This window comes from Streptococcus suis (assembly GCF_002960445.1).
GTDB classification, from domain to species: Bacteria; Bacillota; Bacilli; order Lactobacillales; family Streptococcaceae; genus Streptococcus; species Streptococcus hyiners.
Genome location: NZ_POJD01000160.1, coordinates 1 through 55,880 on the forward strand (window position 1 = coordinate 1; position 55,880 = coordinate 55,880).

At 43.4% G+C, this 55,880-nt stretch carries 62 protein-coding genes and 1 riboswitch (1 of these 63 running past the window's edge); of the genes, 51 read left to right on the forward strand and 11 right to left on the reverse strand.

Annotated features, from left to right (window positions below):
* Window positions 1-781: 781 nt before the first annotated feature.
* Window positions 782-1,054 (reverse strand): YiaA/YiaB family inner membrane protein, encoded by a 273-nt coding sequence (locus C1G53_RS06465; RefSeq protein WP_105118134.1) that lies wholly within the window; start codon window positions 1,052-1,054, stop codon window positions 782-784.
* A gap of 259 nt (window positions 1,055-1,313) precedes the next feature.
* Here C1G53_RS06465 and C1G53_RS06470 point away from each other — a divergent pair, with 259 nt between their 5' ends.
* A complete protein-coding gene (locus tag C1G53_RS06470) occupies window positions 1,314-1,781 on the forward strand; it encodes a GNAT family N-acetyltransferase (protein ID WP_105118135.1) in 468 nt (155 codons plus the stop codon).
* A gap of 23 nt (window positions 1,782-1,804) precedes the next feature.
* Here C1G53_RS06470 and C1G53_RS06475 read toward each other — a convergent pair whose 3' ends face one another.
* The 3 genes from C1G53_RS06475 to C1G53_RS06485 form a co-directional block, all read right to left on the reverse strand.
* Window positions 1,805-3,064 (reverse strand): hydroxymethylglutaryl-CoA reductase, degradative, encoded by a 1,260-nt coding sequence (locus tag C1G53_RS06475; RefSeq protein ID WP_105118136.1) that lies wholly within the window; start codon window positions 3,062-3,064, stop codon window positions 1,805-1,807.
* 429 nt (window positions 3,065-3,493) lie between these two features.
* Window positions 3,494-4,648, reverse strand: a complete 1,155-nt coding sequence (locus C1G53_RS06480) for a hydroxymethylglutaryl-CoA synthase (protein WP_105118137.1) — start codon at window positions 4,646-4,648, stop codon at window positions 3,494-3,496.
* Window positions 4,649-4,676: 28 nt separating this feature from the next.
* Complete coding sequence (locus C1G53_RS06485; protein ID WP_105118138.1) at window positions 4,677-5,861, reverse strand: acetyl-CoA C-acetyltransferase; 1,185 nt, start codon at window positions 5,859-5,861, stop codon at window positions 4,677-4,679.
* A 225-nt stretch (window positions 5,862-6,086) separates the two neighbouring features.
* Here C1G53_RS06485 and C1G53_RS06490 point away from each other — a divergent pair, with 225 nt between their 5' ends.
* The 3 genes from C1G53_RS06490 to C1G53_RS06500 all read left to right on the forward strand — a co-directional run bounded on the left by C1G53_RS06490 (window position 6,087) and on the right by C1G53_RS06500 (window position 8,815).
* Window positions 6,087-6,779: a phosphoglycerate mutase gene (locus tag C1G53_RS06490; protein WP_105118139.1), complete on the forward strand. Its 693-nt coding sequence runs from the start codon at window positions 6,087-6,089 to the stop codon at window positions 6,777-6,779.
* 104 nt (window positions 6,780-6,883) lie between these two features.
* Window positions 6,884-7,267 carry a VOC family protein gene (locus tag C1G53_RS06495; protein ID WP_105118140.1) on the forward strand — a complete coding sequence of 128 codons (384 nt, stop codon included), beginning with the start codon at window positions 6,884-6,886 and terminating at the stop codon, window positions 7,265-7,267.
* Between the two features lie 147 nt (window positions 7,268-7,414).
* Entirely contained in the window at window positions 7,415-8,815 is a 1,401-nt protein-coding gene (locus tag C1G53_RS06500) for a polysaccharide deacetylase family protein (protein ID WP_105118141.1), read from the forward strand.
* Window positions 8,816-8,841: 26 nt separating this feature from the next.
* Here the strand turns inward: C1G53_RS06500 and C1G53_RS06505 are convergent, their stop codons facing one another.
* Together C1G53_RS06505 and C1G53_RS06510 are read right to left on the reverse strand one after the other, a co-directional pair.
* Window positions 8,842-9,924 (reverse strand): DEAD/DEAH box helicase, encoded by a 1,083-nt coding sequence (locus tag C1G53_RS06505; RefSeq protein WP_105118142.1) that lies wholly within the window; start codon window positions 9,922-9,924, stop codon window positions 8,842-8,844.
* Entirely contained in the window at window positions 9,914-10,900 is a 987-nt protein-coding gene (locus C1G53_RS06510) for a Gfo/Idh/MocA family protein (RefSeq protein WP_105118143.1), read from the reverse strand. Before C1G53_RS06510 ends, C1G53_RS06505 begins: the two co-directional genes overlap by 11 nt.
* Before the next feature lie 83 nt (window positions 10,901-10,983).
* On the opposite strand from C1G53_RS06510, the gene udk reads away from it, so the two are divergent.
* The 6 genes from udk (at window position 10,984) to C1G53_RS06540 (ending at window position 15,120) form a co-directional block, all read left to right on the forward strand.
* Complete coding sequence (gene udk / locus C1G53_RS06515) at window positions 10,984-11,613, forward strand: uridine kinase (RefSeq protein WP_044775386.1); 630 nt, start codon at window positions 10,984-10,986, stop codon at window positions 11,611-11,613.
* A gap of 1 nt (window position 11,614) precedes the next feature.
* Entirely contained in the window at window positions 11,615-12,154 is a 540-nt protein-coding gene (locus tag C1G53_RS06520) for a PadR family transcriptional regulator (protein ID WP_044691056.1), read from the forward strand.
* Between the two features lie 88 nt (window positions 12,155-12,242).
* Complete coding sequence (locus C1G53_RS06525; protein WP_029997757.1) at window positions 12,243-12,512, forward strand: DUF1294 domain-containing protein; 270 nt, start codon at window positions 12,243-12,245, stop codon at window positions 12,510-12,512.
* A 63-nt stretch (window positions 12,513-12,575) separates the two neighbouring features.
* Complete coding sequence (locus tag C1G53_RS06530; protein WP_105118144.1) at window positions 12,576-13,073, forward strand: GAF domain-containing protein; 498 nt, start codon at window positions 12,576-12,578, stop codon at window positions 13,071-13,073.
* Window positions 13,073-14,740: a DNA polymerase III subunit gamma/tau gene (gene dnaX / locus C1G53_RS06535; RefSeq protein WP_105118145.1), complete on the forward strand. Its 1,668-nt coding sequence runs from the start codon at window positions 13,073-13,075 to the stop codon at window positions 14,738-14,740. Before C1G53_RS06530 ends, dnaX begins: the two co-directional genes overlap by 1 nt.
* 197 nt (window positions 14,741-14,937) lie before the next feature.
* Complete coding sequence (locus C1G53_RS06540) at window positions 14,938-15,120, forward strand: DUF3272 family protein (RefSeq protein WP_238139115.1); 183 nt, start codon at window positions 14,938-14,940, stop codon at window positions 15,118-15,120.
* Here C1G53_RS06540 and birA read toward each other — a convergent pair.
* Window positions 15,086-16,042 (reverse strand): bifunctional biotin--[acetyl-CoA-carboxylase] ligase/biotin operon repressor BirA, encoded by a 957-nt coding sequence (gene birA, locus C1G53_RS06545; protein ID WP_105118146.1) that lies wholly within the window; start codon window positions 16,040-16,042, stop codon window positions 15,086-15,088. The genes C1G53_RS06540 and birA overlap by 35 nt on opposite strands.
* Window positions 16,043-16,106: 64 nt before the next feature.
* On the opposite strand from birA, the gene C1G53_RS06550 reads away from it, so the two are divergent.
* From C1G53_RS06550 to C1G53_RS06585, 8 genes are all read left to right on the forward strand, one after another.
* The gene (locus C1G53_RS06550) at window positions 16,107-17,141 is read left to right on the forward strand and encodes a M42 family metallopeptidase (protein WP_105118147.1); all 1,035 of its coding nucleotides are present in this window, start codon (window positions 16,107-16,109) and stop codon (window positions 17,139-17,141) included.
* A 1-nt stretch (window position 17,142) separates the two neighbouring features.
* Window positions 17,143-17,880, forward strand: coding sequence for a CBS domain-containing protein (locus tag C1G53_RS06555; protein WP_105118148.1), 738 nt, complete (start codon window positions 17,143-17,145; stop codon window positions 17,878-17,880).
* 16 nt (window positions 17,881-17,896) lie between these two features.
* Entirely contained in the window at window positions 17,897-18,364 is a 468-nt protein-coding gene (locus tag C1G53_RS06560; protein WP_015647190.1) for a deoxycytidylate deaminase, read from the forward strand.
* A gap of 347 nt (window positions 18,365-18,711) precedes the next feature.
* Window positions 18,712-19,905 (forward strand): methionine adenosyltransferase, encoded by a 1,194-nt coding sequence (gene metK / locus C1G53_RS06565; protein ID WP_105118149.1) that lies wholly within the window; start codon window positions 18,712-18,714, stop codon window positions 19,903-19,905.
* 407 nt (window positions 19,906-20,312) lie between these two features.
* The gene (locus C1G53_RS06570; protein WP_105118150.1) at window positions 20,313-21,572 is read left to right on the forward strand and encodes a UDP-N-acetylglucosamine 1-carboxyvinyltransferase; all 1,260 of its coding nucleotides are present in this window, start codon (window positions 20,313-20,315) and stop codon (window positions 21,570-21,572) included.
* Window positions 21,573-21,648: 76 nt separating this feature from the next.
* A complete protein-coding gene (locus tag C1G53_RS06575; RefSeq protein ID WP_105118151.1) occupies window positions 21,649-22,197 on the forward strand; it encodes a GNAT family N-acetyltransferase in 549 nt (182 codons plus the stop codon).
* Between the two features lie 19 nt (window positions 22,198-22,216).
* A complete protein-coding gene (locus tag C1G53_RS06580) occupies window positions 22,217-23,077 on the forward strand; it encodes a methionyl aminopeptidase (RefSeq protein ID WP_105118152.1) in 861 nt (286 codons plus the stop codon).
* Window positions 23,078-23,101: 24 nt separating this feature from the next.
* A complete protein-coding gene (locus C1G53_RS06585) occupies window positions 23,102-24,025 on the forward strand; it encodes a YihY/virulence factor BrkB family protein (protein WP_105118153.1) in 924 nt (307 codons plus the stop codon).
* Between the two features lie 52 nt (window positions 24,026-24,077).
* Here the strand turns inward: C1G53_RS06585 and C1G53_RS06590 are convergent, their stop codons facing one another.
* Window positions 24,078-24,515, reverse strand: coding sequence for a GtrA family protein (locus C1G53_RS06590; protein ID WP_105118154.1), 438 nt, complete (start codon window positions 24,513-24,515; stop codon window positions 24,078-24,080).
* Window positions 24,516-24,544: 29 nt separating this feature from the next.
* A riboswitch (PreQ1 riboswitch) is annotated at window positions 24,545-24,646 on the forward strand.
* Here C1G53_RS06590 and C1G53_RS06595 point away from each other — a divergent pair.
* On the forward strand, window positions 24,644-25,159 hold the full coding sequence (locus C1G53_RS06595) for a QueT transporter family protein (protein ID WP_105118155.1): 516 nt from the start codon (window positions 24,644-24,646) through the stop codon (window positions 25,157-25,159). It overlaps the preceding riboswitch by 3 nt.
* Window positions 25,160-25,208: 49 nt before the next feature.
* Here the strand turns inward: C1G53_RS06595 and C1G53_RS06600 are convergent, their stop codons facing one another.
* Entirely contained in the window at window positions 25,209-26,465 is a 1,257-nt protein-coding gene (locus C1G53_RS06600; protein ID WP_192873108.1) for an ISL3 family transposase, read from the reverse strand.
* A gap of 228 nt (window positions 26,466-26,693) precedes the next feature.
* On the opposite strand from C1G53_RS06600, the gene C1G53_RS06605 reads away from it, so the two are divergent.
* The 18 genes from C1G53_RS06605 to C1G53_RS06690 all read left to right on the forward strand — a co-directional run bounded on the left by C1G53_RS06605 (window position 26,694) and on the right by C1G53_RS06690 (window position 40,664).
* Window positions 26,694-27,536: an aldo/keto reductase gene (locus C1G53_RS06605; RefSeq protein WP_105118157.1), complete on the forward strand. Its 843-nt coding sequence runs from the start codon at window positions 26,694-26,696 to the stop codon at window positions 27,534-27,536.
* Between the two features lie 77 nt (window positions 27,537-27,613).
* Entirely contained in the window at window positions 27,614-29,770 is a 2,157-nt protein-coding gene (locus C1G53_RS06610; protein WP_105118187.1) for a Tex family protein, read from the forward strand.
* Window positions 29,757-30,215, forward strand: coding sequence for a SprT family protein (locus tag C1G53_RS06615; protein ID WP_105118158.1), 459 nt, complete (start codon window positions 29,757-29,759; stop codon window positions 30,213-30,215). The genes C1G53_RS06610 and C1G53_RS06615 overlap by 14 nt, the downstream gene beginning before the upstream one ends.
* A gap of 304 nt (window positions 30,216-30,519) precedes the next feature.
* Complete coding sequence (locus C1G53_RS06620) at window positions 30,520-31,281, forward strand: hypothetical protein (protein ID WP_105118159.1); 762 nt, start codon at window positions 30,520-30,522, stop codon at window positions 31,279-31,281.
* Window positions 31,271-31,543, forward strand: coding sequence for a PspC domain-containing protein (locus tag C1G53_RS06625; RefSeq protein ID WP_105118160.1), 273 nt, complete (start codon window positions 31,271-31,273; stop codon window positions 31,541-31,543). Before C1G53_RS06620 ends, C1G53_RS06625 begins: the two co-directional genes overlap by 11 nt.
* 218 nt (window positions 31,544-31,761) lie before the next feature.
* Window positions 31,762-33,009 (forward strand): diaminopimelate decarboxylase, encoded by a 1,248-nt coding sequence (locus C1G53_RS06630; RefSeq protein ID WP_105118161.1) that lies wholly within the window; start codon window positions 31,762-31,764, stop codon window positions 33,007-33,009.
* 100 nt (window positions 33,010-33,109) lie between these two features.
* The gene (locus tag C1G53_RS06635) at window positions 33,110-33,352 is read left to right on the forward strand and encodes a YneF family protein (protein WP_105114558.1); all 243 of its coding nucleotides are present in this window, start codon (window positions 33,110-33,112) and stop codon (window positions 33,350-33,352) included.
* A gap of 87 nt (window positions 33,353-33,439) precedes the next feature.
* A complete protein-coding gene (racE, locus tag C1G53_RS06640; protein ID WP_105114557.1) occupies window positions 33,440-34,234 on the forward strand; it encodes a glutamate racemase in 795 nt (264 codons plus the stop codon).
* Window positions 34,231-35,241: a nucleoside-triphosphate diphosphatase gene (locus tag C1G53_RS06645; RefSeq protein WP_105118162.1), complete on the forward strand. Its 1,011-nt coding sequence runs from the start codon at window positions 34,231-34,233 to the stop codon at window positions 35,239-35,241. Before racE ends, C1G53_RS06645 begins: the two co-directional genes overlap by 4 nt.
* Window positions 35,214-35,741, forward strand: coding sequence for a metallophosphoesterase (locus C1G53_RS06650; RefSeq protein ID WP_024402643.1), 528 nt, complete (start codon window positions 35,214-35,216; stop codon window positions 35,739-35,741). The genes C1G53_RS06645 and C1G53_RS06650 overlap by 28 nt, the downstream gene beginning before the upstream one ends.
* On the forward strand, window positions 35,738-36,196 hold the full coding sequence (gene cbpB / locus C1G53_RS06655; RefSeq protein ID WP_029179818.1) for a cyclic-di-AMP-binding protein CbpB: 459 nt from the start codon (window positions 35,738-35,740) through the stop codon (window positions 36,194-36,196). Before C1G53_RS06650 ends, cbpB begins: the two co-directional genes overlap by 4 nt.
* A complete protein-coding gene (gene xerD, locus C1G53_RS06660) occupies window positions 36,193-36,924 on the forward strand; it encodes a site-specific tyrosine recombinase XerD (RefSeq protein WP_105118163.1) in 732 nt (243 codons plus the stop codon). The genes cbpB and xerD overlap by 4 nt, the downstream gene beginning before the upstream one ends.
* On the forward strand, window positions 36,924-37,643 hold the full coding sequence (locus C1G53_RS06665) for a segregation/condensation protein A (RefSeq protein WP_105118164.1): 720 nt from the start codon (window positions 36,924-36,926) through the stop codon (window positions 37,641-37,643). Before xerD ends, C1G53_RS06665 begins: the two co-directional genes overlap by 1 nt.
* Window positions 37,627-38,196 (forward strand): SMC-Scp complex subunit ScpB, encoded by a 570-nt coding sequence (gene scpB, locus C1G53_RS06670; RefSeq protein ID WP_105118165.1) that lies wholly within the window; start codon window positions 37,627-37,629, stop codon window positions 38,194-38,196. The genes C1G53_RS06665 and scpB overlap by 17 nt, the downstream gene beginning before the upstream one ends.
* Window positions 38,186-38,920 (forward strand): pseudouridine synthase, encoded by a 735-nt coding sequence (locus tag C1G53_RS06675; RefSeq protein WP_105118166.1) that lies wholly within the window; start codon window positions 38,186-38,188, stop codon window positions 38,918-38,920. The genes scpB and C1G53_RS06675 overlap by 11 nt, the downstream gene beginning before the upstream one ends.
* On the forward strand, window positions 38,917-39,156 hold the full coding sequence (yidD, locus tag C1G53_RS06680) for a membrane protein insertion efficiency factor YidD (RefSeq protein ID WP_105118167.1): 240 nt from the start codon (window positions 38,917-38,919) through the stop codon (window positions 39,154-39,156). Before C1G53_RS06675 ends, yidD begins: the two co-directional genes overlap by 4 nt.
* A 132-nt stretch (window positions 39,157-39,288) precedes the next feature.
* A complete protein-coding gene (locus C1G53_RS06685) occupies window positions 39,289-40,137 on the forward strand; it encodes a pyridoxamine kinase (protein WP_105118168.1) in 849 nt (282 codons plus the stop codon).
* Window positions 40,134-40,664, forward strand: coding sequence for an ECF transporter S component (locus C1G53_RS06690; RefSeq protein ID WP_105118169.1), 531 nt, complete (start codon window positions 40,134-40,136; stop codon window positions 40,662-40,664). The genes C1G53_RS06685 and C1G53_RS06690 overlap by 4 nt, the downstream gene beginning before the upstream one ends.
* Window positions 40,665-40,718: 54 nt before the next feature.
* Here the strand turns inward: C1G53_RS06690 and C1G53_RS06695 are convergent, their stop codons facing one another.
* Window positions 40,719-41,522, reverse strand: a complete 804-nt coding sequence (locus C1G53_RS06695; protein ID WP_105118170.1) for a peptidylprolyl isomerase — start codon at window positions 41,520-41,522, stop codon at window positions 40,719-40,721.
* 145 nt (window positions 41,523-41,667) lie between these two features.
* Here C1G53_RS06695 and C1G53_RS06700 point away from each other — a divergent pair, with 145 nt between their 5' ends.
* The 9 genes from C1G53_RS06700 (at window position 41,668) to C1G53_RS06740 (ending at window position 51,777) form a co-directional block, all read left to right on the forward strand.
* Complete coding sequence (locus C1G53_RS06700; protein WP_105118171.1) at window positions 41,668-42,009, forward strand: DUF2500 domain-containing protein; 342 nt, start codon at window positions 41,668-41,670, stop codon at window positions 42,007-42,009.
* A 118-nt stretch (window positions 42,010-42,127) separates the two neighbouring features.
* Entirely contained in the window at window positions 42,128-42,673 is a 546-nt protein-coding gene (locus C1G53_RS06705; protein WP_105118172.1) for a hypothetical protein, read from the forward strand.
* Between the two features lie 157 nt (window positions 42,674-42,830).
* Window positions 42,831-43,820: a LacI family DNA-binding transcriptional regulator gene (locus tag C1G53_RS06710; protein WP_105118173.1), complete on the forward strand. Its 990-nt coding sequence runs from the start codon at window positions 42,831-42,833 to the stop codon at window positions 43,818-43,820.
* 156 nt (window positions 43,821-43,976) lie between these two features.
* Entirely contained in the window at window positions 43,977-44,897 is a 921-nt protein-coding gene (locus C1G53_RS06715; protein WP_105118174.1) for an ABC transporter permease, read from the forward strand.
* A 9-nt stretch (window positions 44,898-44,906) separates the two neighbouring features.
* Entirely contained in the window at window positions 44,907-45,794 is an 888-nt protein-coding gene (locus tag C1G53_RS06720) for a carbohydrate ABC transporter permease (RefSeq protein ID WP_044682736.1), read from the forward strand.
* Between the two features lie 144 nt (window positions 45,795-45,938).
* Window positions 45,939-47,549, forward strand: coding sequence for an ABC transporter substrate-binding protein (locus tag C1G53_RS06725; RefSeq protein ID WP_105118175.1), 1,611 nt, complete (start codon window positions 45,939-45,941; stop codon window positions 47,547-47,549).
* A gap of 18 nt (window positions 47,550-47,567) precedes the next feature.
* Window positions 47,568-48,926, forward strand: a complete 1,359-nt coding sequence (locus C1G53_RS06730) for a glycoside hydrolase family 32 protein (protein WP_105118176.1) — start codon at window positions 47,568-47,570, stop codon at window positions 48,924-48,926.
* A 119-nt stretch (window positions 48,927-49,045) separates the two neighbouring features.
* Complete coding sequence (locus C1G53_RS06735; RefSeq protein WP_105118177.1) at window positions 49,046-51,391, forward strand: DNA translocase FtsK; 2,346 nt, start codon at window positions 49,046-49,048, stop codon at window positions 51,389-51,391.
* Window positions 51,391-51,777, forward strand: coding sequence for a VOC family protein (locus C1G53_RS06740; RefSeq protein WP_105118178.1), 387 nt, complete (start codon window positions 51,391-51,393; stop codon window positions 51,775-51,777). The genes C1G53_RS06735 and C1G53_RS06740 overlap by 1 nt, the downstream gene beginning before the upstream one ends.
* A gap of 40 nt (window positions 51,778-51,817) precedes the next feature.
* On the opposite strand, the gene C1G53_RS06745 is transcribed toward C1G53_RS06740, so the two are convergent.
* Window positions 51,818-52,186, reverse strand: a complete 369-nt coding sequence (locus tag C1G53_RS06745) for a DUF3397 domain-containing protein (RefSeq protein ID WP_105118179.1) — start codon at window positions 52,184-52,186, stop codon at window positions 51,818-51,820.
* 153 nt (window positions 52,187-52,339) lie between these two features.
* Between C1G53_RS06745 and rplK the strand changes: the two genes are divergently transcribed.
* The 5 genes from rplK to C1G53_RS06775 all read left to right on the forward strand — a co-directional run.
* Complete coding sequence (gene rplK / locus C1G53_RS06750) at window positions 52,340-52,765, forward strand: 50S ribosomal protein L11 (protein WP_105118180.1); 426 nt, start codon at window positions 52,340-52,342, stop codon at window positions 52,763-52,765.
* A gap of 94 nt (window positions 52,766-52,859) precedes the next feature.
* Window positions 52,860-53,549, forward strand: coding sequence for a 50S ribosomal protein L1 (gene rplA / locus C1G53_RS06755; protein WP_105114539.1), 690 nt, complete (start codon window positions 52,860-52,862; stop codon window positions 53,547-53,549).
* Between the two features lie 99 nt (window positions 53,550-53,648).
* The gene (locus C1G53_RS06760) at window positions 53,649-53,945 is read left to right on the forward strand and encodes a hypothetical protein (protein WP_105118181.1); all 297 of its coding nucleotides are present in this window, start codon (window positions 53,649-53,651) and stop codon (window positions 53,943-53,945) included.
* On the forward strand, window positions 53,945-54,733 hold the full coding sequence (gene yghU, locus C1G53_RS06765; protein ID WP_105118182.1) for a glutathione-dependent disulfide-bond oxidoreductase: 789 nt from the start codon (window positions 53,945-53,947) through the stop codon (window positions 54,731-54,733). The genes C1G53_RS06760 and yghU overlap by 1 nt, the downstream gene beginning before the upstream one ends.
* 777 nt (window positions 54,734-55,510) lie before the next feature.
* Window positions 55,511-55,880, forward strand: partial view of a putative polysaccharide biosynthesis protein gene (locus C1G53_RS06775; protein WP_105114535.1) — the start only. Its footprint extends 1,271 nt past the window's final position; 370 of the gene's 1,641 nt are visible here — the first part of the coding sequence; its start codon is at window positions 55,511-55,513; the stop codon falls past the right edge of the window.

Sequence of the window (55,880 nt, forward strand, 5' to 3'; positions counted from 1 at the left end):
TTTTGTTATCAAAAAACACAGTAAAGTACAGTTGCCTATTCGTTCAAAATTGCCATTTTGTCAATAATGGTTGCGAGATTTGATTTCTATTTGCTCAAAATGGGCAAAATGACAAAATAGCAAAACCCTCAGCGATTGCTGGGGGCTTTCTTTGTTTGCCAAAAATACAGTAAAGTAGAGTAGGCATGCCCCAAAAGATTTAGAATTTCTTGTTGGGGCAAAATTGGGGCATAAGTTTAAAACTTACCAATATTAACCAGTCAGAATTGTTCGTTTTTACTACTTATGAACACTATTAGAACAAGATTTTCTACTATTATAATACTTATGAAATTATCATCTATTAAAAGGATGCGGTAAAATAAAAAGGTCCAGTGGACCTTTTTATCTTTTGCTTGAAAACAGGAGAGCAAAACCAGTCTGGGAATAGACTGTTTTATCCCTCGCTTAAAAACAAAAGAGCGAGGCTAAGCATCAAAAAGCCCGTCATATCAAGCTTTCTAGCTTGTTCGACGGGCTTTTTTCTGTGTTTTGGGGCTCCCAGAGTCAGGGGAGTGACTCTGAGAGGTTGAATATTGAGCAAAAGACTTTTGCTTCAAATAGTCAGGGGAGTGACTCTGAGAGGTTGAATATTGAGCAAAAGACTTTTGCTTCAAATAGTCAGGGAAGTGACTCTGAGAGGTTGGATATTGAGCAAAAGACTCTTGAATCAATAAGGGGTAAAAAAGAAGAAACAACCAGTAGCTGATTATTCCTCCGATAGTATATTATTTGAATCAATTTATTTTTCTTCGTCTGAGCCAAGTGCTGCTTGCTGCAACAAGTGGTTGTAGTTATCTTCGTCTTCCTGGTTGTCACGAACGACTTTTGAAACCGTAAAGGATGATGAAATCAAACCAACAGAACCCATGAGATAGTAGCCTTTAACCATGAGAGGCTCTTTCAGCGTATAAAGACCAATCAAGATCAAGGCAACGAAGAAGATGAAGGAAGCCCAAGCCATTAAGGTAAAGGCAGGTGTATTACGGTAAATTTTCTTTTTCACTTTATTCATAAAAAGAATCTCCATTTTGTTTTTCACTAGTATAGCATGAATAGTTTGACCTAACAAGTTAGTTTTCATAAGAAAGTGTGACAGCGGAAAGAATAGCAAAAAAACCAGTCAAGGACCGGTTTTTAAGGAGATTTATGAAAAATTTTAGGATACACTTATAGTATAACCGAATTTTCAGATAATTCATCGGTCTTTAGACCTATTTTGTTAAAAAACAAACTTTTGTTATAATAGAGAATAAAATTAAGAGGAGATTTTTATGACCATACGTAAAGCTACACAATCAGATATTCCAGTATTAAATGAATTATTGCAAGATATTTTACAGGTTCACCATCTTGCTCGACCAGATATTTTTAAGAGTGAGGGTCAAAAATATTCTGAGGAAGAATTAAGGCAGTTATTGGACAATCCTGCTAAGTCAGTTTTTGTTTATGAACTGGAAGGTCAAGTTGTTGGTCATCTTTTTTGTGAAATCACGACTGCGACTGGTGATGTATTAGAACCAGTCAAGACCTTGTATATTGATGATCTGTGTGTGGCTAGTTCTGCGCGTGGTCAAAAAATTGGTGAGCAATTGTATACATTTGCTCTCTCTTATGCCAAGGAGCAAGGCTGCCACAATCTAACCTTGGATGTATTGGCAGACAATGCGGGGGCTGTTCGCTTTTATGACCGTTTGGGTATGAAACCACAAAAATTCCGTATGGAGCAACTAATTGATTAAAAAAAGAGGGGGTTCCCTCTTTTTTAGTGTTCTCTCATTTTTGCCAACAGTTTTTGTGCAGTTTCAAGGTTGCTGTGTTTTTCTTTGCGCAGGAGTTGGGCTAATTGGTCCACTTCATATTCCTCAGCGCCAGCAAGCAGGGCTAGGGATTTGGCATGGAGTTTCATGTGTCCCGCCTGAATGCCAGAGGTGACTAGGGCACGCAGGGCTGCAAAGTTTTGACAGAGGCCAACTGAAGCGATGATGGAGGCCAGTTGGCGGGCCTTGGGCAGGTTGAGCAGGTCAAAAGCAACTGCCACCTTGGGATTGAGTCCAATGGAGCCACCGACCGATGCAATCGGAAGGGGCAGGGTGATGGAGCCGACCACATGCTCCCCGTCAATTGTCCAAGTGGATAGCCCTTTGTATTGTCCATCACGACTGGCATAAGCATGTGCGCCAGCCTCCACCGCCCGCCAGTCGTTTCCAGTCGCAATCACCACGGCGTCGATACCGTTAAAAATCCCCTTGTTATGGGTCGCAGCACGATAAGGGTCCACCTGGGCCAGTTTGCTAGCCAGGGCGATTTTTTGAGCAGTTTCTTGGGCAATAGCCGAGCTAGTTGCTAGGCTGGATATGGAAAGACGGCACTGGGCAGTGACCAGGGATTCCGTTGCGTAGTTGGAAAGAATACCCATCAAGGCCTGTCCATTGCTAAGTACTTCCAAGTCATCCTTAATGGCTTCCAGCATATTATTGAGAATATTGGCACCCATGGCTTCTTGAACATCCACCTGAAGATAGACAATCAGAAATTCCTCCTTGCTTTCCACCGTCAAATCACGGGCACCACCGCCTCTTTTGACAATTGATGGGTGGGCTTGATTGGCAGTTTCTAAAATATTGTCCTTTTGGTCAAGAATAGCTTGTTTTGCTCTGCTATGGTCAGGAACATCAAAAAGTGCTACCTGCCCAATCATGATGCGGTTGTTGATGGTGGTTGTAAAACCGCCAGACCGGGCAATGATTTTGGCTCCGAAAGAGGCAGCTGCAACCACAGAAGGTTCTTCTGTCACCATCGGTACAGAATACATTTGTCCATCCACAAGCAGTTCAGGCAGAACAGAGAAGGGTAGGGAAAATGTTCCCAGATGATTTTCCGCCATCTTGCCTGCAATTGCTTCAGGCAGGTTTTCGTCTTTGTAAAGAATGTCTAGGTTATCTTCGGATAGGGAACGATGGTTATGGAGAATATCAATGCGTTCTTGACGTGATTTTTTATAGAATCCTGAGAAATGTGCCATGATTTCCTCTTTCTAATTTCTAAAGAAAAGCGCCCTTGGATGAGAGCCAAAGGGCGCCGTTTTGGGGAGCGGGAAAGAACTTGACTGATAGAAAAGAGTTTTCCTCGCTTCCAAACAATAGGCTCGGGCTAAAATAGTCTACTGGACTATTTTAGCCCGCCCCCGCATAGTTCCAACTGTCTGGGAGACAGTTGGAAGTTGGAAATAGAGCGAACATTGTTCGCAACAGTCGAAATGGTCAGATTTAGAGTGTGGTAACACGAATTGCTGAGATTTGCTTTGCAAATCTTATCTCCAACCTTTAACAGTCTCCTAGACTGTTAAACCCAATCAACCACTGCGCTGAGATGTTGACGCTAACTGTGAAAAGTGTGCTGGAAATTCGATCAGCCTATCATTCATTATTCCAATGAATGATAGGTAAAATGCTTATTTACGATAAATCCGTTTGTGCTTATCTACTTGGATAAGGGCAAATGGTGTTGGGTCTACGGGTAGGTCGGTAGCCGTACCTGTTTCGTCCAGGTTAATTTCTTGGAAGAAGATATTTTCGTATTCCTCAACGCTGATTTTTTTGCGTTGGTTGAGTTTTTCTAAGCGGTTTTCTTCTAATTGACTTTGGAAACCATCCACCAGCTGACCGCTGAAAATTTCACAGACAGCACCACTACCATAGCTATAGAAGAGGATTTGATCCCCTGCCTCAAGCGCTCTGCTATTTTCCAAAAGGGAAAGGAGTGAGAGGAAGATGGAGCCGGTGTAGATGTTGCCGACAAGCTTGTTATAGACGATAGCTTCTTGGAAACGTTCTGTCAAACGGTTGAGGGTTTCTTCATCTTTGGCAATGGCTTGCAAACCTTTGAGCCCTTGCTTAGAGAAAGGAATGTGCAAGCACATGGCTGCAAAATCCTGCAAGGACTTGCCAGTTTTCTTCTGGTAGTAGGCAAAGGTCGTGGTCAAGCAGTCAGTGTATTGCTCAGTAGAGAAGCGACCGTCAACACGAGGGTACTTGTCGTAGTTTGGTCTCCAGAAGTCGTAGATATCGCGGGTCTGGCAGACATTGTCATTGTTGAGGACCAAAATGCGTGGATTTGCTGTAACTAACATGGCAACAGCTCCAGCGCCCTGAGTTGGTTCACCGCCAGAAGCTGCTCCATACTTGGCAATGTCGCTGGCAATCACCAAGACTTTTGATTCAGGGAATTGAGCGATGTGGCTCTTGGCTAAGCTTAGTCCAGCAGTAGCTCCATAACAAGCCTCTTTCATCTCGATGGAACGAGCGAAGGGCTGGATACCGAGCAGACCGTGGATGGATACAGCAGCAGCCTTACTTTGATCGACGCTTGATTCTGTACCGACGATGAGCATGTCGATGGTTTGCTTATCTTCTTCGGTCAAAATAGCTGCGGCAGCCTGGGCACCAAGGGTAACAATATCTTGTGTAACAGGTGCGACAGCCATTTCTGACTGGAGAAGTCCAACTTTGTATTTATTGGGATCAATGTTGCGGGCTTGGGCCAAATCAGCCAAATCTAAAACATAATCGGGTGCCGCAAAGCCGATTTTATCAATACCGATATTCATAATTTATCCTTTGTTTACAAGTGATCGTTTACTGTTTTTGTGCATTGGAAACGATAAGGGAAATTCCCTGACCGCCCCCAATACAGAGGGCACACAGTCCCAGTTCTTTGTCTTGCTTGATGAGTTCGTGGATGAGGGTCACCAAAATCCGACTGCCGCTGGCTCCGATTGGATGACCAAGTGCGATAGCACCACCGTTGACATTGACTTTTGTAGTGTCAATTCCTAATTGGTCAACAACTGGAATGGACTGGGCTGCGAAGGCTTCGTTCAACTCGAACAAGTCAATATCTTCTACAGTTTTACCGATTTTTTCAAGAGCTTTTTTGCTCGCAGTTACTGGCCCCATGCCCATAAGAGCAGGGTCTAGACCACTGGTTGCATAGCTTTCCATATAGGCTAGTGGTTCAATGTTCAACTGCTTTGCTTTTTCTTCAGACATAAGCACAAGGACTGCGCAGCCATCATTGATACCTGAGGCATTGGCAGCTGTGACCGTACCGTCTTTTTTGAAGGCAGGTCGAAGTGTTGCTAATTTATCAAGTGGGGTCAGACGAGGATATTCATCTTGGTCAAAGATGATTTCGCCCTTTCTACTTTTTAGCGTAATAGGAACAATCTCATCTGCGAAGCGCCCTTCGGCAATGGCCTTGGCAGCTTTTTCTTGACTGCTGTAGGCAAAGGCATCTTGTGCTTCACGACTGATTTGGTAGCGTTCGGCAACATTTTCCGCCGTAATACCCATGTGGTAGTCATTGAAGGCGTCTGTCAGACCGTCTATCAGCATGGAATCTTCTAAGCTGATATGACCAAATTTGCTACCAAATCGGCTGGATTTGGATAGGTAGGCAGCCTGGCTCATGATTTCAATACCTCCGGCAACAACTACATCGTTGTCGCCTAGTAGGATGGATTGGGCGGCCAGGAGGACTGATTTTAGCCCAGAGCCACAAACCTTATTGACACAGTAGGCAGAGGTGGTTTCTGGAAGTCCAGCCTTGAGAGCAATCTGGCGAGCAATATTTTGTCCGTGACCAGCAGAAAGGACGTTACCAAAGATTACTTCGTCGATAAGGTCAGCTGGGATGTGTTTATTTTGTAGAGCAGCTTCAAGGACCTGGGCCCCCAAATCAGCGATGTTTATATCTTTTAGACTACCTCCGAAACTGCCAATGGCAGAACGGTAGGCAGACACGATAGCTACTTTTTGCATGATAACTCCTATATGGTATCGTTTTGAACTGTCGTGTTCAGCCCAACTATTATACCATGATTTTATTTTTTTTCATAAGAAGAAAGATAGGTCTACAGACTGAATTTACATGTAAGTGAATGAAAGCGTAAACAGATTGTGGAAAAGCTAGCATTTTTTTACATTTTCGTGTAAAATAGAGAAGTATAAGAGGGAAACCTCAAAATATAAAGGAGAATCCAAATAATGGTAAAATTGGTTTTTGCTCGCCATGGTGAGTCTGAATGGAACAAAGCTAACCTTTTCACTGGTTGGGCTGATGTTGATTTGTCTGAGAAAGGTACTCAACAAGCGATTGACGCTGGTAAATTGATCAAAGAAGCAGGTATTGATTTTGACCTAGCTTTTACATCAGTATTGAAACGCGCTATCAAGACAACAAACTTGGCTCTTGAAGCTGCAGATCAATTGTGGGTACCAGTTGAAAAATCATGGCGTTTGAACGAGCGTCACTACGGCGGTTTGACTGGCTTGAACAAGGCTGAAGCAGCAGCAGAATTTGGTGATGATCAAGTTCATATCTGGCGTCGTTCTTATGATACTTTGCCACCAGAAATGGCTAAGGATCATGAGCATTCAGCGCACACTGACCGTCGTTATGCTCACCTTGACGGTTCTGTTATCCCAGATGCAGAAAACTTGAAAGTAACGCTTGAGCGCGCACTTCCATTCTGGGAAGACAAGATTGCTCCAGCTTTGAAAGATGGTAAAAACGTATTCGTAGGTGCACATGGTAACTCAATCCGTGCCCTTGTAAAACACATCAAAGGCTTGTCTGATGATGAAATCATGGATGTGGAAATTCCAAACTTCCCACCACTTGTTTTCGAATTGGATGAAAACTTGAACATTGTGAAAGAGTACTACTTGGAAGCATAATTCATTGACACCTGAGCTTGCTCAGGTGTTTTTGCATACTGAGTAGGAGTTTTATTACAGAAAATGTGCTATACTAAATCTATCAAATAATAAAGGAGTTCAATATGGCTAGTAAAAAAATGTTGCATGCTTGTTTGCGTGTTGAAAACTTAGAAGCATCTCAGAAATTTTATGAAGAGGCTTTCGGATTTAAAGAAACTCGTCGAAAAGATTACCCAGAGCATAAGTTTACCTTGGTCTACTTGGCACTTGACGGTGATGACTTTGAGATTGAGTTGACCTATAACTATGATCACGGTCCTTATATTGTAGGAGATGGTTTCTCACACCTGGCCCTTTCTTCCGATGATTTGGAAGGTGATAATGCCAAGCATAAGGAGCTGGGCTATCCAACGACAGACATTAAGGGCTTGCCAGGTAGTCCAGGTCGCTACTATTTTGTGACAGATCCAGATGGCTACCGTGTAGAAGTCATCCGCGCTAATTAAGCTTAAAAGATTGCCTCGGCAGTCTTTTTTTTCTATGAACAGGAAGAATGTTCGTTTTGAGGGGTGAACAATTTTTGATATGCTTGACAGAAAGAGAATAAACCTATATTATAGTATCAGGTGAATATGAAAAGGAATGAATATAAAATGAAAAAGTTGTTTTGGCTTCTCTTGAATGCATTTCTAGTAGCCATGATGGTGGTTGCAAGTATTTATCTATACCGCAACTTCCAAGATTGGCAATTAACGTATTTTATTAAAGAAAAAGAAGAATTGGTACTGAAAGGACAAGCATCGGATTTAGAAGAGGGGAATATCGGTTCTACCCATGTGGTTGCGACCATACCCAAAGACCCGTCTGGTCAGAGAATTACCCAACTAGAACAAAAAATTGTGGGACATATCCGTCATAAGTTAGGCTATAAGAAGCCATCAGGCAAGATAAAAAATGTCCTTGTGGTTCATGCCAAGGAGGGACAGACTAATTTCAAGAAGGTTCGAGCCCATGAAATCCATAGTGAGCAGTATGCTGTCCAACCCTTACAAGTGAAAAAAGAGGAAGAAGTTACCCCAGAGCGTGTCTTGCTGACAGAAGATCAGCAACTCTTCACCTTGGGAGATATGTTTCTAGACTTGAATGCTGCTAAGACCATCATGGTCCATAAGTTGCAGGAAAAATTGACTAGTCAAGGCTTGGATGAGGCGGAAAAAGCAAGGATTATTGCAGAGTTTCAAAATCTAGACTTGGAAACAGTCGTTTTTAGTTATGCCAATAGTCAGTTGGTTCTGGCATTGTCTGAGGAAGTTTTTAAGACAGCTAGTCTGGAACTAGCTATTTCAGATTTCTTCCCGATTATGAAGGGGGATTATCTAGCAGATGTTGACAAGGCCAATTATGATCAGTATCTTGCTCAAAATCAAGTGGATAAAAAAGCCCTTCGTCAAATTTCCTTGACCTTTGATGATGGGCCAAATCCTGCGACGACACCAGTTATTTTGGACCTCTTAAAGAAATACAATGCTAAGGCGACCTTCTTTGTATTGGGAAGTAATGTGGAAGGAAATGAAGCTATCCTCCAGCGTATGGTAGCGGAAGGGCATGAAGTCGCCAACCATACTTGGAGTCATCCGAATTTGACCCATCTTTCTACTGAGCAAGTTAAACAAGAAATTGAGTTGACACAGGCTATCGTTGAAAAAGCTATCGGCAAGCGGCCAACCATGATGCGTCCGCCATTTGGAGCAGTTAATCAGGCGGTGGTAGATGCCATGGGGCTTCCGTCAATCTACTGGAATGTGGATACGGAGGACTGGTTAAATCGAGATAGCCATACGATTTTTGGTAGAGTGAAAGATCTGGCTTGCCCAGGCTGTATCATTCTCATGCATGACATTCATCAACCGACTGTGGATAGTTTGGAACCTGTCTTACAGTTCCTTACATCTGAAGGCTACAATCTAGTAACGACAACAGAATTATTGGGACCAAATCTAAACCCTCAACACATTTACTATGACCAGGAAGCCAATGGTCCGGCACAACATTAAAAAAGGAGGTTTCGACCTCCTTTTCTCTATACTTTATATAATTCTTGGTTCTTCAAGATGACTTCTTGGACAGCAGCGTATTTTTTTAATTGCTTGACTTCGCTTGGGCTAGATACCAAGGTAATGACCAATCCATCCTTGCCCATGCGACCAGTCCGTCCAGCTCTGTGGGTGTAGGCTTCCTGATCAAAGGGAACTTCAAAATTAAGGACGCATTCCAAATTATCAATATCAATCCCACGAGCCACCATATCTGTAGCCAACAAGAGATTAAGTTCGTGGTTTTTAAAACGCTCGATAATGACCTTACGGAATTTTACATTGACATCAGAGGCCAGGGAAACGGCATTGACACCGTTGTAGAGTAACTTATCTTCGCTGGCGCCAAGGTCTGACAGGCTATTGAAGAAGGCCAGAGCACGAAAGTCTGGAATATTGGCAAATTTTCGCAAAGCTTCCAAACGGTCACGCTTGTCTACCATCATATAGCAATGCTGGATATTGTCCAATTTCTGTTCAGATAAGTCGATACTTTCAATATCTTGAGCAATCTTTTGACGGTCAAACTTAGCTGTCGCACTCATGTAAATCAATTGGTGGTCACGTGGCACATAGCTAATAATCTTTTCCACAAAATGATATTGAGAATCAGAGAAGAGTTGGTCAAATTCATCTAAGACAATGGTATTGACATTCATCATCTTGATTTTTTTCAATTTTATCAACTCAAAAATGCGACCAGGAGTTCCAATCAAGATCTCCGGTCCTTTTTTTAGTCGCTCAATCTGGCGTTTCTGGCTGGAGCCAGAAAGGAAGAGTTGGACGTTAAGACCAATAGCCTCTGACCAGGTTTTGCAGACGTCAAAGATTTGACCAGCCAACTCGGTATTGGGAGCCAGGATGAGTAATTGTTGGGCCTTTTTAGGTGTCAAAGCCAGCAAGCTAGGCCAGAGGTAGGCAAGGGTCTTGCCCGTACCTGTTGGACTGATGGCAAGGAGAGATCTGCCGGTTCTGATTGGCTGGAAGGCTTGGACTTGGATGGGCGTAAAGTCCTCAAAGCCAAGTTGAGTCAGCTGGTCAGTCCAGCTGGTTGGGAAATTAGTTTTCATGGGTATCCGCCTTAAAGGTTATTCCTGCGTCTTGGCGCATGGTGTAGAGTGTATGATGGACCGCCTCAGCCACATCCAGCCATTTTTCCGCCAGCTCATGATTGTTTTGCAGAATGACCTGTGCAATAGCTTGTACCTCCTCCAGCATAGGCTCTTCCTGCGCTTGGATAGGGAGGACAATTTGGCCACCGTCATGTTTGGTAAAAATAGCAGAGCTGATATGTTGGCAGGCGTTGAGGGTGAGGGTGCCTTCACTGGTATAAATTTCACTCGGTAGATTGCTAGTGATATTCTTTCCAGCCTGAATGCTTACTAGAAAATCATCATAAATCAGTTGCCCAGTCCCATTCAAATCAATGGATGAAGGGAGCTGGTGGGCAGCGTATCGGGCTGCATTTGGTCTACCAAAGAGGCCAATGGCAGTATAGAGGGTATAGACACCCAGATCCATCAAGGCTCCGCCAGAAAAATCAGTTGAAAAGATATTTGGGGTCTGTCCTGCCAAGAGGTCAGGCATTTTAGAAGAATATTTGGCATAGGAGAAGTTGGCACCCCAAACAGTCTTATCCTTCAAGAAGTCCCTAATAATAGCGATGGCTTCCTCGTGGTAATTGCGGGCTGCTTCAAATAGGAAGACACCATTTTCCTGGGCAATTTGACGAAGTTGGGCCAATTCTTGAGGTGTGGACACCATAGGCTTTTCAACGATAGCGTGTTTGCCGGCCATGAGAACAGATTTTGCTTGTTCAAAATGCAAGGCATTTGGACTGGCAATATAGACCAAGTCAATGGGTGTAGAAAGGAATTTTATCCATTCTGTGTATAATTTTACATTTTCGTAATTTGTTGAAAATGACATAGCAGTTTCCAGTTTTCTTGAAAATATCGCTGATAATTGAAGATATTTACTCAAATGAGCAGAGGAAATGAACTTGTGACTGATGTCTGAAGTACCAATAATTCCAAAATTTAGCATAAATTCTCATTTCTTTATGTGTTATCCTTTCCATTATACCATGTTTCATGGTAAAATAGTATTGAAAATAGAAGGAGATGATGATGACTCAGAAACCCATTATTATTGGCGTAACCGGCGGATCTGGGGGTGGCAAGACAAGTGTGTCGCGTGCCATTCTGGATAATTTCCCAAATGCTCGCATATCAATGATTGAACACGATTCTTACTATAAGAATCAGTCACACCTAACCTTTGAAGAACGGATATTGACCAATTATGACCATCCACTAGCCTTTGACACAGATTTGATGATTTACCACCTGGGTGAATTGTTGGCAGGGCGTTCGGTGGATATTCCGATATATGATTACACTCAGCACACCCGTTCAGATAAAACCTATCATCAGGAACCACAAGATGTATTTATTGTGGAAGGTATTTTGGTATTGGAAGACAAGCGGTTGCGGGATTTGATGGATATTAAAATCTTCGTCGATACTGACGATGATATTCGCATCATTCGCCGTATTAAGAGAGATATGGAAGAACGTGGGCGTAGCTTAGATAGTATCATTGAACAGTACACCACGGTGGTGAAACCTATGTATCACCAGTTTATCGAGCCGACTAAGCGCTATGCAGATATCGTCATTCCTGAAGGCGTCAGCAATCTTGTAGCCATCGACTTGATCAACACCAAGGTGGAGAGTATATTAAGAGAGCGTGGTTAAGATGCCCAAGCAGAGAATATTACCCCATATAATACTAGGGATAATGGGTGCTAGCGGTCAGATGGTAACTGGTAAGCAGATTACCGACTATGTTCAACGTGATTTAGGAGAATTTTGGCAGGTAGCTCATAGCCAAGTCTATCCAGAGCTAAAACGCATGACCAAGGAAGAATTGATTACCTGTCATGCGGTTCCTGGCAATGAAAAAGAGAAGCAGTATGCTATGACTGCGACAGGTCGTCAGATTTTGGAAGATTGGCTATCCATTCCAAATGATGAAACCCCTCAACAAAAGGATCTATTTTCTATTAAGATGTTCTTTATCCGTGATAAGAAAGATCCACGGATACCAGGTTTGTTGGAGAATCAAATTGAATTAGTCACCAAGCACTTGAAACACCTAGACAGTCGCAAGGTTGAGTTATTCTCAACCAAGGAGAGTATTCAAGACAACTATGGTCATTACTTGATTTTGACCCGAGCTATCGAGCGCAATCGTGCCCAGCTCAAGTGGTTGGAAGATACCCTAGCAAGTTTATAAACGGTTCGGACATCTGAGCCGTTTTTTCTTGTACTCTAAGATAGATTATGTTAGAGTTATAAGAGCAATGTGAGAGAAGGAGAAGATAATGTCCATTCAACAAATGGTGAGTATGGTCTTGATGGTCTGGAATATAATCGTGTTTCTGACCTATGGTCTGGATAAGGGCAAGGCCAGAAAGGATGCCTATCGAATTTCTGAAAAAACCTTATTACTAATGGCTTACTTGGGCGGTGGTCTAGGTGCCTGGGCAGGTGGAACCCATTTCCGTCACAAAACCCAGAAAAAGTATTTTCAACTAGCTTGGGCTGTGGGTGTCTTGATTGATGTCCTTATTATCTTTTGGATTTGGAAATAGGCGAAAGCCTTTTTCTTTTTGCTTGGACTATAAAAGTTGGTCTTTCTATGCTATAATGTTTCTATGAATATTGAAGAAAAAAAATCAAATTACCAATTACTTTTGACCCAGTTGGAAGCTCTGTTAGATGGGGAAACCAACGCTCTGGCTAATCTGTCAAATGCTTCAGCGCTTCTCAATCAGGCTTTGCCTAATTCTGTCTTTACAGGTTTTTACTTGTATGATGGGCAAGAATTGATTTTAGGGCCTTTTCAGGGTGGAGTTTCCTGTGTCCATATCTCACTTGGAAAGGGTGTCTGCGGTGAGGCTGCTGCCAAGCGCCAGACCATTCTCGTAGACGATGTTCGTCTGCATGACAACTACATTTCCTGCGATGCGGCAGCCCTGTCAGAAATCGTGGTGCCCATGGTGAAGAACGGTCAGTTGCTGGGCGTTCTGGACTTGGATTCCAGACTGGTGGCTGATTATGATGCCATTGACCAAGAATATCTAGAAGAGTTCGTTGCCCTCCTTGTAGAGAAAACGGACTGGAATTTTGCTATGTTTGGAGAAAAATCTTAATGTACCAAGCTTTATATCGGAAATACCGGAGCCAGACCTTTGGGGAGATGGTGGGGCAGGAGGTGGTGGCGACCACCCTCAAGCAGGCCATTGAGCAGGGGAAAATCAGCCATGCCTATCTCTTTTCAGGTCCGCGTGGTACGGGGAAGACTTCGGCGGCAAAAATCTTTGCCAAGGCCATGAACTGTCCCAATCAGGTGGCTGGCGAGCCTTGTAACGATTGCTATATCTGTCAGGCCATAACTGAGGGTAGTCTAGAAGATGTGATTGAGATTGACGCGGCGTCAAACAATGGTGTTGATGAAATCCGTGATATTCGGGACAAATCGACCTACGCACCAAGTCTTGTCACCTACAAGGTTTATATCATTGACGAGGTCCATATGCTATCAACCGGGGCTTTTAACGCCCTCTTGAAGACCTTGGAAGAGCCGACTGAGAATGTGGTCTTTATCCTAGCGACAACGGAGTTGCACAAGATTCCTGCGACCATTTTGTCTAGGGTGCAGCGCTTTGAGTTCAAGTCTATCAAGGTAACGGATATTCAGGCCCATTTGGCTAAGATTTTGAGCCAGGAGGGTCTGGCTTTCGACGATCAGGCTTTGACCATCATTGCCCGTCGGGCAGAAGGTGGGATGCGAGATGCCTTGTCTATTCTTGACCAAGCTCTCAGTCTCAGCCATGACCAGACGGTTACTTTGGAAATTGCCGAGGAAATCACGGGTTCCATTAGCCTGCGCGCTCTGGATAACTATGTAGCTAGTCTTCGCCAGGCGGATAGTGTGTCGGCACTGGGACACCTGCAGACCTTGTTTGACCAGGGCAAGAGTATGAGCCGTTTTGCGACGGACCTCTTGCATTATCTGCGGGATTTGCTGATTGTGCAGACGGGTGGTGAGAATACCCATCTGACGGCTGGTTTTACGGAAAATCTGGCACTGGACCAGGCTCGGATTTTTACCATGATTGAGTTGGTGACCAAGGGCTTGGCGGACATCAAGTCCAGCCCCCAACCCAAGATTTACGCTGAAATGATGACCATTCGTTTGGCTGAAGATAGTTCTCCTTCGGGGGCAATGGCAGAGCTGCCAGCGGATTTGGTCAGCCAAATTAGTAAACTACAAGAACAAGTGGCTGACTTACAGAAGCAATTGAGCCAACTCTCTAGCCAGCCAGGTGCTGTTAAGCCAGTTTCACGCAAGCCACAAGCTCCGAAGAAGTACCGATTGGATACCAGCAAGGTTCATGCTATTTTGCAGGAAGCCATGGAAAATCCAGCTCAGGCGCGTGAGAATTTGACCCGCCTGCAAAATGCTTGGGGTGAAATAATTGAGAGCTTATCTGGGGCTGATCGTGCCTTGCTTGTTGGTTCCCAGCCAGTAGCTGCAAATGAAAACCACGCCATCCTTGCTTTTGAATCTCCACTCAATGCCGAACAGACCATGAAACGTGATAATCTCAACACTATGTTTGGCAACATTCTCAGCAAGGCCGCAGGTTTTTCGCCACAGATTTTGGCCATTGCTCAGGAAGATTGGGTCAGCATCCGAGCTGAATTTTCAGCCAAGGCCAAGGGGCAAAAAACACAAGAAAGAGTTAAAGAAGAAAGCCCTGTTCCAGAAGAATTTGGCTTTCTAGCAGACACAGTTGAGATAGTAAATGATTGATAGCAATATCGGTCTTAGGACTGATGTGAAATGTGCTTGACTAAGGTATACTATAGTCAATCCTAAATATTTTTCATAATCTCCTTAAGAAAGCACCGACTGAGTTGGTGCTTTCTTGTTTCGCTAGTATGCATAGAAAGAAGGGATATAAAAAATCAGCCAGTTGACTGATTTTTTGGTATAATTTAGCTATGAAAATGTCACAATTTCTTTTCTTGTCTATTTCGACAATTATTGCAGTTTACTTTATGAATATCTCTATTCTTTCCAAGGATTTTTTGCTTGCGGGTATTTTTGCTTTTATCGCTTTTCGCAATCTCCACTTTGCCTACAAGGTGACCCGCTTTATTCGTTTGGTGGAGAAGCAGACCAAGAAGTAAGGCTGATTTCTCCGCTGGAGATGATTTTTGCCTTGCCGTTATCTAGCTGGATGACTAGATTGCCTGTGTCGGTGACGGCAATGGCAGTTCCCCTGAATTCAACCTGATTTTCTACAAAGCTCACTTGTTGCCCCACAACAAGTGATTTTTCTTTATAAAGGGCAATCAATTCTTTTTCATCGGTTTCTAAAAAGGCTTTCCAGATGGCTGTAATCAGCTGATTACGGGTAAAGGGAGGCTGGTCGTCAAAGAGGTTTCCAGCGGATTGCTGGAGCTCTTTTGGGAAATCATCGATATGGACATTGATACCAACTCCGATAATAACATCGGTCACCCGTTGGTTTTCCATGGAAGAGATGGCTTCGGTCAAAATTCCAGCTACCTTTTTCTGTCCCAGATAAATATCATTGACCCACTTGATTTGGACATCTAGGTCACAGAGGGACTGAATGGCCTTGACAACAGCAGCTGCGGCTAGAATGGTATAGGGTTTAAATTCAAGGAAGGGGACATTTGGAGAAAGGCGGAGGGACATGTAAATTCCGCCTGACTTGGAAGCATAAAATGGACGCCCAAAGCGACCCTTTGCTCTATTTTGATGGGGAGCTAGGTAGAGGGCTGGACTTTTATGACCGGCTTCAATGCCTTGCTTGGCATCTAGCTGGGTCGAGTCACTATCAGCATTGAGATGGACAGGCAGTTGGATTTCCTCAGCAATCAAGTCAGGCAGGAGTAAGTCGCCTTCAGCCAATTTGTAGCCACGGTTGCGGGCTGCCTCAATGGTCAGACCATGTGCCTCTAACTGGCGAATAGCTTTCCAGATGGAAGTCCGAGAAATGCCCAGTTCCTGAGCTAAATCTTCTCCGCTGATATAGTCTTCTTTTTCTTTTAATAGTAAATAAATCTTCTGGTAGGTTTTCATGTCTTCATTATAGCAAAAAAATGTCCTAAAACATGATATAATAGTTTAAAATAAGGAGGTTTTCATGAAGACACTTGATTACATCGTTAAACTGACCAACACTCCGTCGCCAACAGGCTTTACGACGGATATGATGAACTACATCAAGGCAGAAGTGGAGGGTTTCGGCTATGAGGCTGTCAAAACTTCCAAGGGTGGCGTTTTGGTTACTATTTTTGGAGAAAATGACCAAGAACACCGGATGGTGACTGCTCATCTGGATACTTTGGGTGCCATGGTCCGTGCCGTTAAGCCAGACGGCCGACTTAAAATGGATTTGGTAGGAGGATTTGGCTACCCTTCTATTGAGGGAGAAAATTGCCTCATCCATTGTGCAAAAAATGGCAAGACCTTTACAGGTACGATTTTAATGCATCAGACTTCTGTCCATGTCTATCGAGATGCTAGCACAGCCGAGCGAAATCAGACCAATATGGAAATTCGTTTGGACGAAAAAGTGACCAGTGCAGAACAAACGCGGGCCTTAGGCATTGAAGTCGGTGACTTTATCTCCTTTGATCCAAGGACTATTGTGACAGAAACAGGATTTATCAAGAGCCGTCACCTTGATGACAAGGTTTCAGCTGCTATCTTGCTCCATCTTTTGAAGGTTTATAAGGAAGAGGGAGTGACCTTACCTTATACTACACATTTCTATTTCTCCAATAATGAAGAGATTGGCTATGGTGCTAACTCCAGCATTCCTGCTCAGGTGGTTGAGTATCTAGCGGTGGATATGGGGGCAATGGGCGACGACCAGCAGACAGATGAATACACGGTTTCTATCTGTGTCAAGGATGGTTCAGGCCCTTATCATTACGAACTCCGTCAGCACTTGGTAGCCTTGGCGGAGAGGGATGGTATTCCATATAAATTAGACATTTATCCATATTATGGTTCGGATGCTTCAGCAGCCATGCGAGCAGGTGCAGATGTCAAGCACGCCCTACTTGGTGCGGGGATTGAGTCTAGCCATTCTTATGAACGCACCCATCTGGATTCCGTTCAGGCGACTGAGCGAATGGTGGATGCTTATTTGAAATCAACTATGGTAGACTAAGATGAATGAAAACCGTTTTTTAGAGCTCTTTAATGATCTAGACAAGGTCTTGCGCAAGGTCTGTCAAGTTGAGGATGGGGAACATGCGGACGTTGGTTCCATGTTGGCCAAGGCCAAGGACTTAAGCCCAGTCAATCCTGTCCAAGCCAACTGGGACAATCTCTATGTGGCTCGGCAGTTGCGCAATCTTATGGTCCATGAAAGACGAACAGGCTTGAAAGAAGTGGCTCAGCCTTCGCAGGAGTTGATTTCTGTTTTGGAAAAGGTCATTGCCCAGTACCAAGCACCTATGACCATTGAAACCTATTTTCAAAGTGCTCAGAAAATCAAGCCTATTATATTTGATAGTAGAGATAAACTGACCACGGCTTTAGAAATCGTAGAGCGTGAGCATGTTTCCAAATTTCCTATTTTTTCAGGCACATCCTATCAGGGTTTGGTGTCAGATAAGGGATTGGCAAATTGGTTGGCCAAGGCTAGTAAGGAAACGGGCTCTATCCGTGAAAAATTAGAAAAAGCCAGTCTGGCTGATGTCTTGGCTTGCGAGGAAGATAGTATTCAGGTGCTTATTTTACCAACTGATACAAGTCTTTACCAGCTGATCAATCATTTTGAAGGAAGAAAACGGACAACTGTTTTGGTTACTCGTCAAAATAATGAGAAGCTTCATTCTCCTGAAGATATTGTTGGTATCATTACGGCACAAGATATAGCAGAAATTTATGGAATGGTGGATTGAGTGGAAAGGAGAAATCATGTCAACAAATCGTTTAGCCTGGGATGAATATTTTGCGGCCCAAGCTCTCTTGATTGCCAATCGGGCAACTTGTAAGCGGGCCAAGGTTGGTGCGGTTTTGGTTAAGGATAATAAGGTCATTGCGACGGGCTATAATGGTTCTGTTTCAGGAACCGAGCATTGTTTGGATCAGGAATGCCTGATGATTGACGGTCATTGTGCTAGGACCTTGCATGCGGAAGTCAATGCCATTTTACAAGGAGCGGAGCGGGGAATTCCAAAAGGCTTTACTGCCTATGTGACCCATTTCCCCTGCCTCAATTGCTCCAAGCAATTGCTACAGGTTGGTTGCCAACGTGTCGTCTATATCAACGAATATCGAATGGACGACTATGCCCAGTATCTTTACAAGGAAAAGGGCTGTGAGCTGGTTCATTTACCACTGGAAACTGTTAAAAAGGCGATTGCAGAAGCAGAATTTATTTAGTAAGGGAGGTTGTCTTGCACACCTCTCTTTATTTTTTAGAAAAATACTAGGATAGTCACCTAATATATGCTATACTAGAAGCGTTATTAAGTCCCGAAAAGGTAGTTATCAGACTAGTTAACTTTCGCAGACATACTTGGAAGTTATTGCTTTCTCGTTATGTATCTGGAAATTTTCCTTTGCTCAAGACAGGTGTCTTTCGCAAATAGAGCTTTTCTTTGCTCAAGATAGGTGTCTTTCGCAAATAGAGTTTTTCTTTGCTCAAGACCAAAGTCTTTCGCAAATCACTAGTCTTCGACTAGTTCTTTGTAACCTTGATAACAATTTATTTTAAGGGGGACATTTTTATGTCAGAACGTAAGTTGTTTACGTCTGAGTCAGTATCGGAAGGACATCCGGACAAGATTGCTGACCAGATTTCAGATGCTATTTTGGATGCTATTTTAGCAGAGGATCCAGATGCACACGTAGCGGCGGAAACGGCTGTTTACACAGGTAGTGTTCATGTCTTTGGTGAGATTTCAACCACTGCCTATGTGGATATTAACCGTGTGGTACGGGATACCATTGCTGAGATTGGCTATACCAAGGGTGAGTATGGTTTTGCTGCGGAGTCGGTTGGGGTTCATCCGTCGCTAGTAGAACAGTCACCAGATATTGCCCAAGGCGTCAATGAAGCCTTGGAGGCGCGCCAAGATGCTAGTCAAGATCCACTGGATTTGATTGGGGCAGGTGACCAGGGGCTCATGTTTGGTTTTGCAGTAGATGAAACGCCTGAACTCATGCCATTGCCCATCTCACTAAGTCACAAATTGGTGCGCCGTTTGGCAGAATTACGAAAATCTGGGGAAATTGCTTATCTACGTCCAGATGCTAAGTCACAGGTAACAGTTGAGTATGATGAAAACAATCAACCTGTTCGTTTGGATACAGTCGTTATCTCAACTCAGCACGATCCGGAAGTCAGTCAGGAACAAATTCGTCAAGATGTCATTGAGCGTGTCATTAAGGATATTATTCCAGATCAATACCTGGATGAACAAACCAACTATTTTATCAACCCAACAGGTCGCTTTGTTATTGGTGGTCCGCAAGGGGACTCAGGTTTGACAGGTCGTAAGATTATCGTAGATACCTATGGCGGCTACTCTCGTCACGGCGGCGGTGCCTTCTCTGGTAAGGATGCGACCAAAGTGGACCGTTCAGCTTCCTATGCAGCACGCTATATCGCTAAAAATATCGTAGGAGCTGGTTTGGCTAAGCGGGCGGAAGTTCAGCTGGCTTATGCAATCGGTGTTGCTCATCCAGTTTCTGTTCGTATCGATACCTTTGGTACAAGTACAGTAGCTGAGAGCAAGTTAGAAGCTGCAGTTCGTCAGATTTTTGATCTCCGTCCAGCTGGTATTATTCAAATGCTAGACCTCAAACGTCCGATTTACAAGCAAACGGCAGCCTATGGTCACATGGGTCGGACAGATATTGACTTGCCATGGGAACGCTTGGATAAGGTAGAAGCATTAAAGTCTGCTGTAAATGAGTGATAGAAATAGATGATTTTTAGGATGGGAGCGGGAAAGAACTCGACTGGTCAAAAAAGAGTTCGTCAACAAGTCCTTATTTCCAGTTGTTGAGCTGAAACAGTCTATCCCCAGACTGTTTCACTCCCACCTCCGCACAGCTCAAAAGGTTCAGTGAACCTTTTGAGGTTGGAAATAGAGCGAACTTTGTTCGCAACAGTCGTAATGGTCAGATTTGGAGTGTAAAACACGACCAAATCTGCCAATCAACCACTGCGCTGAGATGTTGACACGAACCCTGAGAAGCGAGGTTGGGCTTGAGCCCAGCCTCGTCTTTCTTTTATGTATCAAATATCTAGCTTTTTATCTTGCCTTGTGGTAGAATAAAACGTATGCCTTTTTGGGGCAATAAGAGAAAGAGACTAGTTTGTATGAGAAAAATTGTGATAAATGGTGGAAAAACACTGAAGGGATCTGTAACAGTTAGTGGTGCTAAGAATTCAGTCGTTGCTTTAATTCCTGCCATTATACTTGCGGACGGTGTTGTCACACTAGACGGTGTTCCAGCAATTTCAGATGTTGATAGTTTAATTGATATTATGGAAACTATGGGGGCGACTGTTAAGCGTGATGGGGAAACGCTTGAAATTGATCCTCGTGGTGTACAAGATATGCCTATGCCATTTGGTAAAATCAATAGCTTACGAGCTTCTTACTATTTCTACGGTTCCCTCCTTGGTCGCTTCGGTCAAGCAGTTGTGGGCTTGCCTGGTGGCTGTGATTTGGGTCCACGTCCCATTGACTTGCACTTGAAGGCTTTTGCGGCTATGGGTGCTGAAACAACCTATGAAGGTGACTATATGCGTTTGGCGACCAATGGTCAACGTATCCAAGGAGCTCATATCTTCATGGATGTGGTCAGCGTTGGGGCAACTATCAATACGATTTTGGCTGCTGTTAAAGCTGAGGGTCGTACAGTCATTGAAAACGCAGCTCGTGAGCCTGAAATCATTGACGTTGCAACACTTCTGAATAACATGGGTGCCCATATTCGTGGTGCTGGTACAGACATCATTACTATCGACGGTGTCGATAGCCTTCATGGAACCCGTCACCAAGTGATTCCAGACCGGATTGAAGCTGGAACCTATATTGCGCTTGCTGCCGCAGTAGGTGAAGGTATCCGCATTGATAATGTCCTTTATGAACACCTGGAAAGCTTTATCGCTAAGTTGGAAGAAATGGGCGTTCGCATGACCGTTTCTGAAGACAGTATCTTTGTTGAAAAACAAGAAAAATTGAAGGCTGTGAGCATCAAAACCTCTCCATATCCTGGTTTTGCGACAGATTTGCAACAGCCAATTACACCGCTCCTTTTGACAGCAGAGGGAACTGGAAAAATTATCGATACCATTTATGAAAAACGTGTCGGTCATGTGCAGGAATTGGCCAATATGGGTGCAAACATTTCAACTCGTAGCAATTATATTGCCTTTGAAGGTCCAAATCAATTGACTGGTGCATCAGTTAAGGCAACAGATTTGCGGGCCGGAGCAGCCATGGTTATTGCAGGTTTGATGGCCCAAGGTCGCACAGAAATTACCAATATTGAATTTATCTTGCGTGGCTACTCAAACATTATTGAGAAATTGACGGAGCTTGGGGCTGACATTCAGTTGATTGAGGACTAGGACGGCCCTCAAATACAATTTTTACTTAATCAAACAAACTGGGGCTGGGAGAATTTCTCAGCCCCTTGGGTACACTATGACAATTTGGACAAGTCTGGCTAAATGTGCTTGCTTTGAAACAGAACGATTGATTTTGAGGCCCTTTTCTTATGAAGATAGGAATGATTTCTATGCGATTGCTGCACATCCTGAAAATCTTCCTTTTATCTTTCCAGCCTTGAAAGATAAGAACCTGGCTCTTGCGACCATGGTTGAGAAATTTATGCGTAACCCTTTGGGGAATTGGGCCTTGATTGACAAGGTTTCAGGGCGGATGATTGGTGCGCTTTGTTTTGAAAAAATCGATGAAGGTCAACTTACTGCGGAGCTCAGCTATTTCCTAAAAAAAGACTACTGGGGTCAAGGACTGATGACGGAAGCGGTGAAAAATCTGGTCTTTCTGACTTTTTATGAAATCGGGTTAAAGGAATTGACCATCATCACCCATGAGGAAAATCGGGCCAGTCAGATGGTTGCCCAAAAAACGGGTTTTGTACAAGTGGAGCAATATCGTGGCAGTGACCGCTACAGCCATAAAATGAGAAAATACCTAAGATTTAGCTTGAAAAGGGCTGATTTTAGATGAGAAATGTAGGAGAAAATCAATGATTACCATTAAATCACAAAGAGAAATTGATGCCATGAACCGTGCTGGCGATGTGCTAGCAGGTGTCCATATCGGTTTGCGTGAGATTATCAAACCAGGCGTGGACATGTGGGAAGTGGAAGAATATGTCCGTAAAACCTGTAAGGAGAAAAATGTCTTGCCCCTTCAAATTGGTGTTGATGGTGAGTTGATGGATTATCCTTATGCAACTTGCTGCGGGCTAAACGATGAAGTAGCACATGCCTTTCCACGCCATTATAAGCTGAAAGAAGGCGATTTGCTCAAGGTTGATATGGTACTCAGTGAGCCCCTGGACAAATCAGTTGTTGACGTGTCTAAGCTAAACTTCAATGATGTCAAGGCTATGAAGAAAATCACCCAGTCTTATCGTGGTGGTTGTGCAGACTCTTGTTGGGCTTATGCAGTTGGTCAGGTGTCTGAAGAAGTGCAAAACTTGATGGATGTGACCAAGGAATGTTTGTACCGCGGTATCGAGCAGGCAGTTGTTGGCAATCGTATCGGCGATATCGGTGCTGCTATTCAAGAATATGCTGAGGGTCTTGGCTATGGTGTTGTTCGTGACTTGGTGGGTCATGGTGTGGGGCCAACCTTCCACGAAGAGCCGATGGTTCCCCACTATGGAACAAAAGGCCGTGGACTTCGCTTGCGTGAGGGCATGGTTCTAACAATCGAGCCTATGATTAACACTGGTACCTGGGAAATTGACACGGATATGAAGACTGGCTGGGCTCATAAGACTCTTGATGGTGGTCTATCTTGCCAATATGAACATCAATTTGTTATCACAAAAGATGGTCCGGTCATTTTGACAAGTCAAGGTGAAGAGGGAAGCTATTAAGATAGCTAGAGAGAAGGAGAGGGAATGAAGAAAACCAAAATTGTTGAAGGTTTGAAAACATTCTGCTCGACCTTCTTTTCTTTTTATCGGAATGCGGATATTGATGTGACCAGTGTGGCGGTGGCCTACTATTTGCTAATCGGCATTTTTCCGATCTTGTTAACCTTGGCCAATCTACTTCCGTATTTTCCATTCGACATTGACTTGGTTTTGTCGGTTGTGGCTGAATTTGTACCTGACAGGCTCTATCCTTCAGTATCGGACTTTATCACCTCTATTTTGACCAAGCCGTCGTCGTCTTGGTTAGGAATTTCGATTGCGACGACCCTGTGGACCCTGTCGCGCAGTATGACCATCTTGCAAAAGGCCGTCAACAAGGCCTATGGTATCAATGAGCATCGAGATTTTATTGTCGGGCATTTGATAGGCATATTTTTAGGAATTGGTTTACAAGTCATTATTCTGCTGAGTATGACCCTCCTGACTTTTGGTCAGGTCATTATTTCTTACCTTAGTCAACTTTTTCCGCTGGATAATCAGTGGTTAAGAGGTCTGCTTAGTCAGACGCAATTAGTGGGTCTAATTGCCTTATTTACAGGCTTGATCATGCTTTATTTTTTCTTGCCCAATATTCGTATTCAGAAAATCCGCTATATTCTGCCTGGAACAAGCTTTGTTCTTTTGGTTATGACATCGGTTGGCAAGCTTTTCACTATCTATGTGGATAATTATGCCAATCGCTTGTTGGATTTTCGTATGGTTACAGCCGTTATCTTCCTAGTCTTCATGCTCTGGTTTATATTTATGGCTCAGGTCTTGATTATTGGAGCTGTTATCAATGCTAGCGTTCAAAGTATGCAAGTGGAAGAATTTCATGCAAGAGATGGGGATATTGTTTCCATTTTGAACAGAATAAAAAGCCGATTTACACCGATAGATAAGGAATAAGCTTGGAAAAACAAGCTATATTTATAAAAAAAACGAGGTTCCATTCGGAGCCTCATTTCGTATCTTTAAAAATAAACAATTTACTCAAGAAATAGTTGAGCACGATAACCAATACCTGTGAGAAGAGTGTGGAAATGACATTGACAAGTGCTAGGTCATGATTGACGAACTGCCCTATCAATTGTGGATAGGCTTGAACTAGCAAGTAGGCTAGGGCCATATCCATAACCAAGGTTGCGATGCGGGCAGATACAAACTTGACCAGTCGCTGAGGCCAGCCATTATGTTCTTGCTTAAAGACAAAACGGTCGTTGGTCCAGAAGGCAAAGAGGATGGCAACTGCATTGGCCAAAAGGGTGACTAGGAGAATGGAAGGGATGACTAAAAATAGTCCCATTCGAGTGACCATATAGAACAGGGTTGCTGCGACACCTGCAATCAAATAAAGAATGACTTCGTTGTTTATGAGTTGATAAAATAGCTTTTCCATAAGGAATAGTCTACCATTTTTTTGGAAAATATGCTATACTAGACAACGTTGTTGAATTTTCAACGACCCTTGGGGCTTGCTCACTTTACCCAAGCATATTACAAGCATTTTGCTAAAGGAGAATTTTCATGAATACATCTAAATGGACTGCCAGAGATATGGCAGAGATTGCTCTTGTCGCGGCCATCTATGTGGCTTTGACTCTGACACCACCATTGAACGCCATTTCCTTCGGAGCCATTCAGTTCCGCTTGTCAGAAATGCTCAATTTCTTGGCCTTTTACAACCGTAAGTATATCATCGCCGTGACCATCGGTTGTATGATTTCTAACTTGATTGGTTTCGGTGTGATTGACCTCTTTGTAGGTGGATTTTCAACCCTTGTCTTTGTTAGCCTTGGGGTGATTCTCTTTGAAAAATACAAGAAAGACTATCTCTTCGGAGGCTTGTTTAACAAGGCATTCTTCTATTTCTCATTCTTTTTTGCAGCGACCATGTTTACAATCGCTCTAGAGTTGAAATTCTTGTATGATTTGCCATTCTTCTTGACTTGGTTGACAACTGCAGGTGGAGAATTGCTGTCCCTATTGGTTGGTGCAGTAGTGATTGATAAGTTAGCGAAAAAAATCAATTTCGAAAGATAAGTTTTAAAGATTAATGGCTCTTTGTCAACTGTAGTGGGTAGATGAAAAGCTAACACCTAGAGAGGACGAAATTCGTTCTCTCTTTCTTTATGTTCAAAGCAATCAAAATGCGTTTTCTAAAGTTTTCAAAGTTCCTAAAACCAAAGGCATTTCTCTTAATGACTTTGATGAGATTGTTGGTAGCTTCCAGTTTGGCATTGGAATAAGGCAATTCCATGGCGTTTAAAACCTTGTCTTTATCCTTTAGAAATGTCTTAAATACCGTCTGGAAAATAGGATTAACAGAGGCTATTTCCTGTTCGATGAGACTGAAGAAATGATCTGAATTTTTCTCTTGGAAATGGAACAAGAGAAATTGATAGAGTTCATAGTGCTGTCGGAGCTCATCTGAGTAGGATAGGAGTTTTTCTAGAATTTCCTTGTTGGTTAAATGCATCCGAAACATAGGGCGATAAAATCGTTTATCGCTGAGTTTACGACTATCCTGTTGTATCAATTTCCAGTAGCGTTTCAAGGCTCGGTATTCCTGCGATTTTCTATCAAGTTGGTTCATAATTTGAATACGGACACGGTTCATAGCACGACTAAGGTGTTGCACGATATGAAAGCGGTCGAGTACAATCTTGGCGTTTGGAAATAGTTGTCTAGCCAATTTGTAGTAGGGACTAAACATATCCATGGTAATGACTTTGACCCGATTTCTAACCTTTCTAGGATAGCGCAGAAAGTGGTTTCGAATGGTTGCTTGAGTTCTTCCGTCCAGAATGGTTATGACATTCAGGGAGTTGAAATCTTGTGCGATAAAGCTCATCTTCCCCTTCTTGAAGGCATACTCGTCCCAGGACATGACTTCTGGAAGCTTGTTCCAATCCGTTTCAAACTTGAACTCATTTAGTTTTCGAATAACTGATGATGTTGAGATGGATAGCCTGTGTGCGATATGTGTCATTGCTTGATTTTCGATGAGTAATTGAGCGATCTTCTGGTTAACTGCGACAGCGATTTGGTGGTTCTTCTTGACAAGAGGAGTTTCAGCGACCGCTATTTTCCCACATTCCTTGCACTTGAAACGACGCTTTCTAAGGCGGATAAGTAAGGGATAGCCAGCAGTTTCTAGGTAGGGAATTTTGGAGGCCTTCTGGAAGTCGTATTTTGCCATTTGTCCCTTGCATTTTGGGCATTTAGGGGCTGTGTAATCCAAGTGACCGTGGAGTTCTAAGTGAGTTCCCAGGTCATATTCATTAGAGATAGTAATATTTTTGTCTTTAATTCTGAGAAAATTTGTGATAAGATTTAGTTGTTCCATATGAACCCTTTCTAATGAGTTGTTTAGTCGCTTTTCATTATAGGTCATATGGGACTTTTTTCTACACTCCAAAAGGCTCCACAATCTCCATGGTGGTTTTACCCACTACAGAAATTATAGAGCCAGATTAATGTGAGCAGACACCTTCGGGTGTCTTTTTTCTACAAAATTTTTGTCAGGGCTTACAATTTAGGTTATACTGGTACTAGAAAATACAGGAGGTCTTTTATGAAGACATATCAATTATCAAATGGTGTTTCCATTCCAAAAATCGCCTTTGGCACCTGGCAAATTCCAGATGGCGAAGAAGCACATCGTGCTGTTCTCTACGCTTTGGAAGCAGGTTATCGTCACATTGACACGGCACAGATTTATGGCAACGAAGCCAGCGTCGGTCAGGCCATTGCTGACAGCAGTGTGGCGCGTGAGGATATTTTCCTGACGACAAAGGTATGGAATGACAAGGTCGGCTATGAGGATACCTTGGATTCAGTTGCTACTTCAATGACCAAGCTGGGCGTGGATTATCTGGACCTACTCCTTATCCACTGGCCAAATCCAAAGGCCATTCGCGACGGCATCGGCTGGAAGGAACGCAATGCCCAAGTTTGGAAAGCCTTGGAAGACTTATATCGTGCAGGTAAGGTCAAGGCTATCGGGGTGTCTAACTTTATGGAACATCACCTGGAAGGCTTGCTTGAAACGGCTGAAATCACACCCATGGTCAACCAGATTATGCTGGCCCCAGGAACTCCTCAGCCAGAATTAGTGGCCTACTGTAAATCCAAGGGCATTCTCTTGGAGGCCTATAGTCCATTTGGTACAGGAACCCTCTTCCAAAGTCAAGAAGCCGCAGACTTGGCCAAGGAAGCAGGCTGCAGCGTCGCCCAACTAGCGCTAGCATGGTCCTTAGAAAAAGGCTTCCTACCATTACCAAAATCAACCAGCCCAGAAAATATCCAGGCTAATTTGGAGATAGAAGATTTGGTTATTAGTCCAGAAGCAGTTGCTCAGTTGGATACATTGACAGGCCTAAAAGGCCAGTTGGATCCTGATTTGGCAGAATTTTAATATAAAAGAGTATGTTGTCATTGCAGCATACTCTTTTGTCATCTCCAACCTACCACTTTCATGCTATAATAGTAGCTATGGAAGAAAAATATTTGAAAATTGCTCAGGAATTGGGCGTTAGTTTAAAACAGATTGATACGGTTCTCTCTTTGACGGCTGAAGGAAACACCATTCCCTTCATCGCTCGTTATCGGAAGGATGTGACGGGGAACTTGGACGAGGTGGTCATCAAGTCTATCATTGATCGGGATAAGGCCTTGACTGCTCTCGCTGACCGTAAGGCTACTGTCCTTGCCAAGATTGAAGAGCAGGGCAAATTGACAGACCAGCTCCGTCAGGCTATCGAGGAAGCGGAAAAGTTGGCAGATGTGGAAGAGCTATACTTGCCTTATAAGGAAAAACGTCGGACCAAGGCAACGGTGGCGCGTGAGGCTGGACTGTTCCCGCTGGCTAGATTGATTTTGCAGAATGTGGCTGACTTGGAAGAACAGGCTGCTGGCTTTATCTGCGAGGGCTTTGACACTGCTCAGGCTTGTTTGGCTGGTGCTGTGGATATTTTGGTGGAAGCTATCTCAGAAGACAATAAGCTTCGGGCTTGGGTTTATCATGAAGTACAAACCAATTCAAGCCTGACTTCAGAGCTAAAAGATCAAGAAGCAGATGAGAAGGAAGTCTTTCAGATTTACTATGACTTTTCTGAGAAAGTAGCGAAGATGCAGGGCTATAAGACTCTGGCCATTAACCGTGGGGAGAAGCTAGGTATTCTCAAGGTTTCCTTTGAACACAATGTGGATAAAATGGTTCGTTTCTTTGAGCTGCGTTTTCCACAGTCCAATAGCTATATCAAGGATGTCATTCAGCAGGCTATTAAGAAGAAAATTCTACCTGCCATGGAGCGCCGTATTCGGACAGAATTGACGGAAGAAGCAGAAGAGGGCGCAATCCAGCTCTTCTCTAAAAACCTCCGCAATCTGCTCCTTGTATCTCCCCTCAAAGGCAAGGTTGTTCTTGGTTTTGACCCAGCCTTTCGAACAGGGGCTAAGCTAGCCGTGGTAGATCAGACTGGAAAGCTCTTGACAACCCAGGTCATCTATCCAGTTGAGCCGGCTGGTCAGCGACAAATTGCTCAGGCAAAAAAAGACTTAGCAGATTTGATTGGGCAATATCAGGTGGAAATCATAGCTATCGGAAATGGAACGGCCAGCCGTGAATCTGAAGCCTTCGTCGCTGATTTGCTCAAGGATTTCCCAGAAGTTTCTTACGTCATCGTCAATGAAAGCGGAGCTTCTGTCTATTCAGCTTCTGAGCTGGCGCGATACGAGTTTCCAGACCTCCCCGTCGAGAAACGCTCTGCCATTTCCATCGCCCGCCGTCTGCAAGACCCTCTGGCTGAATTGGTCAAAATCGATCCCAAGTCCATCGGTGTCGGCCAGTACCAGCACGATGTCAACCAGAAATCTCTGTCTGAGAGCCTAGACTTTGTGGTTGATACGGTGGTCAACCAGGTCGGCGTCAATGTCAATACGGCCAGTCCTGCCCTTCTGGCTCACGTTGCTGGTCTTAACAAGACCATTTCGGAGAACATCGTCAAGTACCGTGAGGAAAATGGTGCCCTGACCTCTCGTCAGCAGCTCAAAAAGGTGCCTCGTCTGGGTGATAAGGCCTTTGAGCAGGCAGCTGGTTTCTTGCGCATCCCAGATGCGACTAACTTCTTGGACAATACTGGCGTGCACCCTGAGTCTTACAAGGCTGTAGAGAACTTGTTGGCACTGCTAGACATTGACCACTTAGATGAGTCTGCGCAGGAAAAATTAAAGCAGGTTGCTATCGCTGATACGGCAGAAAAAATTGGTGTCGGTCAGGAAACCTTGAAGGACATCATCGCAGACTTGCTCAAGCCAGGTCGTGATTTACGGGATGACTTTGAGGCACCAGTCCTCCGTCAAGATGTCTTGGATGTCAAGGACCTGGTAGTCGGACAGGAATTGCAGGGGACAGTCCGTAATATTGTGGACTTTGGAGCCTTTGTGGACATCGGTGTCCATGAAGATGGCTTGGTTCACATTTCACGCATGGTCAAACGCAAACGGGATAAGAATGGACGCCAACAAGTCTTGCCTCATCCAAGTGAAGTCCTCGCTGTTGGGGAAATCGTAACGGTCTGGGTGGTTGAAGTGGACATCAAACGCAACCGTATCGGTCTTAGCCTTTTGAAACCAAATGGATCTGAATAAGTATGTGCAAGAAGTCTCCTTGCAAGACTTCGGTAAGGAATTTCGGCATGTCGCAGTCTGGAACAGACGATTGAGGTCAACGGGTGGTCGCTTCTTTCCTAAAGATGGCCACTTGGACTTTAATCCCAAGCACTTGGAGGAGCAAGGCTTAGAAGTTTTTCGGAAGATTGTTCGTCACGAGCTCTGCCATTACCATCTTTACTTTGAGAAGAAAGGCTATCGGCATGGGGACAAGGACTTCAAGGAACTGCTGGCTGCGGTGGACGGCCTGCGCTATGCTCCCAAACTAGAACAAGCAGCCAAGCCGAGTTTGATTTACAGCTGCCAGTCCTGTGGACAAGTCTACCAGCGCAAGCGCCGCATTGACCTAAAAAAATACCGATGTGGGAAATGTCGGGGGCTCCTAGAGAACAATTTCATAGATCATAAAAGAACCAGTTCTTAGATACCTACTGAGGACTGGTTTTCTTTATGCTTTGTCATTCTAAATTTCGGAAAGTCTTGGGATTTTTCCATCTACATGATATAATTTTATAGAAAGCCCTTCCGCAGTTCCCAAGCGTATTCATTTTTTATCGTCCAAGTCTGAGATACTTCTTTCTATTTTCTTGTTTCGCTGTCACATTTTCAATTATTTTCAGAAAAGGTGCTCTAGTCCTATGGACTAGCCTCAGTTTGCCAATATCAGCCTTTGGGCTGATGTTTTCCAGGAAGTTTGTGATATACTAGAAGGGAATTGAGGTGAAATCATGGTACAGAAACAACAAGAACGATTGATTGAGCTTTATGAAAAGGGGATTTTGACCAAGGAAGAGGCACGGGCCTGTTTTTTGAAATTTGAGGAACGACCGGATGTGCTCTTTGTGGAAGAAAAACACAAGACTGGTTTTACCTTGCCCAATTTCAAGGTCTTTGCTTCGTCAAAATTGAAGCAGGCCTATAGCTTTGAAGGGATTGAATCCTTATTTTTACAGCTATCAGAAGGACGGCTAACCATGACCAAGGCTAAGTCTAATCAGGTCGGGGTTGAAATTGTCTACAATCAGGATGCTCCTGAAAACCAGTTGCCTCGTATCTATGTGGAGAAACGTGGTCTGTATTTTAGTAGTAGCTTGCCTTGTCGTCTGACCATTAGTTTGCCTCAGGAATGGATGTCTGTACTGGACTTGGAACTGGGGCAGGCAGATGCTCGCTTGGATTATTTACCGTTTGAGGATATTTCTATCCGCAGTGCAAGGGATAAAAAACAACAGGATATCCGCTTGACAACCTGCGGTGGCTACCCACAGCATCTATCTGTTCAATTAAATCAGGCTCAAGTGACCCTCTATCCTGGAAAATCTCAAGGGATACAAGGGCAACTGATTTCTTCATCTGGTCAGGTTCTGGTCAATCGCAAGAAGAAAATCAGCCCCTACCAGTTTGAAAAAACGGGCAGTGATGTGCTCTTTGTAAAAGGGCAGACGGGGCAGGGCTGCTTCTATGTGAAAGGAATAAAAGATGTTAATTGATTTGTACAAGCTCAGACAGGGCAAGATTTTATCTGGTGTCCTTGCAGGGCTGGCCCATAAACTGGGCTGGGAAGCATGGGGGATGCGTGTGCTCTTCCTGGCTGCTCTATTTTTAGGAAAAACATCTCTGCTGACCCTGGCTCTCTATATAGCAGGAGCTTATTTTCTGCCCTATAAAGAAGACCAGGATGCGGAACGCTATGGGACTGGTCCGCGTAAGATAAAAGATGCAGAGAAGGTACATAAATCTTGGTTTGAATAAGAAATAGATTTATAAGTCTCAGTTCGGAATTTAGTTTGCATCAATTTCCGGTTATAGATAATGAAAAGCACCCTAGAAAACGGATAGTATAGAAAGTTTCTAGGGGCTCTTTATTTTTCTGGAAATAGACATCGACCTCATAGTTGGCATAAACTGTTTCATTTCTTGAAAAGTGTTTTCTGTGGTATAATAGGAAAAATATTTGATGAGGTAGAGATATGACCAAGACACCATTTGTTAGTAAAGAAGTTCTAGAAACCATAACGGAGCAATTTCCCACTCCCTTTCATTTGTATGATGAAAAAGGCATTCGTGACAAGGCTCGTGCTTTAAATGCAGCTTTTGCGTGGAATAAGGGTTTTAAGGAATATTTTGCAGTCAAAGCAACACCGACACCAGCCATTTTGAAAATCTTGCAAGAAGAAGGCTGTGGAGTGGATTGTGCGACAGATGTAGAAGTGCTCATGAGTGAAAAAATGGGCTTCAAGGACATCATGTTCACATCAAATGATACGCAAGCCCAAGAATTTGTCTATGCTCGTAAAGTTGGTGCAACAATCAACTTGGATGCCTATGAGCACATTGAGTTTTTGAAAAATGTTGCTGGGATCCCAGAAACCGTCTGCCTCCGTTACAATCCAGGTGGAGTATTCTCACTGGGAACGGATATTATGGACCATCCTGAAGAGTCTAAGTTTGGCATGACCAAGGAACAGTTGATGAAAGGCTATAAGGAGTTAAAAGAACTTGGTGTCAAGGAATTTGGTATCCATGCTTTCTTGGCTTCTAATACTGTTACCAATGACTATTATCCTGTTCTGGCGCGTCAGTTGTTTGAATTGGCTTTGGAAATTCGTGAGGAAACAGGTGTGACCTTGGACTTCATCAACCTATCAGGTGGGATTGGTGTCAACTATCGCCCAGATCAAGAAGCAAACGACATTGCAGTCATTGGTGAGGGGGTTCGCAAGGCCTATGAGGAAATTCTCACGCCAGCTGGTATGGGACATGTCAAAATTTTTACGGAATTGGGTCGCTTTATGTTGGCGCCGCATGGTCACTTGATTACCAAGGTGCTTCATCGTAAGGAAACCTATCGGACCTATGTAGGTGTAGATGCCTCAGCTGCCAACCTCATGCGCCCAGCCTTCTACGGCGCCTATCACCATATCACTAACATCACTCGACCAGACGCTCCGATTGAAGTAGTGGATGTAGCAGGCTCTTTATGTGAAAACAACGATAAATTTGCGGTTAATCGGGAATTGCCACGGGCAGAAGTAGGAGATACCTTGGTCATCCATGATAGTGGAGCCCACGGATTCTCCATGGGTTACAATTACAACGGTCGTTTGCGTTCTTCTGAAATTCTTTTGCAGGAAGATGGTACAGCTCGTATGATTCGTCGTGCTGAAACTCCTGAGGATTATTTCGCAACCATTTACGGTTTTGATTTTGACAGGTAAGTCTTGGAAAAGCTTGCTAAATTTGGTATAATAGATTCATTAAGAGATTGTCGCAGGGCAATTCCGAATGAATTATTTTTAGAAGAGTCAGGAGATTGATATGCAATTAGGTATCGGTTTAGTAATTGTTTTGGTGCTTGTGGCACTTGCAGGTGGTGTAGCCTTGGGGATTTACTTGTCACGCAAACAAGTGGAAAACTATATTGCTGATAAGCCAGTTTTGGATGAAAATGCCTTGCGCTTGATGATGAGCCAAATGGGTCAAAAACCAAGCGAAGCAAAAGTACAACAAGTACTTCGCCAAATCAAGAGCCAGCAAAAAGCAGCAAGCAAGAAAAAATAAGCGACATGGGACTGGGATATTCTTTCCCATTCCCTTTTTTTGAGTAAGAAAGAAAGGTTAGTCAGACTTCTGGCTATTCTTAGCAGTATGGATAATAGACCTATAGGATTTTTAGATTCAGGTGTGGGTGGTTTGACGGTTGTGCGTGAACTCATGCGTCAATTACCCCATGAAGAAATCGTTTATATCGGAGATTCTGCACGAGCTCCTTACGGTCCTAGACCAGCTGAACAAATCAGAGAATATACTTGGGAATTGGTGCGCTTCTTATTGACAAAAAATGTCAAAATGATTGTCCTTGCCTGTAATACAGCTACAGCAATTGTCTTGGATGAAATCAAGGAATCTCTAGATATTCCCGTTTTGGGAGTTATCTTGCCAGGTGCCTCCGCAGCCATCAAGGCGACAAGGAATGGGAAGATTGGGGTTTTAGGAACCGCTATGACCATCCAATCGGATATTTACAGACAAAAGATACAGGCTCTCTCTCCTGGGATACAGGTAGAAAGCTTGGCTTGTCCCAAGTTTGTCCCTTTGGTAGAGTCCAATGGACATCAATCTAGTTTGGCAAAGAAAGTTGTCTATGATAGTCTGCGTCCCTTGGTCGGTCAGGTAGATACGCTGGTTTTGGGCTGTACCCATTACCCCCTGCTCCGCCCCATTATTCAGAATGCCATGGGCAAGGATGTCAAGTTGATTGACAGTGGAGCAGAGTGCGCACGGGATATTTCGGTTTTGTTGAATTATTTCGAAATCAACCGAAGTCGTACCGAAAAGGATGTTCAGCACCGTTTTTACACAACAGCTAGCCCAGCAGCTTTCAAGGAAATTGCTGAAAGCTGGATGGGCATTGATATTTATGTGGAGCATGTAGAACTATGACTGACAAGATATACGAATACAGAGATGAACATAACTGGTTTATCGGAAAGGCTAGCTTTGCCAACCTATTTAGTTCCTTTGGAGAAACTGGCAGAGAACAAGAAATTTACCAGATTGGTCAATTGTTTGACAAACTCATTGCTGGCAACTATGAAGATGAGAATTTTAACCAGTGTGTCAATATTGAGGTGATTAAACTTCAGTCTGAATTTTCCCTCTTCCAGTTTGCCTGTGATGTTTTGAATGAGTTAAACAATAGACAGTTCAAGGCCCTCCAACACCAAGGGGCTATTCTGGTAACAGAGAATGACAAGCTTCTCTTGGTTCATCTGCCAAAAGATGGTGTGGCTATGTCAAGTTTCTTCGGTCAAGACAAGGGGTTGGCAAGCGTGGGAGATACCATCTTGATTGCCACTAAAAATGAAGGTAAGACCAAGGAATTCCGTAAGTTTTTTGAGCGGTTTGGTTACCAAGTTGAGAACCTCAACAACTATCCTGACCTGCCAGATGTAGCAGAAACAGGTATGACTTTTGAAGAAAATGCACGGCTTAAGGCTGAAACCATAGCAGAGCTGACAGGCAAGATGGTCTTGGCAGATGATTCAGGTTTGAAGGTTGATGCACTTGGCGGACTGCCAGGGGTCTGGTCTGCACGTTTTTCAGGTCCAGACGCCACAGATGAGCTCAATAATGCCAAACTCTTGCATGAGTTAGCTATGGTCTTCGACTTGAAAAATCGCTCTGCTCAGTTCCATTGCACCCTGGTCATGGCGGCTCCAAATCGTGATAGTTTGGTTGTCGAAGCTGACTGGGAAGGTTTTATCGGTATGGAACTTCGAGGGGAAAACGGATTTGGCTATGATCCGCTCTTCCTCGTCGGTGAAACAGGCAAGACCTCAGCAGAGTTGACCCTAGAAGAAAAAAATCAGATTTCCCACCGTGCACAAGCACTAGAAAAATTAGTGGAGGCATTTCCAGTATGGCAGGAGCAAGCAAAACAATCCTAGTCATGAGCGACTCTCATGGGGATAGACAGATTGTAGAAGAGATTAAAAACCACTATCTTGGCAAGGTCGATGCCATCTTTCACAATGGTGATTCGGAGCTGGACAGTCAAGATAGTCTTTGGGATGGCATCCAAGTGGTCAATGGCAACTGCGACTATTTTGGCGGTTATCCAGACCAGCTCATTACTCAATTGGATGATGTGACCATTGCCCAAACCCATGGACATCTTTATGGTATTAACTATGGCTGGCAACGCTTGGATTATTGGGCACAGGAAGTGGATGCGGATATTTGTTTGTATGGGCATCTGCATGTACCTGATGCGGAAGTGCGTGGCAAGACTCTCTTTCTCAATCCTGGCTCCGTTAGTCAGCCACGTGGCTTGGTCAGAGAGTGCCTTTATGCTCTTGTGACCATCTATGATGATCACTTCCATGTGGATTACTACAATCGCCACCACCAACTTTACCCAGCATTGACAAAGGATATTTCAAGATGATTGCACGAGAATTTGAGGCCTTTTTGTTGGACCAAGAAGAAACCTTCTTGACCCCAGCGGATAAATTGGCTGTTATTATCGATACCCATAATATTGATCATGCTAAATTGTTGCTCAGCCACATGACCTATTCTCGTGTGCCTGTAGTAACAGAAGACGGCCGATTCTTTGGGACCATTGGCTTGACGGAAATTATTAAATACCAGGCTGAGCATGAGTTGTCAGACGATGAATTGAATACGGATATTTCCCTGATTGCAAAGACGGATGAAGAAACGGTAGGTCTGGATTATGATTTGACAGAAGTCATGCGCAAGCTAGTTGACCAATCCTTCCTACCTGTTCTAGGGGAAAACAGAGAATTTCTAGGAATTATTACCCGCAAATCCATTCTGAAAGCCATCAATGCGCTTTTGCATAATTTTCCCTTGGCATCAAAAGAAGGCAAGAAATGAAGCAGGCTATAGGAGAGTTTATCCAGACTAAAAAGGTCAGTGTCAACAGTCAAAAATCCTATACTTATGACCTACAGCAATTTGTGGAGTTGACCAAGGGCGACATAGATCAGCAGTCACTCTTGCTCTATCAGCAGTCCCTGCTAGACTTGAAACCTGCTGCTCAGAGAAGAAAACTATCGGCGGTCAATCAATTTCTCTTCTTTCTTTATGAAAGAGGTCACTTGGACAGGTTTTACAAGCTACAGGCTATGGCAGGACCGGCTCGTGTCAAAAAGAAGTTGGAAAGCGAAGACCTGTCTTTACTCTTTAAAGAAAGTCCTTGGTTAGAAGGTCAGCTTATCGCACTTTTGATAGCCTATTTAGGCTTGACGCCTAGTGAAATAGCAGAGCTGACCAGCCAGCAGATCAATTTGGATTTTCAAGTCTTGACAGTAGAGAAAGGTGTGACCAAGCGTGTTCTATCCATTCCCAAGGAATTAGTTGGCTACCTTGAAGGGCATCTGACAGGGCACTATGTCTTTGACAAGAAAGGCCAGACCTATTCTCGTCAGTGGTTTTTCAATCGCTTGACCGAATTTGTTCAATCCATTGGGAAGTCGGATTGGACTGCTCAAAAATTGCGAGAGCAGTACATTCTAGCTCAAATCAGAGAAGGAAAATCCCTTGATCAAATCGCCAAGCAGTTGGGACTAAAAACAAGCATGAGTTTGGAAAAATTTAGATAATGGATATAAAATTAAAAGATTTTGAAGGACCCTTGGATCTCTTACTGCATCTGGTGTCCAAGTACCAAATGGATATTTACGAGGTTCCAATTACAGAGGTCATTGAACAATACCTGGCCTATATTGCGACCTTGCAAGCCATGCGCTTGGAGGTGGCAGGAGAGTATATGGTCATGGCCAGTCAATTGATGGTCATTAAAAGCCGGAGGCTCTTGCCAAAAGTCGTTGAACAGTCAGATCCCGAGGACGACCCAGAAATGGATCTCTTGGATCAATTGGAAGAATACCGCAAGTTCAAGCTACTCAGCGAAAAACTGGGAGAGCAACATGATGAACGGGCTAACTATTTTTCAAAACCAAAATTGGACTTGATTTATGAGGATGTCCAGCTAGCCAAAGATAAAACTGTCATCGATATTTTCCTTGCCTTTTCTAAGGTCATGGCTGAAAAACAGGCCAGTCTTGGTCAGTCCCACGCAACTATTGCTCGGGATGAGTATAAGATCGAAGACATGATGGACCTTGTCCGTAGTCGTTTCCAAGTTGCCCCTCGCATTGAACTGCGTCAGCTTTTTCAGGAGAGCCAGGATATCAATGAAATGATTACGATCTTCCTTGCGACTTTGGAATTGGTCAAGGTTCATGAAATCATCTTGGAACAGGCAGAAACCTTTGGAGATATTTATCTAGTAAGGAGTGAAGATGAATCGCTTAGCTGAAATCGAAGTCCTGCTTTTTGTAGCAGGTGAGGATGGCTTGAGTTTACGCAATTTGGCTGAAATGTTGGAATTGCAGCCCACAGCTGTCAGCCAGCAATTAGAAAAACTCAGTGAAAAATACATGGCCGACAAGGCATCAGGCCTGGCTCTCTTAGAATCTTCCAACCGCTACAAGTTGGTGACGAAAAAGGAGTATGCCGACTTGTTGCGGATTTATGCTAAAACCCCCATCAATCAGACCATGTCGCGAGCCCTTTTGGAAACCTTGTCAATCGTAGCCTACAAGCAACCAATCACACGGATTGAAGTTGATGATATTCGCGGAGTTAATTCCAGCGGTGCCATCAGTAAATTGCAGGCCTTTGACCTCATTCGTGAGAACGGGAAGAAAGAGGTACTTGGCAGGCCCAATCTATATGTCACAACGGATTATTTTCTGGATTACATGGGGATTAACAGTCTAGAAGAATTGCCTGATGTATCAGAACTTGACTTGGTGGAGCAAGAAACCGAGCTATTCCTAGAAAGAAATGAGTTAGAAAATGAGAATTAACAAATACATTGCCCACGCTGGTGTAGCCAGTCGTCGTAAGGCAGAAGAATTGATTAAGCAAGGTCGTGTTACCGTCAATGGTCAAGTTGTCCGTGAGTTGGCAACGACCATTAAGTCTGGAGATAAGGTAGAAGTAGAAGGCCAACCTATTTACAACGAGGAAAAAGTTTATTACTTGCTCCATAAGCCAAAAGGTGTTATTTCCAGCGTGTCAGATGACAAGGGCAGAAAGACCGTTGTGGACTTGTTGCCAACCGTCAAAGAACGGATTTATCCTGTTGGTCGTCTGGACTGGGATACGTCAGGTGTCTTGATTTTGACCAATGATGGTGATTTTACGGATGAGATGATTCACCCTCGAAATGAGATTGACAAGGTTTACTTGGCGCGTGTCAAAGGAGTTGCCAATAAGGAAGTACTCCGTCCCTTGACTCGTGGCGTTGTCATTGATGGCAAGAAAACTAAGCCGGCTGTTTATGAGATTATCAAGGTTGATCCTGTTAAAAATCGCTCTGTGGTCGAGTTGACCATCCATGAAGGGCGTAATCATCAGGTTAAGAAGATGTTTGAAGCGGTTGGTCTGCAGGTGGACAAACTTTCTCGTACTCGCTTTGGGAATTTGGATTTGACTGGCTTGCGTCCAGGAGAATACCGCAAGCTTAATAAGAAAGACATCAGTAAACTGCATACGCTAGCAGTTACAAAACCGGTGAAGAAAAAATGACCAAGCTCCTTATAGGCTTGGTCAGGTTTTACCAGAAATGCATTTCTCCCCTCTTTCCGCCTTCCTGTCGCTATCAGCCGACTTGTTCAAGTTACATGATAGAGGCCTTACAGAAACATGGACTCAAGGGATTTTTGATGGGCTTGGCTCGAATTGGTCGCTGTCATCCCTTTGTGGAAGGTGGAGAAGATCCTGTTCCAGACAGATTTAGCTTGAAACGTAACAAACAGAAGTAGGGATACCTACTTTTTCTTTTTGGTCTACCTGATACAGCCATCTGACCTAGTACAGATGGCTTTTATAATGATTGAAAAGTATATGAAAATCCTTTGCAATTTTATTTAAGAGAAATAATTTAGGAGGTAGTTATGGTTCGGCGATTATTGCTTGCAAACGATCTACCTGGTGTTGGTAAGGTTGCACTTGCAACGAGTATCCCTCTTGCGGCAGCTTGTCAGGTAGAAACAATGCTTCTACCTACAGTTCTTTTATCCTCCCATACAGGCGGTTTTCCAGATGTTGTCAGCCAAGAGTTGACTGATTTGAATAGGGCCTATTTGGGACAGTGGAAGAAATTGAATTTGGAAGTAACTGGAATTTTGTCAGGTTATTGCAGAAGTCCCCAGCAACTAAGTCAGCTGGCTATCTATGCTAAAGAAATAGAAATTCCCTTGATTGTCGATCCGATTATGGGTGATAATGGGCGACTCTATTCAGGTTTCACACCTTCTTATGCAGAAGCCATGAAGGAACTGGCTCAGTCAGCTACTCTAATTCTACCAAATTTGACTGAGGCTGCTTTATTAACCGGTAGGGAGTATCTGGGCGATTTCTACGATATTCAGGATATTGAGGATTTAATAATATCTTTAGCAGAGCAGGTATCTGCAGATATTGTACTGACAGGGATTTCCTTTGGTGATCGCCAAATTGGCGTAGCCTATTTTCAGCAGGAAACAGGGGAAATAACGACCTATATGTCGAAAAAATACCCAGCGCACTTCTTTGGAACAGGGGATATATTATCTACCTTGTTGGCTCTAGCAACCATTGAAAATATTAGTCTTCATCAGGCAATTCCCCTCGCTTTAGACTTTATTGACAAGAGTTTAAAACAAACCCTTTCACTGAATCGAGATTTAAAGTTGGGGATTTATTTTGAGCCATTTCTAGCAGAATTACAGGAAGCATTTCAAAAACTAAAGGAGAAAGTATGAAACAGAATCATTTACGCTCATTAACAGAAGTTAGTCTATTTGCAGCCCTTATTTGTGTGGTTGTCTTCTTCATTCGTATTCCATTTGGTAGTCAATTTGTTCACCTAGGCAATGCACTGGTGGTAGTAGGAGTGTTGCTACTTGGAGCCAAAAAAGGAGCCGTGGCGGCGTCACTGGGTCTAGGTATCTTTGATTTACTATCTGGCTATGCCTCAGTTGCTTGGATTACCATTCTGGAATCGCTCATCGTTTGCCTTATTCTTCATTTATTTTATGAAAAATTCCTAAAGAAAAATGATAGCTTACCCAATATTGTCTTGGTTGGAGTTGTTGCAGCAATCACCAAAATTATTTTAAACCTTTTGAAGTATACAGTAACGGGGAGTCTAGTCGGTGGGCTAACCTATTCGGCATCCTTCCTTGCTGCTTTGAGTAAAATCTTAGGAACCTATGGCACTGCGGTTACAACTATCATTGCTGTACCCCTTCTTTATAAAGTATTCAAGGGTATATATCGTCGCAACTAGTTCAGTATAGAAAAAAGCTTGAGGTTTGTAATTTACTCAAGCTTTTTTATTCTGTTATTTAGTGTAATCTTTCAGTATTTCAATGGCTTCAATTTTGACATCTGTTTTAGGTTTGTCACTGTTATCCGTTTCGACAGAGGCGATTTTATCCACAATGTCCATACCTTCGATAACTTGTCCAAAGACGGTATGCTTGCCATCTAGGTTTGGATTTCCTCCAGTTTTATAGGCTTCGATGATTTTGCCTGGATAGCTAGAGGACGAGAGTTGGCTTGACATATCAGTTGTATTCTGGTTGATAAAGAACTGGCTGCCATTGGTTCCTGCGCCAGCATTGGCCATAGATAATGAACCGCGGATATTGTAGAGGAAGGCAGAAATTTCATCTTTGAAACCATAGCCGGCGTCGATAGTTGTTCCCTTTCCAGCCCAGATAGATTCACCGCCTGTACCATTTCCCAGAGGATCTCCTCCTTGAATCATGAAATCCTTGATAACCCTGTGGAAAATGGTGCCATTGTAGTAGCCGTTTTTGGCATGGGTCAGGAAGTTTTCCACTGTCAATGGTGCTTGCTCTGGGAAGAGTTTGATAGTGATGTCCCCCTCGGTCGTTTTGATTTTTACAACGGCCTCGTTTTCAGCAATATCGCTAGATAGCTGAGGGAAACTAGCATCGGGATTGTTGATGGCGTAGGCTAGGTCTTTGGCATACTTACTAGAAGCAGTTGTGTCCGTGGTGGTTGCTAAGGTCGAGCTGGAGCTAGATGACCTTGATTGTTCAGTGCTGGTAGTGGAATTGCTTGCACAGGCTGTTAATAAAATTGTAGATGCTAGAGCAAAAAATAGTTGTTTTTTCATGGAAAATCCTTTCTGTGAAACGTAAAATTATGCTCATTTTACCATGATTTCATGCAATTTTCAATTTTCTGCTGAAGTGACAAAATTTCTATAGATTTTTGTGGATAATTTGATATACTATTAGTAAAAAAAGGAGCAGTTAAGTATGGAAGATTTGGTCAATAGTTCAGGTTTGTTTATGTTGTTTTTCTACGCTCTTGCGACACTCATACTAGGCATCGTTTGTTTTCAGATATTCAAAAATACGACGGAGTGGCTTCGTAATAATCAGTCACCAAGAGAAACGTGTACTGCCAAGCTGGTTGCCAAACGGACCCATGTCTTTGGCAATGAAATGGCACGGACCAATTATTATGTGACCTTTGAATGGGAAGGCAAACGGCAAGAGTTTCGTGTTCGCTCGGATGAATTTGCCCTCTTGGCTGAGGGCGACAGGGGAACCCTACACTTTCAGGGAACCCGCTTCCTAGGCTTTAATCGGAGCTAGGGTTCCTTTTCTGTTTGAAATCTACAAAATAGTGTATAATAGCAGGAGTTTATCAGTTAAATGTCTTGGTCGATCAAACCAGTCAGGCTGATAGAAATACTCTTGGAGAAAGTTGAACATGTCAGCAGAAAAACGTATTGAAGAAATGTATAAGGACCACGAGGTCAAGCCCTATATCTCCCCAGAACGCGACCTAGCGACCTGGCTCTTAGAAGCCAAGCCAGTGCCCAAACGCAATATGGTTCGTCTGGAAGAAGGAATTTTGCCAGGAGATATTATTTTGCTATGGCGGATTAGCCTGGGTTCTTTTGAAACGACGACGCCCTACTCAAAATATTTCGAGTACATGTATGGTATCAACGGTCCTGCTCACATGGAGCAGTTGATCGCAGACGGTTATGCCTATGTGGAATCAGCCTTTGATTCCCTAGACCATATCACCTCGACTGCCAAGAAAAATATCCTCAAAGCAGAAGGAGTGACAGGCCTGTCCAAGATGAAGGCGGCAGACCTGGACACTGCCCTCAAGGACAACTTGACAGAAGAAAAGCTGGCTCCATACTTTACCGTCCGTGGTTATGCCTTGACGGAAAAAGGCAGAGCTGCACTCGATAATCACCCAGAAGTGCTTGCAAAACACCCAATGAAGAAGATGTACAAATAAATATAGAAAAGATTTTTGAACGGCACCCAAAAGTTAGAAAAATTCTAGCTTTTTGGGTGTTTTTATTTGCTAATAAGTCTATTTCCCTTGACAGAAAACGCTATCAATGATATTCTAGTATAAATTATTGAAACGTTTCAAAAGAAAGGGGTAAACCATGGAAGAGCAAAAATCAATCACCATGAAAGACGTTGCGCGAGTTGCTGGTGTGAGCGTTGGGACTGTATCAAGAGTTATCAACAATGAGCCAGGTATTAAGGAAAGCACGCTTGAAAAAGTCAATGCAGCCATCAAGGAATTGAATTACATTCCAGATGTTTATGCCCGTGGCATGAAGAAGAACAAGACCGAAACCATTGCCTTGATTATTCCGACAGTTTGGCATCCTTTTTTTGGAGAATTTGCCTATCATGTTGAAGTTGAACTGAGTAAGAAAAATTACAAGTTGCTCCTTTGCAATATTTCTGGTCCAAAAAGGGAACTGGATTATCTGACTATGCTGCAACAAAATAAGGTGGACGGCATTATCGCCATCACCTACAGTCCCATTGATGATTACCTATCGTCCAATATTCCTTTTGTGAGTATCGACCGCACCTATGAAAATAAGGCTATTGCCTGTGTCAGTTCGGACAACCAAGCTGGTGCGGAGTTAGCGGCGGACATCTTGATTGCAAAAGGTGGCCGCCATTTTGCCTTTATCGGTGGGCACAATAAAACCATCAACGAAACCAAGAAGCGAAGAATCTATTTTGAAAAACGGATAGTAGAAGCTGGTTTTCCTTGTCAAGTCTTGGATTTGGAAGAACCCTATGATGATTTTGTTGGAACAGTAGAGAAATTTTTGATTGCCAACCCGCAAATTGATGCCATTTTTACCATCAATGATTTTGTGGCTCTTGACACCCTTTCCATTTTGGAAAAACTGGGACGACGGGTTCCAGAAGATGTGCAGGTAATCGGCTATGACGGTATTCAATTGGCAAGTGAACGTTCTTTAGAACTTTCCACCATTCGTCAGCCATTGGAGGCTATGGCCCAAGAAGCAGTTGCCTGTCTAGCCGATGTCATCGAGAAAAGAGAGCGTCCTCTCCAAGTTACATTACCAATTTCTTACCTAGAAGGAAAAACGACAAAAAATTTTTAAAAAAGCAGTTGACAGAAAACGGTTACAATGATAAAATAAAATCATCAATAAACAGTTGGTTTTATTTTTACAAGAAAAATGAAACGTTTCAAAAACAGAGGAGTTTATCCTCTTTCTAAAACAGAAAATTTTGAAACGTTTCAAAAAGGAGTTCTTATGAAAACATCAAAACTGAAACAAGCTAGTCTATTCGATAGAATCAAGCAACAGAAACTCTTGTTACTGATGTTACTACCGGGCTTGATCTTGACCTTCATATTCCGTTACATTCCTATGTACGGGGTGCTGATTGCCTTTAAGGACTACAACCCCTTAAAAGGGGTACTTGGCAGTGAGTGGATTGGGTTTGAAGAGTTTACCAAGTTTCTCTCTTCTCCAAACTTCGCTACCTTACTTGCCAACACCTTGAAATTGAGTGTCTACGGTCTGCTCCTAGGATTTCTCCCACCCATTATTTTGGCCATCATGCTCAATCAACTATTGAGCGATAAGGCTAAAAAACGGATTCAGTTGGTGCTCTACGCTCCAAACTTTATCTCGGTCGTGGTCATCGTCGGTATGATTTTCCTCTTCTTCTCAGTAGGAGGACCTGTCAATTCCATCCTAGGAATGTTTGGCATTGAAGCAAACTTCTTGACAGATCCTGACTTCTTTAGACCGCTCTATATTCTCAGTGGTATCTGGCAGGGAATGGGCTGGGCGTCAACTCTTTACACGGCTACCTTAGTCAATGTTGATCCGGCCTTGATTGAAGCGGCGAAACTAGACGGTGCCAATATCTTCCAACGTATCTGGCATATTGACTTACCAGCACTAAAACCAGTTATGGTCATTCAGTTTATCTTAGCAGCTGGGGGCATCATGAACGTTGGTTACGAAAAAGCCTTTCTGATGCAGACTTCCCTCAACCTGACCAGCTCTGAAATCATCTCAACCTATGTCTATAAAATCGGTTTGGTGTCAGGGGACTACTCTTACTCAACAGCGGTTGGTTTGTTCAATGCCTTTATCAATATTATCCTGCTGATTGCAGTCAATAAGATTGTCCAACGCATTAACGACGGACAAGGCTTATAGGAGGTTCGTATGAATACACAAATGTACACAAAATTTGACAAGCGAATGCTGGTTGTCAATAAAATCTTGCTGGCATTTCTTGTTCTCATAACAGTTGTGCCTATGGTCTATATCTTAGTCGCTTCCTTCATGGATCCGCAGGCTTTGATCAGCAAGGGCATTAGCTTTGATCCAAAGGACTGGACAGTAGAAGGTTATCAACGGGTATTTTCAGACAAGTCTATCCTACGCGGATTCTTCAACTCCCTCTTTTATTCCTTCTCCTTTGCTTTCGTGACCGTGGCTATCTCAGTCATGACTGCCTATCCACTCTCTAAAAAAGATTTGGTTGGGAAAAAATGGATTAATGCCTTTCTGGTTTTCACCATGTTCTTCGGTGGTGGGCTTGTTCCGACCTATCTCTTGGTAAAAGATTTGGGAATGCTGAACACCGTTTGGGCCATTATTATTCCTGGAGCAGTCAATGTTTGGAATATCATCTTGGCACGGACCTATTTCCAAGGCTTGCCAGATGAGTTGGTAGAAGCAGCCGTTATGGATGGTGCCAATGAATTTCAGATTTTCTGGAAAATCATGATTCCACTAGCTAAGCCAATCATGTTTGTACTTTTCCTCTATGCCTTTGTCGGTCAATGGAATTCTTACTTTGATGCCATGATTTACATCAAGGATCCAGACTTGGAGCCACTCCAACTAGTACTTCGTAAAATCCTCATTCAAAGCGAGCCTGCTAAGGATATGATTGGTGCCCAGGCTGCCATGAATGAAATGAAACGCATCGCAGAAATGATTAAGTATGCGACTATTGTCATCTCAAGCTTGCCACTCATTGTCATGTATCCATTCTTCCAGAAATACTTTGACAAGGGTATTATGGCTGGTTCACTAAAAGGTTAATAAATATCTTTCATTTTCTCTTTTCTTACGTCGTTAACTCACTTTGCCGTACTTCAGTACAGCCTTCAGCTCGTTGCCTAGTAATAAAAGGAAACTGAAAGATATTCTAAAAAATCAATTTACAAATATAGGAGGTTGTTTCTGATGAAACACAAATTTGGAAAAACAGTTGTTACGCTTCTAGCAAGTACCGTTTTATTGGCTGCTTGTGGCTCAAAAAATACTGCATCAAGCCCTGATTATGAATTGAAAGATGTTCAATTCCCGCTTGAAAAATCAGTTACGCTTAAGTTTATGACAGCTAGCTCCCCCCTAGCTCCAGCTGATCCAAATGACAAGTTGATTTTCCAACGTCTTGAGGAAGAAACTGGCGTTCATATTGAATGGACCAACTACCAGTCTGACTTTGGTGAAAAGCGGAACTTGGACATCGCTTCAGGTGATTTGCCAGACGCCATCCATAATGACGGGGCTTCTGATGTGGAATTGATGAACTGGGCAAAACAAGGGGTGATCGTACCAGTTGAAGACTTGATTGATGAGCATATGCCAAACCTCAAGAAAATTTTGGATGAAAATCCAGAATACCGTTCCATGATTACAGCACCAGACGGACATATCTACTCATTCCCATGGATTGAAGAGCTAGGTGAAGGCAAGGAATCGATCCACACTGTTAACGATATTGCTTGGATCAACAAAGAATGGTTGAACAAGCTTGGTCTTGACATGCCAAAAACAACGGATGACTTGATTAAGGTCCTTGAAGCCTTCAAGACCAAGGACCCTAACGGAAATGGTAAGGCAGATGAAATCCCAATGTCTTTTGTCAACGGTAACGGCGGCGAAGACTTCAAGATTCTCTTTGGTGCCTTTGGCGTCGGAGATAACGACGACCACATCGTTGTCAACAATGACGGCACTGTTGACTTTACAGCAGACAACGAAGACTACAAAGAAGGTGTTGAGTTCATGCGTACCCTTCAAGAAAAAGGACTCATTGACCCAGAAGCCTTTGAGCAAGACTGGAATACCTACTTGGCAAAAGGTAGTGAAAATCTATACGGTGTTTACTTCACTTGGGATAAAGCGAACATTACAGGGATGAACGATACTTATGACATCTTGCCAGTATTGGCAGGTCCTGATGGAACCAAGCATATCACTCGTACAAACGGTATGGGCTTCCAACGCGACCGTATGGTTATCACCTCAGCTAACAAAAACTTGGAGTTGACAGCTAAATGGATTGACGCTCAATATGCTCCGCTCCAATCTGTTCAAAACAACTGGGGTACCTATGGGGACGAAACCCAACAAAACATATTTGAACTTGATACAGCAACCAATAGCCTTAAGCACCTGCCATTGAACGGTACTGCACCAGGCGAATTGCGTCAGAAGACAGAAGTTGGTGGACCGCTTGCTATTCTTGACGAATACTACGGTACAGTGACAACTATGCCAGACGATGCGAAATGGCGTTTGGACTTGATGCACGCTACTTATCTTGACTATGTGACCAACGATGATATCTACCCTCGTGTCTTCATGGAACAAGAAGATTTGGACAAGATTGCCCAAGTTGAAGCAGACATGAACGACTTCATCTACCGCAAACGTGCAGAATGGATTGTCAACGGTGGTGTCGATGCGGAATGGGATAGCTATTTGAAAGAATTGGAAAGTTATGGTCTTTCTGACTGGCTAGCTATCAAGCAAAAATACTACGATCAATACAAAGTAAATCAGTAATTTAAAAGGAGGCTGCCTGTGAAAACAGTTGATAAAGCCAATCAATTTATTCAGACAGAAAAAGGAAACGTCAATCCGATTTTCAAACCGAAAGCCCATTTAACACCAGAAACAGGCTGGATGAACGACCCCAATGGATTTATCTACTTCCGTGGAGAATACCATTTGTTCTACCAATTCAACCCTTACGAGAGTGTTTGGGGACCGATGCACTGGGGTCATGCGAAAAGTAAGGACTTGGTCAACTGGGAACAACTTCCAGTTGCCCTAGCTCCTGATAAAGCTTACGATAAAGACGGCTGTTTCTCGGGCTCTGCCATTGTCAAAGATGATGTCCTTTGGCTCATGTACACAGGTCACATCGTCAATGAAGACGGGACAGTTAGCCAAGTTCAGAACATGGCCTTCTCAACTGATGGTATTCACTTTGAAAAAATCGAGCAGAATCCAGTCGCAACAGCAGATGGACTGCCAGAAGAAGTCATTGCCAATGACTTCCGCGATCCGAAGATTTTTGAGAAAGAAGGACACTACTACTCGGTTGTTGCGACCAAGCACAAGGACAATGTCGGCTGTATCGTCTTACTTAGCTCTCCCAACCTGACGGATTGGAAATTTGAGTCTATCTTCTTGAAAGGCGAGGCCAACCAAGGCTTTGTCTGGGAATGTCCTGACTACTTTGAAGTGGACGGTCAAGAGTACCTGATTATTTCTCCAATGCGTTACCAAAAAGACGGGAATGACTTTATCAATATCAATTCCAACATCTTTGTGACAGGTCATGTGGACTGGGATAAAAAGGTCTTTGTGGCAGATTCCTTTAAGGAAATTGACCACGGACATGATTTCTATGCAGCTCAAACGACTGAAGGTCCAGAAGGGGAACGTGTTATGATTGCCTGGATACATACATGGGGTCGCAAGTTGGTGACCAATGACCTAGGTCATAAGTGGTACGGTCAGATGACCCTTCCACGCATTCTCAAGAAGACTAAAAACGGATTGCACCAAGTTCTGCCAACAAGTGTCTTGGAAGCCTTCAAGGATATTGAATTTGGACAAAGTATCCAAGGTCCAAGCAAGCTCTCTCTTAGACTGGAAGACAGTTTGGAACTAAAACTTGGAAGCGACAAAGATTACCTGCAATTTGGTTACGATAAGGAAAGCCAAGAAGTCTATATTGACCGTAGTCATCTCAAAATCCAGCAAGCTGGGGAAGAAGAGTGGCCAACGGTTCGCCGAGCAGTTACTGTCCAAGTGACAGACTTGTTGGTCTTGGTTGACACCAACTGTGTGGAAATTCTTGTCAACGACGGTCATGAAACCTTGACCTCAACCTTCTATGTAGAAGGGCAGACCTGTCTGAACACTTTATAATATTTGCTCCCTAAATTATTTTTACTCCAAGAAGGGTCCTGTGAATGCAGGGCTTTTTCTGATATGAAAAATATTCTCAATTATGATAAAATAAAGAGATTGAGAAAGTAGAGGAAGTTATGGCAAAAACGAGTAAAAAAGGAAAGACGACTAGGCGGCCGACCAAGGCAGAACAAGCCCAGCAGGAAAAGGTAAAAAATATCACCCTAAGGGTGGCTGGTATTCTACTTGTCCTCTTCGCTGCTATTCGCTTGGGAGCATTTGGAGTAACGAGTTATAACTTACTGCGCTTACTGTTTGGAAGTGTGACCTACCTAGTTTTGGTAGGTGCCCTTATTTTCCTATTTGCGCCGGCACGGATTCGCAGTCGCAAAGGGACTGTATCGGGGTTCTGTTTCCTTCTTATTGGCCTATTGATTGAATTTCAGGCTTATTTGGACCTAGGTTATAAAGGAAGTGACTTATTCAACCAGACCTTCAAACTTATCTTGAGCGATTTATCTAAGTTTCAGGTGACCAACTTTGTTGGAGGTGGCTTGCTGGGCAGTATCTTTTATTGGCCGGTGTCCGTCCTCTTTTCCAATGCAGGTGCCTTCTTCATCGGATTCTTGGTCCTGGCCTTTGGGATTTTTAAGTTAGGTCCATGGTCTGTCTATGATGTGGCGGATGGCTTAGCTATAGCTAAGGATAAGTTGGCTGAGGGACAGGCAAAACGGGCAGAGCTTCGTGAGGTCAAGCGGGTTGAACGAGAAGAAAAACGTCAGCTAGAATTGGCTCGCCTTGAGGAAGAGCGACTTCAGTTAGAGGAAACGGAAAATACTCAGACCATTGAGTTAGATGATAGACGGATTGACTTGGAAACTGGTGAAATCCTGGAAGAACAAACTTTCCAAGTTCCTATTATCTCTGGCTATGACCATCAGGTAGAAGATGAATTTCCGGTTATGCTGGTGGAGGATGAGGAAGAAATTTCCCCTCAGAGCCAGCCTATTGCTGAAGATGATGGCCAAGATATTCAGATTGATTTCAAACCCAAGAAGAATTTGGTTTACAAACTGCCGTCCATTGACCTATTTGCACCTGTCAAGTCTAAAGGACAAGGAAATGAGAAAAAGATTGTCCGTCAAAATATCAAGGTATTAGAAGATACTTTTGCGAGTTTTGGTATAAAGGTAGTGGTTGAGCGTGCGGAGATCGGTCCATCCGTAACCCGTTATGAATTAAAACCGGCTGTCGGTGTGCGAGTCAATCGGATTTCCAATCTGGCAGATGATTTGGCTTTGGCACTGGCTGCTAAGGATGTCCGTATTGAGGCACCTATTCCGGGTAAATCCTTGGTTGGTATCGAAGTGCCAAACTCAGAAGTGGCCATGGTTTCCTTCCGAGAACTTTGGGAACAATCCAAGACGGATGCTAGTAAGTTATTAGAAATTCCACTGGGTAAGGCAGTCAATGGTTCTGTCCGTTCTTTTGATCTGACCAAAATGCCCCATCTCTTGGTCGCTGGTTCAACTGGTTCAGGGAAATCCGTTGCAGTTAACGGTATCATCTCTTCTATTTTGATGAAGGCAGGACCAGACCAGGTCAAATTTATGATGATTGATCCCAAGATGGTTGAATTGTCCGTCTATAACGATATTCCCCATTTGCTCATCCCAGTAGTGACCAATCCGCGCAAGGCGGCTCGAGCCCTGCAAAAAGTCGTGGACGAAATGGAAAAACGCTACGAGCTCTTTAGTCATATCGGTGTGCGCAATTTGGAAGGCTACAATGCCAAGGTAGAAGAGTTTAATAGTCGTTCAGAAGAGAAACAAATCCCACTTCCCCTCATTGTCGTCATTGTTGATGAGTTGGCAGACCTCATGATGGTGGCCAGCAAGGAAGTGGAAGATGCCATTATTCGTTTGGGGCAAAAGGCGCGTGCAGCAGGTATTCACATGATTTTGGCCACCCAACGTCCGTCAGTTGATGTTATCTCTGGCTTGATTAAGGCTAATGTTCCATCTCGTGTCGCTTTTGCGGTCGCTTCTGGAACAGATTCGCGGACTATCTTGGGAGAAAATGGAGCGGAGAAACTCTTGGGTCGTGGAGATATGCTCTTCCATCCTATTGGAGAGTCTGCACCCGTTCGATTACAAGGTTCCTTTATTTCCGACGACGATGTTGAGCGAATTGTCAACTTTGTCAAGGAACAAGCAGAGGCTGAATATGACGAAACCTTTGATCCTGGTGAAGTGGCAGAGGGTGAGGGCGAGGCTGGATTTGGAGATGAGGGTGGAGATCCACTATTCAATGAAGCGCGTGCCTTGGTAGTGGAAACCCAGAAAGCCAGTGCCTCTATGATCCAACGACGCTTGTCTGTCGGCTTTAACCGAGCAACCAGATTGATGGAAGAATTGGAAGCAGCAGGAGTGATTGGTCCAGCAGAAGGCACCAAACCCAGAAAGGTATTGGAAACACAGTAATGAAATTTGAAGCAGTCCACCATATTGCCATCATCGGCAGCCATTATGAACGAACACGAGAGTTCTATGTTGAAAAATTAGGCTTTGAGCAGTTGGATGAACACATCCGTCCAGAAAAAAATGACATTCTCTTCAATGTCAAAAAAGGAAATATGGTCTTGGAAATTTTTATCAAGCCGGATGCACCTATTCGTCCAGCCATGCCCAATCCAGAACACACTGGGCTTCGCCATCTAGCATTTAAAGTGGCAGATGTGGAAGCTTGTCTGGAAGAATTTGACCGTTTGGGCATTCGACACGAAGCCCTTCGGACAGATGATTTTGACGGGAAGAAGATGGCTTTCTTCTTTGATCCCGATGGCCTCCCCTTAGAAATTCATGAATAGAAAGAGCCCCTTGTAACAGCTAGCTACAGGGGGCTTTGTTCTAGGATTTGAGTGTCAATACAGCAATGACTAGAGCTAAATACATAAAGAAGGTCAGGATAAAACTAGCTCTCCAGAAGACCTTGAAAAAGCGTTTATAGGAGAACTCTTTTTTCTTGAAGAGGAAGAAGGCGCACAATCCTATGGATAGCAGGGAGAGGGCTAGGAGCAGGTGTGGTAGTAGACTGCTATAGTAAATCCTGTCCGAGATAAGATAAAATTCCAGGCCATAAAGTGGAAAGGCAATATCAGCAAAGTTTCGCCCGTATTTGTGCAGCTTAAAAAACTTGACGGCAATAATGGAAATTGCCAAGGTCAGAAAGATGAAAAGAACTGCAATGATTTTTATAAAGAGGATTGATTCAAACATACTTTCATTCTATAAAAAATGTGAAGAAAAGTAAACATAAAGCTTGCATTTCTTTTAAAATCATGTATAATGAAAAGGTATGTGTAAAACACATATTTGTGGGAGGTAAAAATCTGTAATTACCGCCAAAACCACAATAGGAGGATTTTTAAGATGGCTAAGAAAGTCGAAAAACTTGTAAAACTTCAGATCCCTGCTGGTAAAGCTACTCCAGCTCCACCAGTCGGACCAGCACTTGGTCAAGCAGGTATCAACATCATGGGATTCACTAAGGAATTTAACGCTCGTACAGCTGACCAAGCTGGTATGATCATTCCAGTTGTAATCTCTGTATATGAAGATAAATCATTTGATTTCATCTGTAAGACACCACCAGCTGCTGTTCTTTTGAAAAAAGCTGCAGGTGTTGAAAAAGGTTCAGGTACACCTAACAAAACGAAAGTTGCTTCAGTAACTCGTGCACAAGTACAAGAAATTGCTGAAACAAAAATGCCAGATTTGAACGCTGCTAGCTTGGAAGCTGCAATGCGTATGATCGAAGGTACTGCTCGTTCTATGGGCTTCACTGTTACTGACTAATCAGTAGCAAACCCAAGACCCGCATATCCTCATCGCTTCGATAGGTGACGTGGGAGATGAAAATCGATATGACCACATTACAAGGAGAATAAAAATGGCTAAAAAAAGCAAAAACTTACGTGCTGCTCTTGAGAAAATCGACAGCACAAAACTTTACAGCGTAGAAGAAGCTGTTGCACTTGCAAAAGAAACTAACTTCGCTAAATTTGATGCGTCAGTTGAAGTTGCTTACAACTTGAACATCGACGTTCGTAAAGCAGACCAACAAATCCGTGGTGCAATGGTATTGCCAAACGGTACTGGTAAAACTGCTCGCGTTCTTGTTTTCGCACGTGGTGCTAAAGCAGAAGAAGCAAAAGCTGCTGGTGCAGACTTTGTTGGTGAAGATGACTTGGTTGCTAAAATCAACGGTGGTTGGTTGGACTTCGACGTTGTTATCGCAACTCCAGATATGATGGCAGTTGTTGGACGTCTTGGTCGTGTACTTGGTCCACGTAACTTGATGCCAAACCCTAAAACTGGTACAGTAACAATGGATGTTGCTAAAGCAGTTGAAGAGTCTAAAGGTGGTAAAATCACTTACCGTGCTGACAAAGCAGGTATCGTACAAGCTCTTATCGGTAAAGTATCATTTGATGCTGACAAACTTGTTGAAAACTTCAAAGCTTTCAACGAAGTAATGGTTAAAGCAAAACCAGCTACAGCTAAAGGTACTTATATGACTTCAGTATCTATCACTACAACACAAGGTGTTGGTATTAAAGTAGATCCAAACTCACTTTAATCAATAGAAAGATTGTCTTCGGGCAGTCTTTTTTGACATATTGACAGAGGTTTGAAAAAGGGTTATACTGATATAAAACCAAGGATATAGGAGTTTCTTATGAAAAAAGCCAATCGTGAAGAATTTTACTCCCATTTATCAGCCCTTTATCAGTTGTCACCAGAAACTATTTCCCCGGTCTTGCGTGAGAAAGTAGTTGAATTTGCGCAGAAGCTCGACCAGTCAGACAATCTTTATTTGTTGGCTGATCAGTTATCGGTATTTGTCAATGCTGAATTGACTGGCTTGACCTGGAGAGCGCCAAAGGAGTTGGTAGAATTGGGGCGCTATATCCAGGAATTACAAGTGACCTATCGACGTTATGTACTAGGAATAGATAATTTAGAGGAAAAATGATGACAGAATACACAAAACCACTCGTTTGGAAGTGGGAAAATGAAAACGATAACCGTTCCGGCAATCGCCCCACAGCAGGCAGTCGATTTGAACAAAGATTACCAAAAGGAGAACAGCCTTTCCAAGTTTATTCCTTGGGAACACCTAACGGTATTAAGGTTGCTATCATGCTGGAAGAGTTGAAGGAGTTAGGGATTTCAGACGCAGCCTACGACCTTTATCTGATCAATATTGGTCAAGGGGACCAATTTGGCTCTGATTTTGTTGGAATAAATCCAAATTCAAAAATTCCAGCTATGGTCGATTACTCTGAGAAGGAGCCGGTTCCAGTTTTTGAATCAGCCAACATTCTACTTTACCTGGCAGAAAAATTTGACGCCTTCATACCCAAAGCTTTGGCGGAACGTACAGAAGTCCTTAACTGGCTCTTCTGGCAAACTGGCGCCGCGCCATTTGTTGGCGGTGGTTTTGGGCATTTCTTCCATTACGCTCCGACAGCGCAGGAATATCCGATTAACCGCTATGCCATGGAAACCAAACGCCAATTAGATTTGTTGGATCAATTATTGGCGACCAGAGAGTACATTGCTGGAAAAGACTATACCATCGCAGATATTGCCATCTGGTCCTGGTATGGACGCTTGGTGCAAGGTCAACTCTATCCTGGTTCAGCAGAATTTCTGGATGTCGCCTCTTATAGCCATTTAAATGCCTGGGTGGAGAAAATTGCAGACCGTCCAGCCGTTCAGAAAGGCCTGGCAGTAAAATATGCTTCTATAGAAGATTAAGAACCCGTATTCACCCTTCAGCACTTCCATTTATGGCTAGATTTTCAGCTACTCAGCCTTTGTTAATATTCCCTAAAAAGCTGCTTTGATTAGCGAAAAACTAGCTCTTGTTTAAAAGTACTTCGCTTGTGAATTCTGGTTCTAAGTAACGAGGCTGGGCTCAAGCCCAGCACCACTTCTCAAAGTTAGCGTCAACATCTCAGCGCAGTGGTTGATTGGCTTTAACAGTCTGGGAGACTGTTAAAGGTAGGAGATAAGATTTGCAAAGCAAATCTCAGCAGTTCGTGTTTTACACTCCAAATCTGACCATTACGACTGTTGCGAACAAAGTTCGCTCTATTTCCAACCTCCAACAGTCACTACTCTGACTGTTGGAGCTATGCGGGGGTGGGAGTGAAACAGTCTGGGGATAGACTGTTTCAGCTCAACAACTGGAAATAAGGACTTGTTGACGAACTCTTCTTTTAATTGTTGAGTTCTGTCCCACTCCCTTTTGCTTGCTCATATTTTACAATGGTTTGATAAAAGTTTATAATAGAGGAGTTATACTCAATGAAAATCAAAAACAGACTAGCTCCAAAGGTTTGGGGAACCTTTGGAGGTTGGAGATAGGTGAACGTAGTTCGTTTCTACTTATGCAGATAGAACTCTGTTACTATTTTATTTCAAGGTAACAGGCTGAAAGGCTCCACTGGAGCCATTCACTCATCAAATCAAGTCAACAACGTCTGATTTTGATTTTCGAAGAGTATTATCTTAAAAGAAAGAAGTTTTATCATGTCTGAACAAACAAAAACGGGCCAATCCCGTGAGCAAGAAACCATGGTGCGAGGCATGGCCTGGTTGACTGCCGGGAATTTTCTCAGTCGTTTGCTGGGTGTTGCCTATGTGATACCTTGGTATATCTGGCTGGGAGAACATCGGGCGGAAGCCAATGCCTTATTTAGCATGGGCTATCAAATTTATGCCAACTTCCTCTTGATTTCTACGGCTGGTTTGCCGACCGCCATTGCCAAACAGGTTGCCAAGTACAATGTACTAGGGAAAGAAGAAGTTTCCCTCTATCTGGTTCGGGAATTCTTTAAGCTCATGTTGGTCTTTGGTGCGGTCTTTGCCGGAGCTATGTTTATCAGTTCCCCTTGGCTAG

Coding starts and splice junctions, on each gene's coding strand:
- C1G53_RS06465 (WP_105118134.1), bottom strand. CDS start 1,054: ATGAATAAAGTGAAAAAGAAAATTTACCGTAATACACCTGCCTTTACC.
- C1G53_RS06470 (WP_105118135.1), top strand. CDS start 1,314: ATGACCATACGTAAAGCTACACAATCAGATATTCCAGTATTAAATGAA.
- C1G53_RS06475 (WP_105118136.1), bottom strand. CDS start 3,064: ATGGCACATTTCTCAGGATTCTATAAAAAATCACGTCAAGAACGCATT.
- C1G53_RS06480 (WP_105118137.1), bottom strand. CDS start 4,648: ATGAATATCGGTATTGATAAAATCGGCTTTGCGGCACCCGATTATGTT.
- C1G53_RS06485 (WP_105118138.1), bottom strand. CDS start 5,861: ATGCAAAAAGTAGCTATCGTGTCTGCCTACCGTTCTGCCATTGGCAGT.
- C1G53_RS06490 (WP_105118139.1), top strand. CDS start 6,087: ATGGTAAAATTGGTTTTTGCTCGCCATGGTGAGTCTGAATGGAACAAA.
- C1G53_RS06495 (WP_105118140.1), top strand. CDS start 6,884: ATGGCTAGTAAAAAAATGTTGCATGCTTGTTTGCGTGTTGAAAACTTA.
- C1G53_RS06500 (WP_105118141.1), top strand. CDS start 7,415: ATGAAAAAGTTGTTTTGGCTTCTCTTGAATGCATTTCTAGTAGCCATG.
- C1G53_RS06505 (WP_105118142.1), bottom strand. CDS start 9,924: ATGAAAACTAATTTCCCAACCAGCTGGACTGACCAGCTGACTCAACTT.
- C1G53_RS06510 (WP_105118143.1), bottom strand. CDS start 10,900: ATGCTAAATTTTGGAATTATTGGTACTTCAGACATCAGTCACAAGTTC.
- udk (WP_044775386.1), top strand. CDS start 10,984: ATGACTCAGAAACCCATTATTATTGGCGTAACCGGCGGATCTGGGGGT.
- C1G53_RS06520 (WP_044691056.1), top strand. CDS start 11,615: ATGCCCAAGCAGAGAATATTACCCCATATAATACTAGGGATAATGGGT.
- C1G53_RS06525 (WP_029997757.1), top strand. CDS start 12,243: ATGTCCATTCAACAAATGGTGAGTATGGTCTTGATGGTCTGGAATATA.
- C1G53_RS06530 (WP_105118144.1), top strand. CDS start 12,576: ATGAATATTGAAGAAAAAAAATCAAATTACCAATTACTTTTGACCCAG.
- dnaX (WP_105118145.1), top strand. CDS start 13,073: ATGTACCAAGCTTTATATCGGAAATACCGGAGCCAGACCTTTGGGGAG.
- C1G53_RS06540 (WP_238139115.1), top strand. CDS start 14,938: ATGTCACAATTTCTTTTCTTGTCTATTTCGACAATTATTGCAGTTTAC.
- birA (WP_105118146.1), bottom strand. CDS start 16,042: ATGAAAACCTACCAGAAGATTTATTTACTATTAAAAGAAAAAGAAGAC.
- C1G53_RS06550 (WP_105118147.1), top strand. CDS start 16,107: ATGAAGACACTTGATTACATCGTTAAACTGACCAACACTCCGTCGCCA.
- C1G53_RS06555 (WP_105118148.1), top strand. CDS start 17,143: ATGAATGAAAACCGTTTTTTAGAGCTCTTTAATGATCTAGACAAGGTC.
- C1G53_RS06560 (WP_015647190.1), top strand. CDS start 17,897: ATGTCAACAAATCGTTTAGCCTGGGATGAATATTTTGCGGCCCAAGCT.
- metK (WP_105118149.1), top strand. CDS start 18,712: ATGTCAGAACGTAAGTTGTTTACGTCTGAGTCAGTATCGGAAGGACAT.
- C1G53_RS06570 (WP_105118150.1), top strand. CDS start 20,313: ATGAGAAAAATTGTGATAAATGGTGGAAAAACACTGAAGGGATCTGTA.
- C1G53_RS06575 (WP_105118151.1), top strand. CDS start 21,649: ATGACAATTTGGACAAGTCTGGCTAAATGTGCTTGCTTTGAAACAGAA.
- C1G53_RS06580 (WP_105118152.1), top strand. CDS start 22,217: ATGATTACCATTAAATCACAAAGAGAAATTGATGCCATGAACCGTGCT.
- C1G53_RS06585 (WP_105118153.1), top strand. CDS start 23,102: ATGAAGAAAACCAAAATTGTTGAAGGTTTGAAAACATTCTGCTCGACC.
- C1G53_RS06590 (WP_105118154.1), bottom strand. CDS start 24,515: ATGGAAAAGCTATTTTATCAACTCATAAACAACGAAGTCATTCTTTAT.
- C1G53_RS06595 (WP_105118155.1), top strand. CDS start 24,644: ATGAATACATCTAAATGGACTGCCAGAGATATGGCAGAGATTGCTCTT.
- C1G53_RS06600 (WP_192873108.1), bottom strand. CDS start 26,465: ATGGAACAACTAAATCTTATCACAAATTTTCTCAGAATTAAAGACAAA.
- C1G53_RS06605 (WP_105118157.1), top strand. CDS start 26,694: ATGAAGACATATCAATTATCAAATGGTGTTTCCATTCCAAAAATCGCC.
- C1G53_RS06610 (WP_105118187.1), top strand. CDS start 27,614: ATGGAAGAAAAATATTTGAAAATTGCTCAGGAATTGGGCGTTAGTTTA.
- C1G53_RS06615 (WP_105118158.1), top strand. CDS start 29,757: ATGGATCTGAATAAGTATGTGCAAGAAGTCTCCTTGCAAGACTTCGGT.
- C1G53_RS06620 (WP_105118159.1), top strand. CDS start 30,520: ATGGTACAGAAACAACAAGAACGATTGATTGAGCTTTATGAAAAGGGG.
- C1G53_RS06625 (WP_105118160.1), top strand. CDS start 31,271: ATGTTAATTGATTTGTACAAGCTCAGACAGGGCAAGATTTTATCTGGT.
- C1G53_RS06630 (WP_105118161.1), top strand. CDS start 31,762: ATGACCAAGACACCATTTGTTAGTAAAGAAGTTCTAGAAACCATAACG.
- C1G53_RS06635 (WP_105114558.1), top strand. CDS start 33,110: ATGCAATTAGGTATCGGTTTAGTAATTGTTTTGGTGCTTGTGGCACTT.
- racE (WP_105114557.1), top strand. CDS start 33,440: ATGGATAATAGACCTATAGGATTTTTAGATTCAGGTGTGGGTGGTTTG.
- C1G53_RS06645 (WP_105118162.1), top strand. CDS start 34,231: ATGACTGACAAGATATACGAATACAGAGATGAACATAACTGGTTTATC.
- C1G53_RS06650 (WP_024402643.1), top strand. CDS start 35,214: ATGGCAGGAGCAAGCAAAACAATCCTAGTCATGAGCGACTCTCATGGG.
- cbpB (WP_029179818.1), top strand. CDS start 35,738: ATGATTGCACGAGAATTTGAGGCCTTTTTGTTGGACCAAGAAGAAACC.
- xerD (WP_105118163.1), top strand. CDS start 36,193: ATGAAGCAGGCTATAGGAGAGTTTATCCAGACTAAAAAGGTCAGTGTC.
- C1G53_RS06665 (WP_105118164.1), top strand. CDS start 36,924: ATGGATATAAAATTAAAAGATTTTGAAGGACCCTTGGATCTCTTACTG.
- scpB (WP_105118165.1), top strand. CDS start 37,627: ATGAATCGCTTAGCTGAAATCGAAGTCCTGCTTTTTGTAGCAGGTGAG.
- C1G53_RS06675 (WP_105118166.1), top strand. CDS start 38,186: ATGAGAATTAACAAATACATTGCCCACGCTGGTGTAGCCAGTCGTCGT.
- yidD (WP_105118167.1), top strand. CDS start 38,917: ATGACCAAGCTCCTTATAGGCTTGGTCAGGTTTTACCAGAAATGCATT.
- C1G53_RS06685 (WP_105118168.1), top strand. CDS start 39,289: ATGGTTCGGCGATTATTGCTTGCAAACGATCTACCTGGTGTTGGTAAG.
- C1G53_RS06690 (WP_105118169.1), top strand. CDS start 40,134: ATGAAACAGAATCATTTACGCTCATTAACAGAAGTTAGTCTATTTGCA.
- C1G53_RS06695 (WP_105118170.1), bottom strand. CDS start 41,522: ATGAAAAAACAACTATTTTTTGCTCTAGCATCTACAATTTTATTAACA.
- C1G53_RS06700 (WP_105118171.1), top strand. CDS start 41,668: ATGGAAGATTTGGTCAATAGTTCAGGTTTGTTTATGTTGTTTTTCTAC.
- C1G53_RS06705 (WP_105118172.1), top strand. CDS start 42,128: ATGTCAGCAGAAAAACGTATTGAAGAAATGTATAAGGACCACGAGGTC.
- C1G53_RS06710 (WP_105118173.1), top strand. CDS start 42,831: ATGGAAGAGCAAAAATCAATCACCATGAAAGACGTTGCGCGAGTTGCT.
- C1G53_RS06715 (WP_105118174.1), top strand. CDS start 43,977: ATGAAAACATCAAAACTGAAACAAGCTAGTCTATTCGATAGAATCAAG.
- C1G53_RS06720 (WP_044682736.1), top strand. CDS start 44,907: ATGAATACACAAATGTACACAAAATTTGACAAGCGAATGCTGGTTGTC.
- C1G53_RS06725 (WP_105118175.1), top strand. CDS start 45,939: ATGAAACACAAATTTGGAAAAACAGTTGTTACGCTTCTAGCAAGTACC.
- C1G53_RS06735 (WP_105118177.1), top strand. CDS start 49,046: ATGGCAAAAACGAGTAAAAAAGGAAAGACGACTAGGCGGCCGACCAAG.
- C1G53_RS06740 (WP_105118178.1), top strand. CDS start 51,391: ATGAAATTTGAAGCAGTCCACCATATTGCCATCATCGGCAGCCATTAT.
- C1G53_RS06745 (WP_105118179.1), bottom strand. CDS start 52,186: ATGTTTGAATCAATCCTCTTTATAAAAATCATTGCAGTTCTTTTCATC.
- rplK (WP_105118180.1), top strand. CDS start 52,340: ATGGCTAAGAAAGTCGAAAAACTTGTAAAACTTCAGATCCCTGCTGGT.
- rplA (WP_105114539.1), top strand. CDS start 52,860: ATGGCTAAAAAAAGCAAAAACTTACGTGCTGCTCTTGAGAAAATCGAC.
- C1G53_RS06760 (WP_105118181.1), top strand. CDS start 53,649: ATGAAAAAAGCCAATCGTGAAGAATTTTACTCCCATTTATCAGCCCTT.
- yghU (WP_105118182.1), top strand. CDS start 53,945: ATGACAGAATACACAAAACCACTCGTTTGGAAGTGGGAAAATGAAAAC.